At 49.1% G+C, this 57671-nt stretch carries 54 protein-coding genes (2 of these 54 only partly in view); 28 read left to right on the forward strand and 26 right to left on the reverse strand.

The features are described 5' to 3' along the window. Positions 1 to 199: the end of a ubiquinone biosynthesis accessory factor UbiJ gene (locus H5715_RS12930; protein WP_075185414.1), read on the forward strand. Its footprint begins 428 nt before the window's first position; the window shows 199 of its 627 coding nt (coding positions 429-627); the start codon falls outside the window, past its left edge; its stop codon occupies positions 197 to 199. An 18-nt stretch (positions 200 to 217) separates the two neighbouring features. Beyond that, positions 218 to 1849 (forward strand): ubiquinone biosynthesis regulatory protein kinase UbiB, encoded by a 1632-nt coding sequence (gene ubiB, locus H5715_RS12935; RefSeq protein WP_075185413.1) that lies wholly within the window; start codon positions 218 to 220, stop codon positions 1847 to 1849. Between the two features lie 506 nt (positions 1850 to 2355). Here the strand turns inward: ubiB and H5715_RS12940 are convergent. Next, the gene (locus tag H5715_RS12940) at positions 2356 to 2841 is read right to left on the reverse strand and encodes a hypothetical protein (protein ID WP_185906532.1); all 486 of its coding nucleotides are present in this window, start codon (positions 2839 to 2841) and stop codon (positions 2356 to 2358) included. 649 nt (positions 2842 to 3490) lie between these two features. After that, positions 3491 to 4345 (reverse strand): 16S rRNA (cytidine(1402)-2'-O)-methyltransferase, encoded by an 855-nt coding sequence (gene rsmI, locus H5715_RS12945; protein WP_075187292.1) that lies wholly within the window; start codon positions 4343 to 4345, stop codon positions 3491 to 3493. A 49-nt stretch (positions 4346 to 4394) separates the two neighbouring features. Here rsmI and H5715_RS12950 point away from each other — a divergent pair, with 49 nt between their 5' ends. Genes H5715_RS12950 through H5715_RS12965 form a run of 4 tightly spaced genes read left to right on the forward strand, consistent with a single transcriptional unit; the run spans position 4395 to position 7801 of the window. Next, a complete protein-coding gene (locus H5715_RS12950; RefSeq protein ID WP_139309883.1) occupies positions 4395 to 6263 on the forward strand; it encodes a penicillin-binding protein activator in 1869 nt (622 codons plus the stop codon). After that, a complete protein-coding gene (locus tag H5715_RS12955; protein ID WP_075187291.1) occupies positions 6253 to 6615 on the forward strand; it encodes a YraN family protein in 363 nt (120 codons plus the stop codon). Before H5715_RS12950 ends, H5715_RS12955 begins: the two co-directional genes overlap by 11 nt. A 13-nt stretch (positions 6616 to 6628) precedes the next feature. Further along, positions 6629 to 7213: an SIS domain-containing protein gene (locus H5715_RS12960; RefSeq protein ID WP_075187290.1), complete on the forward strand. Its 585-nt coding sequence runs from the start codon at positions 6629 to 6631 to the stop codon at positions 7211 to 7213. A gap of 6 nt (positions 7214 to 7219) precedes the next feature. Continuing rightward, entirely contained in the window at positions 7220 to 7801 is a 582-nt protein-coding gene (locus tag H5715_RS12965; RefSeq protein WP_246434533.1) for a BON domain-containing protein, read from the forward strand. Between the two features lie 9 nt (positions 7802 to 7810). Here the strand turns inward: H5715_RS12965 and H5715_RS12970 are convergent, their stop codons facing one another. Next, a complete protein-coding gene (locus tag H5715_RS12970) occupies positions 7811 to 8989 on the reverse strand; it encodes a thiolase family protein (RefSeq protein WP_075187289.1) in 1179 nt (392 codons plus the stop codon). 234 nt (positions 8990 to 9223) lie between these two features. On the opposite strand from H5715_RS12970, the gene H5715_RS12975 reads away from it, so the two are divergent. Together H5715_RS12975 and H5715_RS12980 are read left to right on the forward strand one after the other, a co-directional pair. Beyond that, positions 9224 to 9820: a LemA family protein gene (locus H5715_RS12975; protein WP_075187288.1), complete on the forward strand. Its 597-nt coding sequence runs from the start codon at positions 9224 to 9226 to the stop codon at positions 9818 to 9820. Between the two features lie 15 nt (positions 9821 to 9835). Next, a complete protein-coding gene (locus H5715_RS12980) occupies positions 9836 to 11797 on the forward strand; it encodes a M48 family metallopeptidase (protein ID WP_075187287.1) in 1962 nt (653 codons plus the stop codon). Here the strand turns inward: H5715_RS12980 and H5715_RS12985 are convergent. The 9 genes from H5715_RS12985 to zapE all read right to left on the reverse strand — a co-directional run bounded on the left by H5715_RS12985 (position 11791) and on the right by zapE (position 19811). Further along, entirely contained in the window at positions 11791 to 12360 is a 570-nt protein-coding gene (locus H5715_RS12985; protein WP_075187286.1) for a hypothetical protein, read from the reverse strand. The genes H5715_RS12980 and H5715_RS12985 overlap by 7 nt on opposite strands. 145 nt (positions 12361 to 12505) lie before the next feature. Then, positions 12506 to 13123: a Yip1 family protein gene (locus tag H5715_RS12990; RefSeq protein WP_075187285.1), complete on the reverse strand. Its 618-nt coding sequence runs from the start codon at positions 13121 to 13123 to the stop codon at positions 12506 to 12508. 185 nt (positions 13124 to 13308) lie between these two features. Next, on the reverse strand, positions 13309 to 13710 hold the full coding sequence (locus H5715_RS12995) for a ClpXP protease specificity-enhancing factor (protein ID WP_075187284.1): 402 nt from the start codon (positions 13708 to 13710) through the stop codon (positions 13309 to 13311). A 99-nt stretch (positions 13711 to 13809) separates the two neighbouring features. Beyond that, positions 13810 to 14451 carry a glutathione S-transferase N-terminal domain-containing protein gene (locus tag H5715_RS13000; RefSeq protein WP_075187283.1) on the reverse strand — a complete coding sequence of 214 codons (642 nt, stop codon included), beginning with the start codon at positions 14449 to 14451 and terminating at the stop codon, positions 13810 to 13812. 75 nt (positions 14452 to 14526) lie between these two features. Next, positions 14527 to 16578, reverse strand: a complete 2052-nt coding sequence (locus H5715_RS13005) for a ubiquinol-cytochrome c reductase (RefSeq protein WP_075187282.1) — start codon at positions 16576 to 16578, stop codon at positions 14527 to 14529. Between the two features lie 4 nt (positions 16579 to 16582). Then, entirely contained in the window at positions 16583 to 17182 is a 600-nt protein-coding gene (gene petA, locus H5715_RS13010) for a ubiquinol-cytochrome c reductase iron-sulfur subunit (protein WP_075187281.1), read from the reverse strand. A gap of 423 nt (positions 17183 to 17605) precedes the next feature. Further along, positions 17606 to 17998 carry a 30S ribosomal protein S9 gene (gene rpsI, locus H5715_RS13015; RefSeq protein WP_075187280.1) on the reverse strand — a complete coding sequence of 131 codons (393 nt, stop codon included), beginning with the start codon at positions 17996 to 17998 and terminating at the stop codon, positions 17606 to 17608. A gap of 13 nt (positions 17999 to 18011) precedes the next feature. Continuing rightward, positions 18012 to 18440 (reverse strand): 50S ribosomal protein L13, encoded by a 429-nt coding sequence (rplM, locus tag H5715_RS13020; RefSeq protein ID WP_075187279.1) that lies wholly within the window; start codon positions 18438 to 18440, stop codon positions 18012 to 18014. A gap of 234 nt (positions 18441 to 18674) precedes the next feature. Then, on the reverse strand, positions 18675 to 19811 hold the full coding sequence (zapE, locus tag H5715_RS13025; protein ID WP_075187278.1) for a cell division protein ZapE: 1137 nt from the start codon (positions 19809 to 19811) through the stop codon (positions 18675 to 18677). A gap of 198 nt (positions 19812 to 20009) precedes the next feature. Between zapE and H5715_RS13030 the strand changes: the two genes are divergently transcribed. The 3 genes from H5715_RS13030 to H5715_RS13040 all read left to right on the forward strand — a co-directional run bounded on the left by H5715_RS13030 (position 20010) and on the right by H5715_RS13040 (position 22809). Beyond that, on the forward strand, positions 20010 to 20495 hold the full coding sequence (locus H5715_RS13030) for a Z-ring associated ZapG family protein (protein ID WP_246434535.1): 486 nt from the start codon (positions 20010 to 20012) through the stop codon (positions 20493 to 20495). 53 nt (positions 20496 to 20548) lie between these two features. After that, positions 20549 to 21715 carry a S1C family serine protease gene (locus H5715_RS13035; RefSeq protein ID WP_075187277.1) on the forward strand — a complete coding sequence of 389 codons (1167 nt, stop codon included), beginning with the start codon at positions 20549 to 20551 and terminating at the stop codon, positions 21713 to 21715. 155 nt (positions 21716 to 21870) lie between these two features. Continuing rightward, complete coding sequence (locus H5715_RS13040) at positions 21871 to 22809, forward strand: DUF6635 family protein (RefSeq protein ID WP_075187276.1); 939 nt, start codon at positions 21871 to 21873, stop codon at positions 22807 to 22809. A gap of 205 nt (positions 22810 to 23014) precedes the next feature. Here the strand turns inward: H5715_RS13040 and H5715_RS13045 are convergent, their stop codons facing one another. Genes H5715_RS13045 through H5715_RS13055 form a run of 3 tightly spaced genes read right to left on the reverse strand, consistent with a single transcriptional unit; the run spans position 23015 to position 26597 of the window. Next, a complete protein-coding gene (locus H5715_RS13045) occupies positions 23015 to 23776 on the reverse strand; it encodes a fumarate reductase iron-sulfur subunit (protein ID WP_075187275.1) in 762 nt (253 codons plus the stop codon). Positions 23777 to 23788: 12 nt separating this feature from the next. Then, positions 23789 to 25795, reverse strand: coding sequence for a fumarate reductase flavoprotein subunit (locus H5715_RS13050; RefSeq protein WP_075187274.1), 2007 nt, complete (start codon positions 25793 to 25795; stop codon positions 23789 to 23791). 46 nt (positions 25796 to 25841) lie between these two features. Continuing rightward, the gene (locus H5715_RS13055; RefSeq protein ID WP_075187273.1) at positions 25842 to 26597 is read right to left on the reverse strand and encodes a fumarate reductase cytochrome b subunit; all 756 of its coding nucleotides are present in this window, start codon (positions 26595 to 26597) and stop codon (positions 25842 to 25844) included. A gap of 325 nt (positions 26598 to 26922) precedes the next feature. Here H5715_RS13055 and H5715_RS13060 point away from each other — a divergent pair, with 325 nt between their 5' ends. From H5715_RS13060 to H5715_RS13070, 3 genes are all read left to right on the forward strand, one after another. Beyond that, a complete protein-coding gene (locus H5715_RS13060; protein WP_246434536.1) occupies positions 26923 to 27795 on the forward strand; it encodes a DMT family transporter in 873 nt (290 codons plus the stop codon). A gap of 538 nt (positions 27796 to 28333) precedes the next feature. After that, complete coding sequence (locus H5715_RS13065) at positions 28334 to 29239, forward strand: diguanylate cyclase (protein ID WP_139309881.1); 906 nt, start codon at positions 28334 to 28336, stop codon at positions 29237 to 29239. 218 nt (positions 29240 to 29457) lie between these two features. Continuing rightward, a complete protein-coding gene (locus H5715_RS13070) occupies positions 29458 to 31806 on the forward strand; it encodes a carbohydrate binding family 9 domain-containing protein (RefSeq protein WP_075187272.1) in 2349 nt (782 codons plus the stop codon). 50 nt (positions 31807 to 31856) lie between these two features. Here the strand turns inward: H5715_RS13070 and H5715_RS13075 are convergent, their stop codons facing one another. Then, complete coding sequence (locus tag H5715_RS13075; RefSeq protein ID WP_139309880.1) at positions 31857 to 32978, reverse strand: glycoside hydrolase family 5 protein; 1122 nt, start codon at positions 32976 to 32978, stop codon at positions 31857 to 31859. A gap of 171 nt (positions 32979 to 33149) precedes the next feature. Between H5715_RS13075 and H5715_RS13080 the strand changes: the two genes are divergently transcribed. After that, positions 33150 to 35021 (forward strand): DUF1800 domain-containing protein, encoded by a 1872-nt coding sequence (locus H5715_RS13080; RefSeq protein ID WP_246434538.1) that lies wholly within the window; start codon positions 33150 to 33152, stop codon positions 35019 to 35021. Positions 35022 to 35031: 10 nt separating this feature from the next. Continuing rightward, positions 35032 to 36420: a DUF1501 domain-containing protein gene (locus H5715_RS13085; protein WP_075187270.1), complete on the forward strand. Its 1389-nt coding sequence runs from the start codon at positions 35032 to 35034 to the stop codon at positions 36418 to 36420. A 94-nt stretch (positions 36421 to 36514) separates the two neighbouring features. Here H5715_RS13085 and trhA read toward each other — a convergent pair whose 3' ends face one another. From trhA to H5715_RS13120, 7 genes are all read right to left on the reverse strand, one after another. Further along, complete coding sequence (trhA, locus tag H5715_RS13090; RefSeq protein ID WP_075187269.1) at positions 36515 to 37150, reverse strand: PAQR family membrane homeostasis protein TrhA; 636 nt, start codon at positions 37148 to 37150, stop codon at positions 36515 to 36517. 213 nt (positions 37151 to 37363) lie between these two features. Next, the gene (locus H5715_RS13095) at positions 37364 to 37885 is read right to left on the reverse strand and encodes a disulfide bond formation protein B (protein WP_075187268.1); all 522 of its coding nucleotides are present in this window, start codon (positions 37883 to 37885) and stop codon (positions 37364 to 37366) included. A gap of 131 nt (positions 37886 to 38016) precedes the next feature. Next, positions 38017 to 39312: a histidinol dehydrogenase gene (gene hisD, locus H5715_RS13100; protein WP_075187267.1), complete on the reverse strand. Its 1296-nt coding sequence runs from the start codon at positions 39310 to 39312 to the stop codon at positions 38017 to 38019. A 23-nt stretch (positions 39313 to 39335) separates the two neighbouring features. Then, complete coding sequence (hisG, locus tag H5715_RS13105; RefSeq protein ID WP_075187266.1) at positions 39336 to 39977, reverse strand: ATP phosphoribosyltransferase; 642 nt, start codon at positions 39975 to 39977, stop codon at positions 39336 to 39338. A gap of 29 nt (positions 39978 to 40006) precedes the next feature. Next, complete coding sequence (gene murA / locus H5715_RS13110; protein WP_075187265.1) at positions 40007 to 41269, reverse strand: UDP-N-acetylglucosamine 1-carboxyvinyltransferase; 1263 nt, start codon at positions 41267 to 41269, stop codon at positions 40007 to 40009. A gap of 12 nt (positions 41270 to 41281) precedes the next feature. After that, positions 41282 to 41527, reverse strand: coding sequence for a BolA family protein (locus H5715_RS13115; RefSeq protein WP_075187264.1), 246 nt, complete (start codon positions 41525 to 41527; stop codon positions 41282 to 41284). A 128-nt stretch (positions 41528 to 41655) separates the two neighbouring features. Continuing rightward, the gene (locus H5715_RS13120; protein WP_246434540.1) at positions 41656 to 42324 is read right to left on the reverse strand and encodes an MlaC/ttg2D family ABC transporter substrate-binding protein; all 669 of its coding nucleotides are present in this window, start codon (positions 42322 to 42324) and stop codon (positions 41656 to 41658) included. A 266-nt stretch (positions 42325 to 42590) separates the two neighbouring features. Between H5715_RS13120 and H5715_RS13125 the strand changes: the two genes are divergently transcribed. The 12 genes from H5715_RS13125 (at position 42591) to yjgA (ending at position 52571) form a co-directional block, all read left to right on the forward strand. Further along, on the forward strand, positions 42591 to 43589 hold the full coding sequence (locus H5715_RS13125; RefSeq protein WP_075187263.1) for a calcium/sodium antiporter: 999 nt from the start codon (positions 42591 to 42593) through the stop codon (positions 43587 to 43589). A gap of 13 nt (positions 43590 to 43602) precedes the next feature. Next, complete coding sequence (locus tag H5715_RS13130) at positions 43603 to 44574, forward strand: KpsF/GutQ family sugar-phosphate isomerase (protein ID WP_075187262.1); 972 nt, start codon at positions 43603 to 43605, stop codon at positions 44572 to 44574. Further along, a complete protein-coding gene (locus tag H5715_RS13135; RefSeq protein WP_075187261.1) occupies positions 44571 to 45110 on the forward strand; it encodes a KdsC family phosphatase in 540 nt (179 codons plus the stop codon). The genes H5715_RS13130 and H5715_RS13135 overlap by 4 nt, the downstream gene beginning before the upstream one ends. Before the next feature lie 2 nt (positions 45111 to 45112). Further along, positions 45113 to 45748 (forward strand): LPS export ABC transporter periplasmic protein LptC, encoded by a 636-nt coding sequence (lptC, locus tag H5715_RS13140; RefSeq protein WP_075187260.1) that lies wholly within the window; start codon positions 45113 to 45115, stop codon positions 45746 to 45748. Between the two features lie 13 nt (positions 45749 to 45761). Further along, on the forward strand, positions 45762 to 46274 hold the full coding sequence (lptA, locus tag H5715_RS13145) for a lipopolysaccharide transport periplasmic protein LptA (protein WP_075187304.1): 513 nt from the start codon (positions 45762 to 45764) through the stop codon (positions 46272 to 46274). 18 nt (positions 46275 to 46292) lie between these two features. Next, a complete protein-coding gene (lptB, locus tag H5715_RS13150; RefSeq protein WP_075187259.1) occupies positions 46293 to 47018 on the forward strand; it encodes an LPS export ABC transporter ATP-binding protein in 726 nt (241 codons plus the stop codon). Between the two features lie 182 nt (positions 47019 to 47200). Continuing rightward, entirely contained in the window at positions 47201 to 48691 is a 1491-nt protein-coding gene (locus H5715_RS13155; protein WP_075187258.1) for an RNA polymerase factor sigma-54, read from the forward strand. A 184-nt stretch (positions 48692 to 48875) separates the two neighbouring features. After that, positions 48876 to 49328, forward strand: coding sequence for a PTS IIA-like nitrogen regulatory protein PtsN (gene ptsN / locus H5715_RS13160; protein WP_075187257.1), 453 nt, complete (start codon positions 48876 to 48878; stop codon positions 49326 to 49328). Between the two features lie 89 nt (positions 49329 to 49417). Next, positions 49418 to 50290, forward strand: a complete 873-nt coding sequence (rapZ, locus tag H5715_RS13165) for an RNase adapter RapZ (protein ID WP_075187256.1) — start codon at positions 49418 to 49420, stop codon at positions 50288 to 50290. A gap of 40 nt (positions 50291 to 50330) precedes the next feature. Beyond that, a complete protein-coding gene (locus tag H5715_RS13170; protein ID WP_075187255.1) occupies positions 50331 to 50600 on the forward strand; it encodes an HPr family phosphocarrier protein in 270 nt (89 codons plus the stop codon). A 90-nt stretch (positions 50601 to 50690) separates the two neighbouring features. Beyond that, positions 50691 to 52055 carry a magnesium transporter gene (gene mgtE, locus H5715_RS13175; protein ID WP_075187254.1) on the forward strand — a complete coding sequence of 455 codons (1365 nt, stop codon included), beginning with the start codon at positions 50691 to 50693 and terminating at the stop codon, positions 52053 to 52055. Positions 52056 to 52058: 3 nt separating this feature from the next. Continuing rightward, positions 52059 to 52571, forward strand: a complete 513-nt coding sequence (gene yjgA, locus H5715_RS13180) for a ribosome biogenesis factor YjgA (protein WP_075187253.1) — start codon at positions 52059 to 52061, stop codon at positions 52569 to 52571. Between the two features lie 185 nt (positions 52572 to 52756). On the opposite strand, the gene H5715_RS13185 is transcribed toward yjgA, so the two are convergent. The 3 genes from H5715_RS13185 to H5715_RS13195 form a co-directional block, all read right to left on the reverse strand. Next, entirely contained in the window at positions 52757 to 53668 is a 912-nt protein-coding gene (locus H5715_RS13185) for a carbon-nitrogen hydrolase family protein (protein ID WP_075187252.1), read from the reverse strand. Between the two features lie 127 nt (positions 53669 to 53795). Continuing rightward, positions 53796 to 55430 carry an extracellular catalytic domain type 1 short-chain-length polyhydroxyalkanoate depolymerase gene (locus tag H5715_RS13190; protein ID WP_083608184.1) on the reverse strand — a complete coding sequence of 545 codons (1635 nt, stop codon included), beginning with the start codon at positions 55428 to 55430 and terminating at the stop codon, positions 53796 to 53798. Positions 55431 to 55884: 454 nt separating this feature from the next. Continuing rightward, positions 55885 to 57671 carry the final stretch of a YhdP family phospholipid transporter gene (locus tag H5715_RS13195; protein ID WP_075187251.1) on the reverse strand. 2389 nt of this gene lie beyond the right edge of the window, so the window shows 1787 of its 4176 coding nt (coding positions 2390-4176); the start codon falls outside the window, past its right edge — the gene reads right to left on this strand; the stop codon is at positions 55885 to 55887.

Here is a 57671-nt window from a genome sequence, read left to right on the forward strand (position 1 = left end):
CGCATTCAATTGGTTTCAACCAAAAGGACAGCGACTGCCACAATTTCTAGCGGAATTTCTTACGGAAGAGCTGCGCGCTATACCCGCAAAAAGCGAAATAGAGCATTTTAGCCGCAATGTCAGCCTGCTAAGGCAGCAAACCGATCGGTTGGATGCACGCGTACAAAAGTTACTCGCCGAACAACAATCGCAACAATAATTTCACTACAGGTTACTCGTGGCCAAATTTCTTCGCCTGCTTAAAATTCTGCACACCGTCGGTCGATACCGGCTAGATGAACTGGTACACACCAGTAACAGCCCACGCACGCTTAAACTATTACTGCTCATATTCAAGCTCTACCCACGGACGAAAGAAAATCGAGGCAAACGCATTCGCCACGCCTTCGAGGAACTCGGCCCCATCTTCGTTAAATTTGGTCAACTCCTCTCCACCCGGCCGGATCTTATTGCCGATGACATTGTTGATGAGCTAGACCACCTACAAGATAACGTCGCTCCATTTTGCAGTGAATTATTTGTCGAAATTGTTGAGCGAGAATTAAAAGATAGCGTAGAAAACCTCTTTAAAGAATTCGACAAAAAGCCGCTCGCATCCGCGTCAGTTGCCCAAGTCCACACTGCAGTACTGCACAGCGGCGAAGACGTCGTAATCAAAGTGATTCGCCCCGGACTCGAACCCATTATTGAAAAAGACACACAACTGCTGCGATTTATTGCGCAACTGGTCGAAAAATTTACTCGTGAAGGTAAGCGCCTGCGTCCGGTTGAGGTGGTAGATAACTATCGCGAAACCATTTTTGACGAATTAGACCTCGCCCGTGAAGGCGCCAACGCCTCGCAGCTTAAACGCAATTTTGAACATTCGAAAATGCTATACATTCCAGAAGTTCACTGGGATCACAGCACCCGAAACGTATTGGTATTGGAACGTATCTACGGTTTACAAGTTACCGATGTCGAACAGCTCAAAGCTCATAATATCGATTTAAAACTATTAGCCGAACGCGGCGTGGAAGTGTTTTTTACGCAAGTCTTTGAGCACAATTTTTTCCATGCAGACATGCACCCAGGCAATGTGTTTATTTCCAAAGAGAACCCACAAGACCCGTGCTATATGGCTGTGGATATGGCCATTGTCGGCACTCTAACCCGCGAAGACCAATACTACCTCGCCCGCAATCTACTGGCCATGTTCCGCCGCGACTACCGCCAGGTAGCCGAGCTACACGTGCTAAGCGGCTGGGTACCACGCGACACCTCCATTGCCGGTTTCGAGTCAGCCATTCGCGCCGTATGCGAACCCATCTTTGAAAAACCGCTAATTGAAATCTCTTTTGGCGAAGCGCTAATTTCACTCTTCAAAACCGCGCAACGCTACCAAATGCCGGTACAACCACAATTGGTACTGCTGCAAAAAACGCTGTTAAACATTGAAGGCCTGGGTCGACAGCTCTACCCGGAACTGGATTTATGGGATACCGCCCACCCCTACCTCGAACGCTGGGTACGCGACCGTTTCCACCCCAAAACCCTGTGGGGTGATTTTAAATACCACGCACCGGAGTGGATGGAAAAATTCCCACAAGTACCACATTTAATATTCGACACATTATCGGAAGTAAAACAACTAGCGAAGATTGCACCGGAGCTTAAAGAGGCCAGCAAGGCTTTAAAACAAGCTCAATCGGGTAGAAGGCCCCAGAAAAACCTACTCAATTTAATAGGTGTTTGCTCCCTCGCGGGCGGAGTTTTCCTGGCTTTGCAGAATTCTTCAGAGCTAGTGAATTTGCCCATCGCATCGTTATTATTGCTCGGTGCAGGCATACTGGCTCTTATATTGAAATAGGAAAAGTAACTTACTGTCCCAATTTTGTAATCAGGGAGAATTGTCGAGACAACGTCCAATACCTTCGGGTTAATCTGCGATAACTCATAAATTTTCTGTTGATGGATTTCCTCGCGTTTAACTTTATATTTAAACATTAACGCCACATTTTTAACTACATCGACTGAACCTGAAAATTCGCTGTTAAACGTATCGAGTTGAGCCAAAGCATAATCTAGCGCGTCTGGCCCAGGCCCAGCGCGCTTCGTATCAACCCCATTCTCCAGCAAATATTCCACAAAGTCTGAAGGTTTCGTGCCTTCCACAGCAGTAATCAACGCCGTTTTGCCGTAGAGATAATATCCATGCAAATCCATCCCCATGGAATACAGTTTTAGTCAAATAGTCATTTACTGTCCGCTAAAGCGGTGCAGATCCAAGGCCCCACAACTGCCCCACCATTAGCCCCATGGGGTTTACTCCACAAACCCTAGCCCGCGTGAAGCCCCCACGGAGGATTGTGGGAACTACTCCCCCCGAGCTAAAAGCTCCGATTTACTTAACCAAAGCACAAAGCCCCGAGCTAAAAGCTCCGTGTTTGAAGCTAAAAGCTCCGATTTACTTAACCAAAGCACAAAGCTCCGAGCTAAAAGCTCCGTGTTTGAAGCTAAAAGCTCCGATTTACTTAACCAAAGCACAAAGCTCCGAGCTAAAAGCTCCGTGTTTGGAGCTAAAAGCTTCGATTTACTTAACCAAAGCACAAAGCTCCGAGCTAAAAGCTCCGTGTTTGAAGCTAAAAGCTTCGATTTACTTAACCAAAGCACAAAGCTCCGAGCTAAAAGCTCCGTGTTTGGAGCTAAAAGCTTCGATTTACTTAACCAAAGCACAAAGCTCCGAGCTAAAAGCTCCGTGTTTGAAGCTAAAAGCTTCGATTTACTTAACCAAAGCACAAAGCTCCGAGCTAAAAGCTCCGTGTTTGAAGCTAAAAGCTTCGATTTACTTAACCAAAGCACAAAGCTCCAAGCTAAAAGCTAAAAGCTCTGTGTTTGAAGCTAAAAGGTACCCCCCTGGAGTAAAAACATATCAGAGAGACCTTTCGCCATACAGGAGGTACAACTGGCCACAATTTATTGCATGATTCGAACCGCCAGAGCTGTCCCAAGTGAAACCTGCAATGAGTGTCACTACTGAAGTAAAAGCAGGAAAACCCACCGACGGGGCGCAAAGGCCCAGCGGTTTGGGTTACAGGTTGTTTATGGAGAAAACGCGGAATTTGTGTCTGGCATAGCGCCTCAACCTCGAGCCCCCTTAAAATAAGGCATCATGTTTCAGTCTGATCAAGGCTGCCATTTATACCGGCAGACAAATTCGTCAAATGCCGTGGCGCTATCAGATAAAACAAAACAAGCGTTGACGCAGTAACGATTGGAATAACGTGCCAGAGGAAAGGTTTTTGAGACGCTTAAAAAGCAGAATGAGTACCCAGCTTGGGTTACCCCAATTTTAGTGGGGCGCTAGGCTATTACAGCCAAACAAGACCGCATCAACATAATAAAGGCTTAGCCAAAAGTACTTGATAGAGGCGCTATTAAGCTTAAACACGACCGAAAAGACATATTGGCTTAACGACTAAACTGTGGCCAGATTTACTTGGCCACTGCATTACCGCTCGGTTTTATTTTCTACCGCCCATTTGTACAAACGATTCTTTTTTTCGCCACTTAATTTCGCGCCAATAGCCGCCGCCTGCTTGAGCGGTAACTCATCCATTAACACCGCCATCATTTTTTCAACATCATCACTAAGCGTATCGCCTTCCTTTTCCGGCGCGACGTAGCCCTGCACCATCACCACCATTTCGCCGCGCACTTGATTGGGGTCGGTATCCAGTATTTGCAACAACTCAGCAAACGTAGCGGAAAGAAAAGTCTCGTAGGTTTTGCTGATTTCTCTGGCCATCACGACCTGTCGGTCCGGGCCAAAAACCTCGGCCATAGCCGTAATAGAATCCTGAATACGATGGGGCGATTCGTAAAAAATCAGCGTGCGGGAGTCTGTGGCCACCGCATCCAGGCGTGAGAACCGAGCGGTATTTTTTGCTGGCAGGAATCCTTCAAAGGAAAAGCGGTCTGAAGGTAGGCCCGCCGCAGAAAGCGCCGCCACCACCGCGCAGGCGCCAGGGATGGGGATAACGGCTATTCCCTGCTCTCGCGCCAGCCTGACCAAACGGTAGCCGGGATCAGAAATTAGTGGTGTTCCCGCGTCGGAAATTAACGCTACATTTTCACCCTGCTGTAAACGCTGCAACCATTTTGCGGTCTGGGCCTCGTTACTGTGATCATGGTAGGGCAACACGCGTGTATCAATACCAAAATGCTGTAACAGTTTTGCACTGTGCCGGGTGTCTTCTGCGGCTATAATGTCGGCCTTGTTTAGGGTATCTATAGCTCTCTGGCTGATATCACCGAGATTGCCAATGGGAGTTGCGACTATGTATAGCGCGTTTGTGCTGTTCATTTGTTATATTTCGGCCTTCGGTTTTGCTTAATCTGTTTTGGGGGAATCTGTGACTAATTGTTTCACTCTGCTTCGGCATGTCGGCCTGCTGCTGCTCACTGCACTGATGCTCAGCGCCTGTGGGTCTTCACAGGTTAAGGATGAACCCAGCCAGGACACCAGCGTTTTATCCTCTGAGCAGATTAACGCCATACTTTCCGACGCCAGCCAGGCCGTGGGCGAGGAGCGTATCGTATTGATGCTGGAAGCCGCCGACGCCATGCTCCAGGCTAATGAGCTCGATTGGGCACGACAGACGCTTAGCGAACTTTACCCCACTGCGCTTACGGATGCCCATTATTTCACATACTCCCTGCTGTCTGCGCAGGTTGCGCTAGCCGAAGGCGAGCATTTTATCGCCAAACGCTACCTCTTCGAGCGACGGCTGGAAGAAATGCTATCCACCGATGCCAGAGCAACACTTACCGCTCGCGAGCTGCGCGCAGCGCTATTATGTGATCTCGCAGAGTTTCGTCAGTGCATAACTGAGCGCCTGCAGATAGATGCCATTCTTGAGCAAGGTATGGACACGCCTCCCGCAGAACGTGAGCCGAACCAGGATTTAATCTGGTTAGCCTTGATGGAGCTGCCGCTCAAGGATCTGCAAATGGAAGCACAGATGCAGCGCGATGAGATTGCCAGCGGCTGGTATAACCTCGCCGCCCTCAGTAAAGACAACCAAACCAATATGCGCCTGCAGCTGGAAAGTGTCGACAACTGGGTACTGCGCTGGCCAGAGCACCCCGCCAGCCTGCGGCTACCCGTCGATCTCCAGTTTCTGAAACAGCTGGTCGACGAGCAGCCAACTCAAATTGCAGTATTACTGCCCCTCTCCGGCAAACTGGCTAAAGCGTCCCAAGCAATCCGCGATGGCATGATGGCCGCATTCTATCAACTCGCCGAAAGTGGCGACCGTCTGCCGGACCTGCGCTTTTACGATACCAGCAGCCAGGACATCAATCAGCTCTATGATCAGGCCGTACTGGAAGGCGCGCAACTGGTCATCGGCCCTCTAGACAAAGAGAACATCGACGAACTTACCCTTCGCCCTGAACTGCCCGTCACCACCCTGGCTCTAAACTATGCCGAAAACACCGGTGCCCCCATCGAGCAACTTTTCCAGTTTGGCCTGGCCGTTGAAGATGAAGCCGCCCAGGTAGCAGAGCGAGCCTGGCGCGATGGCCACCGCAGCGCCATGATTCTCGCGCCCACAAGTAGTTGGGGCGATCGCGCGGCATCCACCTTTGCTGCACGGTGGGAAGAAATTGGCGGCAACCTGGTAGGCAGCTACCGCTTTAAAGGCCAGGATGATTACTCCAATTTAATCCGCAGCGCCATGGGCGTGCAAGACAGCGATAAGCGCGCTCAACGATTGCGCCAGATACTTGGACATGCGCTGGAGTTTGAGCCGCGCCCGCGCAAAGATATCGACCTTATTTTTTTAGTCGCTCACCCCACCCAGGCACGCCAGATCAAACCCACTCTCGCCTACCACTACGCCAGCAATATTCCGGTGTACGCAACCAGTCACATATACAACGGCGATATCGACAGCAACGCCGACCGCGATATGAACGGCATTCGCTTCGCCACTCTTCCCTGGTTTTTTAACCCACAAATCCCGGAGAAGCAGCACATCGATAAACTTGCCACCGGTGCCAGCGCCTACCAACGCCTGTACGCACTAGGCGTCGATGCCTTCCACATTTACCCACGCCTGCAACAGTTGGCACAGCTGCGCAATGCACACTTCTACGGCAATACTGGTAAGCTAAGACTAGACAACCAAAAACGCGTGGTACGCGAGCAGACCTGGGCGCAATTTATTCGCGGCCGCGCTTACGCGACACCAACGGTCGCCGCTGGCAATGCGCTTTAAACTGTCGAAGCCAACCACAAAAAGCAGCGGCGAGGCAGCGGAAGACGCGGCCCTGGAGTATCTAAAAAAAAAGGGTTTAAAACTGGTATGCCGCAATTACCGCTGTAAAATGGGAGAGATTGATTTGATTTTAAAACACCAGCATTCCCTGGTGTTTGTCGAAGTCAGAATGCGTAACTCCAACCGCTTCGGAAGCGCAGTGGAAACCGTCACCGCCAGCAAACAGAAAAAAATTATTAGCACGGCACAACACTACTTGATCGAAAAAAGACTCTCAGGCAACACCGCAATGCGCTTTGATGTGGTGGGTATTGAAGGTACACAATTTAACTGGATACAAAACGCGTTTTAAAAGCAGCCTCTTAATGAATCAACGCATATACAAATTATTTCAAGCCAGTGTCGAAGCAAAAATGCAGGTCGGCGAACAGTTATCAGCGCCTATTGATGATGCCAGTGACAAACTCGTTAACGCCCTGCTCGCCGACAAAAAAATTATGATTTGCGGCAATGGCACCTCTTCAGCTCTGGCACAGGTTTTTACCTCCTGCCTGCTCGACCGCTACGAAAAAGAAAGACCTAGCCTGCCGGCTATCTGGCTTGGCGGCACCGTCTCGACCTACACGGCCATTGCCGCAGATTACAATTACAACGAAATTTATTCGAAACCCATTCGGGCGCTGGGGCAAGAACGCGATGCTTTAGTCGTTATTAGCACCAGTGGGAATTCCGGCAATTTAGTTTCTGCTGTTACCGCCGCGCATGACCGCAATATGGATGTGATAGCTCTAACCGGGCGTGACGGAGGGGATCTTTCTTCCCTGCTGGATGTCAACGATGTAGAAATTTGCGTAAATATTAATTCCCGCAGCCGCATACACGAAGTTCACCTGCTGAGTATCTTCTGCTTGTGCGACCTTATCGACAACAAACTCTTTGGGATTGAATAACCGAAAATGATGAATAAGATATTTTTATTCTGCCTGTCACTATTGTTTCTCACCGCCACCCTCAGTGGCTGCGTTTCTCTTGTAGATGCCACCACATCCGGCCCGATCAAAACCGATCCAGGAAAGCGTTCCATGGGCGATAAGCTGGACGATGCAAACTTGCGTACCATCGTTGCAGTGAATCTGCGCAAAGCCAGCACTGAACTGGATGAAGCCCATATTAATGTTTACAGCTTTAACCAGATCATTTTACTCACCGGAGAGGTACCGACAAAACCCTCCTACGAATTGGCCGGTGAAACAGCTCGCTCAGCCACCCGAGTACGTCAGGTCTACAATGAGTTACAGGTTCAACCCAAATCGAGCTTTTTATCGCGGACAAACGACAACTATTTACAAATGAAAATCGGCACCAAACTGATGTCACATCAGGATATCGATTCCAGTCGTGTCAAAGTTATCGTGGAGGATGAAGTCGTCTATTTGATGGGCATTATGACTCAGGTACAAGCCGACAAAGTTACCGATGTCGTTGCCACTACCAAGGGCGTGAGAAAAGTTGTGCGGGCAATTGAATATATTGAATAAAGGGGACCGTTAAAGTAACTCGACACCCATCGCGATACCCTCACCACCACCAATACACAGCGCGGCAAGCCCCCGCTTCTTGTTGTGCGTTTGCAATGCGGCCATCAACGTAACCAGCACCCGGGCGCCCGATGTACCCAGGGGGTGTCCTAGAGCGCAGGCGCCACCGTGAACATTAACTTTTTGATGATCCAATGCCAACTCATGCATAGCCGCCAGGGTGACAACGGAAAATGCTTCGTTCACCTCAAATAAGTCAATATCGTTTGCTGACCAATTATTTATTTCCAGTAATTTTTTTACAGCACCAACCGGAGCGGTTGTAAACCATTCCGGTTCCTGGGCGTGCTCCGCAAAACCACAGATACGAGCAATTGGCTTGAGCTTTTTAGCAATAGCGTCTCTTTCACGCATAAGAACCAGCGCGGCAGCGCCATCTGAAATCGAACTGGAATTAGCCGCCGTAACCGTACCATCCTTTTTAAAAGCGGGTTTCAAACTGGGGATTTTATCTGGTCGAGCATTACCGGGTAGCTCATCAACACTCACAACCGTATCACCTTTTCGACCACGTACCGTCACCGGTGTAATTTCCCGTTCGAACCAGCCTTCTGCTATCGCCTTATTCGCGCGGGAAAGGGATTCTATGGCAAAGGCATCCTGCATCGCTCGACTAAAACCATATTTCTCTGCTGTCGCCTCCGCATAATTGCCCATTAGCTCTCCGCCATATGCGTCTTGCAGCCCGTCTAGAAACATATGGTCATATATCTCGCCGTGTCCCAAACGAAAACCGGCACGCGCTTTATCCAGCATATAGGGCGCAAGTGTCATACTTTCCATGCCGCCTGCAACCACCACATCGACATTACCTGCGATCAAAGCATTATTGGCAATGATGACCGTTTTCATACCCGAGCCACAGACTTTATTAACGGCGGTCGTCGGCACGCTAACCGGAATACCCGCTGCAAGTGAGGCCTGACGCGCAGGAGCCTGTCCTAATCCCGCCGATAACACGCACCCCATCAAAACCTCATCGACCTGATCCGCAGATACTTTGGCATCCGCAAGCGCACCAGAAATCGCAGAGGCGCCCAAGCTGGGCGCTGGTACAGAAGCGAAAACTCCCTGCATTCCGCCCATTGCCGTTCTAGCAAAACCCACAACTACTACCGCATCTCTCATTGCACAGCCTCCCATCCGCAATTACTGAAGAGTCCCATCAGATATGGATACAGCTCCCTGACAGCATACACGCATCATAGTATCCCGTATCGCCAGTTGCTGTTGATCGACGAAAAATGGCGCCCATCTTACCGTCAGTAAACTCGTTAAGCACATCAACGGGATATAGCGCGCTTGGCTTTCGATAGCCCCCTCGTTAGACTGGCAACATAATGATAAGCAGGAGCACCCACAATGTCTGTTTCAACAATTGTAACGTTAGTGATATTAGCGATTCTGGTTTTCTATATTATTTCCATCTACAACAAACTTGTCACACTGAAAAATCGCTTCCAAAATGCCTTCGCACAAATCGAGACGCAACTGAAAAGGCGTTACGACCTAATCCCCAATTTGGTCGAAATTGCCAAAGGCTATCTCGCCCACGAACGCGAGACGCTCGAAGCCGTTATTAGTGCACGAAATTCAGCACTTGCAGGCCTGAAAGCTGCGTCGCAAAGCCCCGGCGACCCGCAGGCAATGCATAACCTTGGCAGCGCGGAAGGTATGCTGGCCGGCGCGTTAGGCCGCCTTAATGTCGTTATGGAGGCCTATCCAGATTTGAAAGCCAGCGCCAATATGAGCCAACTTACCGAAGAATTATCCTCCACAGAAAATCGCGTTGCCTTTGCTCGGCAGTCATTTAATGACTCTGTTACAGAATACAACACCTACCGCCAGAGTTTCCCTCCTGTGTTCTTCGGCAACCTTTTCGGTCACACAAAAGACGCGGAACTTCTCGAGTTTGAAGACAGCGCCGAAATACAGCACGCACCTAAAGTTTCATTTTAAGCGCCTAGAATCCCTATGAATTTTTTCCAGCATCAAGACGTTGCACGAAAAAAAACAACGCTTCTGGTTGTGCTGTTGTTAATGGCTGTACTCAGTTTATCGGCAATCACCGTTTTTGCACTGGGCATTTTTTTCTATGTTATTCAGACTAATAGCAACAGCATCAGTGCTGTCAATGCGCAGAGTAAAACGTTTCCAGAACACTTATGGATTTTCACGCAATCCGACGCCGCGCTGTGGATAACACTCAGCGTTATCGCCGTCGTTGGCATGGCAACTCTCTATAAGTATATTCAACTTGGCGCTGGCGGAAAAAAAGTTGCCGAGGCTCTTGGTGGAAACCTACTCGTCTACGATGGCGCCAGTAACAATGAAAAACGCCTGTTAAATGTCGTTGAAGAAATGGCTATTGCCTCCGGCAACCCCGTTCCCCCGGTGTATGTACTTGAAGAAAAAGGCATTAATGCCTTTGCTGCCGGTTTACACTCTCGCGACGCCGTAGTTGGCATCACACGCGGCTGCCTGGATTTATTAAACCGCGAAGAATTACAGGGTGTTATTGCACACGAATTCAGTCATATCCACAACGGCGACATGCGATTAAATATGCGCCTGGTGGCCATCTTGCACGGTATTTTAATTATTGGTTTGATCGGCTATTTCATCATGCACGGCTCGGGTGGCTATCGCGGGCGTCACCACGGCTACCGCTCATCCACACGCTCTCGCTCAAAAAACCAGGGTGCTCAGATGGGGCTAGGGCTGGCGCTTGTTGCCATAGGTTATGGTGGTACGTTTTTCGGCAATATTATTAAGGCCGCGGTCAGTAGACAAAGAGAGTTTCTCGCCGATGCTTCTGCCGTGCAATACACGCGCAGCTCAAATGGCATTGGCAATGCCCTGAAAAAAATTGGCGGTTATTCTGGCGGCTCAACACTCTCCAATGGCGCAGCCTCACAATTTAGCCATATGTATTTTGGACAGGGAATTAAAACCTCATTTGCCGCGCTGATGGCTACTCACCCACCACTTCACGAGCGTATAAAGCGTGTCTTACCACGCTGGAACGGTGGCTACCTCCATCCAGAAGAATCAGCACCGCAACACCAACAGCAGGCCGATCTCAACGGTGAAATCCCAAACCATAATTTCGTCAGTTCAAATCTAAGCGCTGAGCAATTTCAACAAATGGCCGTGGCGAGCATAGGCGAACCACAAGCACAGCACCTTAAACACGCTCAAACACTCATCGGCGGTTTGCCCCAGAATCTTCGCGATGCGGCACACCAAGCATTTAGTGCTCGTGCACTTATCTATTGTCTATTGCTCGATGCCAACCGTGATATCCGCCAGCAACAGATAGCGCAGCTTAAAGACGCCGCTCACCCCGCTACATTTAACATCATGCAAAGCCTGTATCGATTTGTTTATCAGTTGCCCCGTGAACAGCACCTTGCCCTAATTGAAATGAGCATACCCGCGTTAAAACTGCTCTCCGCCCCCCAATATGATGTGTTCAAACGCAATTTGATTGCTCTTGTTCATGCGGACAAGCACGTAAGCCTATTTGAATGGTGCCTGTATCGCATTTTAACTAACGCCATAGAACCCAGACGAGACGAATCATCCTTTCAATTACGTGATCTGGCAAAGGAGATCAGCCTTGTTTTCAGCTTGGTGGTCCATGCGGGGAAAAGTCAGTCGCCGGGTGGCGCGTTTCAGAAGGGCATCGAAAGCCTGGGCCTAAATAAGATCAAATTTACACTCGATTCGGGAAGTCTTTCATTTCAACAAGTGGATGCAGCCATCGAAAAGTTGGCTTGCCTAAAGGTGTTACAAAAACCACGTTTTCTGAAAGCCCTGGCGGACATTATTGCTGCCGATGGAAAAGTCAGAGCGGTTGAAAAAGAACTTTTTCGCGCAATTGCCCACTCCCTGGACTGCCCTGTTCCACCCCTACTGGGTAACGATCAATAGTTATTATCCGTTGTATCACCCAGACGTCTCAAGCGTCCCAGGCCGATGGCGTCGGCCTTTTCCGCTGCGCGGCGAGAGCAGATAAAGGTTTGCTGAATAATCAGAGCATCACTACTGGCGCGATGCCTTAGTAAACCTAGACTGCTCTGAACATCCGCCTTTATGTCATCCCAATACATCAACTGTTGTTCGGTAGCAATCGCTTCTATGGGACTCAGCGAAAAGGTCGGAGCCATAGCTGCGGCATGGTAAAGCTTGATCATCCAAGATTTGTCATGAGTCCAGGCGTCGCTGAATACCGTTGTGTCGTGGAGAAGTGCGTTTAACTCCTCACACACCTGTATCACGGGCTTTCCGTGCTCGACAAGATTATTGCGTGTAATACGGTGCAGCTGGGCCGCCTCGCTGCTCCAGTGAAGCCATTCTTTATGCGGCCGAATTAGCCCGCAATATCGTTGCCCCGAGGCGGCGACTACCCCCACTTCTATTGGGTAGCTTTCGCTGCCAAAGCCGGATGCTTCAAAATCTAAAATTGAAGGAAATTCAACGCGAGTACTCTGCATGCTGGAAACTACTTACTGCCCTATGGGCTTTCTTGGACTATCGGAGTCGTATATGACCGTTATTTTTATTATAGGTACAGAGTATGAAAAACGGCGCGATTGCGCCGTTTTTCATACTCTGTAAGCCTACAAACTTTATGCGGGCTTAGTCAATATAAACGGGGCCAATCCCCATCCCCCAAATCAAGACGGTGCCAATCATGGCGGTAACCATCAAAACTAAACCAACCGTGATAACGGAAGATGAATACATAAAAGCCCTATTTTTATCAATATTCATCACGATCGGCATGCCTTCAAAAATGAGGTAGATCGAATAGGCGCCCGCTGTAATCATTGCCAAAGAATTCAGCCACATAGACGGCTTGAGTAGGAAAATACCAGCCAAAAATAAAGGGGTGGTAACACATACAGCCAGCGCTGTACCCGCGTGATGGCGACGCTCTTCGGTATCGGTAACACCGTAGGTCCGAGACATCCAATTGATAAACTCGCCCAAAATAAAAACACCCGCAAGCAACGCAACATAAGTAAGCGCGCATAGTGAGATAGCAGAATTAACACTTAGGTGTATAGGCTCGCCATCACCAATACTCCAACCCACCTGAGTAACGCCATAAAATCCTGCAAGCGATGGTATAAGAGCTAAAAAGGGAACGTGGCTGAAAAAGACCTGCTTAAATGAGCTTTTATCGTCTCTAACGGAGATCCACTCCGCTGCGGGATTCGTCATAATTCCAAATGCATGCTGAAGTAAAGCCATGAGACCTCCTTTGGGTAGTTATAGTTATTGTAGTAAGGCTGTCCTTTTATTGTATGGGAAGACGCAGAAGAAGGGAGGCCATTTGGAATCCCTATTAAGAATTAATCGCAATAAGTGAAGGCGGTCTATCCTGCAAAAACAGAATAACAATTAAACGTATCGTTTAAACCTTGTACTGATAGGGGCTATTTTACGACCCGTAAACTAGGTCGACGTGGGGTGTCGCTAGAATCCCCACTATCCGGGGACGTAGGTTCTGGCTCTGGAGGGGTTTCACTTTCAAACATCATGCCCTGGCCGTTCTCGCGGGCATAGATACCCAAAACCGCATGGCATGGAACATAAATATCGGTGGGAATACCGCCAAAACGTGCGTTGAAAACAACCGCTTTATTGGCGATTTCGAGGCTAGAGACCGCTCGCGGTGCGATGTTAAGGACAATCTGTCCTTCTTTGTTAACGTACTTCTGAGGTACTTCTACATCCCCGGCCAGCGCATTCACAACAATATGTGGAGTGAAGTCGTTATCCACTATCCATTCGTAAAGCGCTCGAATCAGGTAGGGCCTGCTGGATGTCATCGCCATGTGTGAAGCTCGCCTGGGGTAAAAGTGACGTTAATTTAGAAGAGAGAAAAAATAAACGCGGGCAGCAAGGCTGCCACCCGCACAAAACGAAGCCGTATCTTAACCAAATTCCGGGCGCATTTCGCGCTCCAACTCGGTCAGGCTTTCCTGGAACGACCCGCGGCGGAATATGCGATCCATATACTCTAACAAAGGTGTCACCTGTCGAGTATTCGGCAACTGCACGCCATAAGCATCTAAACGCCACAAAATCGGTGCGAGACAACAATCGACCAAAGTGAACTCATCACTCATAAAGAATGGCTTTTCACCAAAGATAGGGGCAATTGCCACTAAACTATCCTTCAGGTCTTTGGCCGCTACCGCAATAGCTTCCTTGTTATTTGAATGAGCCAGCACTTTAACCAACGGACACCAATCATTTTCTATGCGGTAGATAAACTGGCGGCTTTCTGCTCGCGCAACTGGGTACACCGGCAGTAGCGGTGGATGAGGGAAACGCTCATCCAGGTACTCCATCATTACGCTGGTTTCATACAACGTAAGTTCGCGGTCGACGAGGGTTGGCAGAGAGTTATACGGGTTAATCTCGCTAAGTTCAGCGGGAATATTCGATGGGTCGACTTCAACAACATCAACTGTTACCCCCTTTTCTGCCAACACAATCCGCACTCGATGGCTGTAATGATCACGGCCGTCAGAAAAGTAGGTCATGGATGAGCGCTTTGTTACAACTCCCATTTTTTATCCCCAAAATCAATGAATACAATCTTTGTAAACAGAGGCCTCTAACGGCCCCGAATCAAAGCTTATCGCTTAGTGTACATCTTTCCAATACTCACGGTTGAGTAACCAGGTGAATACCAACAGCACGACTAGAAAGAGAAACACATAAATACCAATGCGTACGCGCGAATCAGCTACGGGCTCTGACAGGTACGTCATAAAATTAACCAAGTCGTACACGACTTCATCATACTCTTCTGCAGTCAGGCTGCCTTTGATATCAACCACCTTTAGACTACCGCAGGAGGTTTTCATTGCCTGGCCCATATCATTGCGAACAACGTGCCCATGGCTATCTAGTTTGTCGCCCGCAGCACACTCAGGTAAACCCTGCAGCTCCAGTAGCACGTGAGGCATCCCCACACTGGCAAAAACTTTGTTGTTAACACCGGTAGGACGACTTTCGTCTTTGTAAAAACTGCGCAGGAAAGTATGTACCCACTCAGATGAGCGAGCCCGAGTAACGAGAGTTAAGTCAGGAGGGGTCGCACCCAGCCACTGCTTAGACTTATCCGCAGCCATGGAAATGGTCATCAATTCACCAATTTTTTGATCGCTGAAAACAAGATTCTCCAGCATCAATTCATTCGGAATTTCCAGATCGTCGGCCACACGCTCGTAGCGAGAATACTGAGCGGAATGACACCCCATACAGTAGTTGGCAAAAAACTTGGCTCCACGCTGTAAAGATTCTTTATCGCTCAGGTCTGCTTCAAAGTGATCACAGGGAACAGCGCCACAAGCACCACCGGTAGAGGCCACCGCGCTAATGGACGCAAATACCAATACAAGGAACAAGGCTAGGCCGCCTAGGACCAGCGGCATTGACAAACCCTTCTTCTGAACACGCTCAGGCTCGGGCAGTGTTTTTTCCATCTTGGTCCAGAAAGGCATACCAATGAAGTAGGCGAAGTAAATAACGGTGCAAATTTGAGCCAGCGCAGTGCGGCCGGGACTTGGTGCCTTCAGACCGAGATAACCCAGCACTACAAACGTAGCGGCGAAGATAATCAGGGCGACACGACTAAAGGTCCCTTTGTAGCGAATGGATTTCACCGGGCTGCGATCCAGCCAAGGTAGAAAGAACAACATAACAATTGCCAAGCCCATTGCCATAAAGCCCAGAAGCTTAGAGGTGAATACCCCACCCAAATCAAAGGTTACCGCGCGTAGAATGGCGTAGAAGGGTGTGAAATACCAAACTGGCGCAATGTGTTCTGGCGTCTTCAGGTTATTGGCCTGCTCGAAGTTGGCGTGCTCCAGGAAGTAGCCGCTCATTTCGGGAGCAAAGAAAATTACACCACAAAAAGCGAAAAGAAAAACGGTAATACCGACCAAATCATGGACGGTGTAATAGGGGTGGAAAGCAACACCATCTAACGGGATACCATTCTCATCTTTGTTCTTTTTTATCTCTACGCCATCGGGATTGTTAGACCCCACCTCGTGCAAAGCAAGCAGATGCAAAACCACCAGCGCAAGCAGCACAATGGGTACCGCAACCACATGAAGTGCGAAGAAGCGGTTCAAGGTTGCACCGGAAATTAGATAATCGCCGCGAATCCATTGCACCAGATCTTCACCTACGTAGGGAATAGCTCCAAACAGATTAACAATAACCTGAGCTCCCCAATAGGACATTTGCCCCCACGGAAGTACATAACCCAGGAAGGCTTCTGCCATCAGGGCGACGTAGATCACCATACCGAAAATCCATACCAGCTCACGTGGGTTTTTGTACGAACCGTACATCAAGCCCCGAAACATGTGTAGGTATACCACGAGAAAGAAGGCGGAAGCACCCGTAGAGTGCATATAGCGAATCAGCCAACCGTAGGGCACATCGCGCATAATGTACTCGACAGACGCAAACGCACCTTCAGCAGTAGGCGTATAACTCATGGTGAGCCAAACGCCGGTAAGCAGCTGGTTAACCAGAACAAGCAAAGAGAGAACGCCAAAGAAATACCAAAAATTAAAATTCTTGGGTGCGTAATATTTTGCCATATGCGTATCCCATGCGCGCTGCACGGGTAAACGGGCGTCGATCCAATTCCACAAGCCAGTAAGCAAGTTCATCATTGTCTTAAGCCTCCTGATCTTCGCCGATAAGCAACACAGTGTCACTCAGGAATTTATAGGGTGGGATTTCCAGATTAATGGGCGCAGGTACACCTTGAAACACTCGGCCAGCCAAATCAAATTTAGAACCGTGACAGCGGCAGAAGAAACCTCCAATCCATTCATCACCACCTAAATCTTCCGCGCCGACTTCCGGGCGGTAGGTTGGCGCACAACCTAGATGAGTACAGAGACCCAGCAGAACGGCAATATCCTCTTTGCCTTTCTGCGCACGCGTATCGTTTTTAACATACTCGGGCTGATTAGACTTTTCCGAAGAAGGATCGCGCAAACGGTCTTCAACAGTCTTCAAGCTCGCCAGGGCCTCAGGGGTACGACGGAAGACATACACGGGTTTACCGCGCCATTCCACTGTAATCATCTGACCGGGAGCTATCTTGGAAATATTCACTTCCACGGGTGCACCCGCAGCTTTAGCTTTCGCGCTTGGATTCCAGGACCCAATAAATGGAACCGCCACGCCAACCGCGCCAGCAGCACCTACTGCGGACGTTAGCGCGGTCAACACCCGGCGACGCCCCTTATTCACACCGTCATTACTCATGACGTTTATCTCCCCTTAAGGCCTGTTAAGACAAGTATTTTGATAAATTTGATGAATTACGAAAACAACCCAGAACAATTTCGAATGCCGTACCGCTTGTACTATGTACTAGCACCTGCGCCCAATAAATGATGCTCCCACTAAATATGGTGTTTATTATAGTTGGGGAGTACCACTACACCTGAAATTTAGCCATAAGAACACGACAGCTGATCGATCTAGCCCGCTCACTATACCTATTAACAGTAAAAGCGCCCCACAAAAGTGGCGTTATGGTAAAGAAAATCCCCAGAAGTGACAAGGCAGGCGGGCGCTTAAAGCCACGACATACAGGATCTCACCTCAAACAAAAACGCCCAAACCGGATGGGTTCGGGCGTTTTCAGCATTAAGCATAATCGAGCACAAACGGCTCGAAAAGCCCTTAACGCTTGGAGAACTGTGGCTTCTTACGCGCTTTACGCAGACCCACTTTCTTACGTTCAACCTCACGAGCATCACGGGTAACGTAACCAGCTGTGCGCAGAGTTGGACGCAGAGTTTCGTCGTACGCCATCAAGGCACGAGTCAAACCATGACGAATAGCGCCGGCCTGACCGAAACTACCACCACCTTTAACCGTCACTTTGACGTCGAAAGTCTCGGCATGGTTAGTGGCTTCAAGAGGTTGGCGAACGATCATACGAGCCACTTCGCGGCCAAAGTATTCGTCCAGAGGGTGGTCGTTAACGGTAATTTTGCCGCTACCGGTTGAGATAAAAACACGTGCGGTCGAAGTTTTTCGTCGACCCGTACCGTAGTATTGTTCAGCTGCCATCATCTGCTCCTAATTATATGTTGAGTTCTTGAGGCTGCTGGGCGGTATGCGGATGCACATCGCCGGCGTAAACCTTCAATTTTTTGAACATTGCACGACCGAGTGGGCCTTTCGGCAACATGCCTTTTACGGCAGATTCGATGGTGCGCTCAGGAGCTTTAATGATCAGTTTTTCGAAACTGATGGATTTCAGGCCACCGATATAACCGGTGTGGTGGTGGTACATCTTGCCTTTGGCTTTATTACCTGTGACACGCACTTTCTCAGCGTTAACAACGACGATGTAATCGCCGGTGTCTACGTGAGGCGTGTACTCAGGCTTATGCTTACCGCGCAAGCGGTGAGCGATCTCTGAGGCCATTCGACCCAGAGTTTTGCCGTCAGCATCAACGATGTACCAGTCGCGTTTAACTGTTTCAGGTTTGGCACTAATAGTCTTCATGTTATTTGCCCTGCGAAGGTACGGATTTCTTAAAAGAAAAATGATTCAATAGCCGACACCAAATACAGGCCCCGGCAAAAGGAGCGCGGATTCTACAGAAACGCTGCGCAATATTCAAGCAATTCCACAGAATTTCCCGTAGCTGCTGCTGGGTATGCAGCTGCGGATAGCAGCCCAAAAACGAGCCTTCGCGCTATTCCCTTTCGAGGCCCGCGCAAAGGGTGCTCGTACAAACTACGGGCGATGCGCTCTGGCGAGGTATTCTTTACTTTGCATTTCCTGCAGTCGACTAACGGTTCTTTGGAACTCAAAGGACAAGCGGCCATCCTGATATAACTGCTGAATAGTGCTTTCCGCAGAAATTATTAGCTTGACGTTGCGATCATAAAACTCATCGACCAAATAAATAAAGCGCCTTGCTTGGTCGTCGATCCCAGCCGTAAAAGTAGGAACTCCATCGACGATAACGGCATGGAACTCCCGGGCCAACTCAATATAGTCGTTCTGCGACCGCGGGCCATCACACAGCTCGGCAAAGTCAAACCAGGCGATATCATCAGCGACGAAGCGCGCAACAATCGCCCGCCCCTCAACCTCCAAAGCGATACCTTGCTTAACCACATTAACATTGGGCGCTAAATCGTCGAAACAGCTTCGCAACTGCGCTTGCGTGTCACGCTTTGTAGCATCGTAAAAGAGTGCTGCTTTTTCCAGTGTGCGTAAGCGATAATCGACCCCTCCATCGACATTCACCACATCCGTTTGCTGATTTAGCAGATCGATCGCCGGCAAAAACCGAACGCGCTGCAAGCCATTCTCATACAAGCCCTTAGGTTCAATATTGGACGTCGCCACCAAAACCACGCCTCGAGCAAAGAGGTGCTCAAGCAGCTTAGCCAGAATCATGGCATCGGTAATATCGACAACAAAAAACTCGTCAAAGCAAATAACCCTTGCTTCTGCAGCGAATCTATCTGCAACAATGTCCAGCGGGTTCTGCTGCCCTTTCAAACTACCAAGCTCCTGGTGAACCCTGCGCATAAAACGATGGAAATGCGTACGTAATTTGGCCTTGAAAGGCAGGCTCTCGAAAAAAATATCCATCAGATAGGTCTTGCCACGACCAACCCCCCCCCAAAAGTACAGACCCTTCACTTCGAGCTTGGCCCGGCGACCCAGCCCCATCGACCGAAGGGCTCGGGCAAGAACCCCTCCGTTATTACGCTTCGACCAGAAGCAACGATCCTGCGTCTCAATCAACTGATGATAAAGACGGTTGAGTTGATTCACGGCATTCAGCTGTGCGGCATCCGCCACAAAGCCATCGCGTAGCAAGTCTCGTTGATATCGACTGAGAGGTGTTTCCGGCATGATAAATAAAAACGCAGTAGAATAGGGGAGTGACAAAAGGGGTCTGAACCGGTACTTTACCGGAATTTTAACGCTAGGTAAGTATTGTCTGGCTGGAAGGAACCAATAGACGTTAATCTACCCTTACATTTCAAACGTCTCTCACCGATCTGGTGTATCATTTAATCTTATTTATCCCCACTCATCTGGAGGTTTGCCTTGTTTTCGCTTGAAATTCTTGTCATGGTCAGCGCCATTGTTTTCTGTGTAGGTGGCCTGTTGGGAGCAGTAATCAGTCGCACACTGATGCCGCCAGAGCAGCAAAAAGAGCTAGAGAAAAGCCTGCAACTGACCCGCCAGGAACTTAATCAATACCAGCAAGACGTCGCTCAGCACTTTGCCGAAACATCCAAGCTGGTTCACAACCTGACCCAGAGCTATAAGGACGTACATGAACACCTAGCGAAAGGCGCAGTCCAGCTAACCAATTCGGAAATCAGTCGACAAATTCTCGAAGCAGGAGAAAGTACGCTGGGCATTGAAGTCGGCAATTCCATCGAAGAAGTACAACCGCAAGCCCCTCGCGATTGGGCACCCAAGACGCCTGGACAGACCGGCACCCTAAGCGAAGAGTACGGCCTGAGCGATGACCCTTCGCAGACAGAGACAAATGAGACCTTTTATCCAGGCAAAACCGGTAGCTAACTCAGTGCTAGCAAAAAAAATTAGACTGCGAATAGCAAACTTAGGAACGCAGCATGAACACACTTTTCAGAGCATTTACCTACCTTCGGTGGCCAGTACTTATTGGCCTTCTTTGTGCTCTAGCGGTACTGGCGCTGTTCCCAGAACTTAAAAACAGCTCCAGCAATCGCACAATCAGCAACCGCCCCCTCCTGGAATCACTTTCCCCCTCTGACGTTAACGGCTGGCAGGGGCCTATTTCATACGCCCGAGCAGTGGCCCGGGCAGCTCCGGCGGTGGTCAATATTTATACCCGCAAACAGGTGAGTATTCGTAGACACCCACTATTTGACGATCCATTATTTCGCCACTATTTCAACAATTCAGATATCCCTCGCCAACAGCGCATGCAATCCGCCCGTGGCTCCGGCGTTATTGTCAGCAAGGAAGGCTACATACTGACCAATAACCATGTTATCAACGGCGTTGACGAAATAGTGGTAGCACTTGCCGATGGTCGAGAAGCCCGTGCGGAACTTAAGGGTGTAAACAGTAAAAGTGATCTCGCCGTACTCAAGATCGACCTCGACAACCTCAACCCCATTGCCATTGGCTCGCCGGATACCACGATGGTCGGCGATGTTGTACTCGCTATTGGCAACGCCTTCGGCATGGGGCAAACCGTCACCCAAGGCATTGTCAGTGCAACCCGGCGTCGCGGTTTTAATATCGCTGCGTTTGAGAACTTTATTCAAACCGATGCAGCTATCAATCCTGGTAATTCTGGTGGAGCCCTAATCGACGCTCACGGCAACCTACTGGGCATCAACACCGCTAACCTCGATCAGGGTGGAGCGGCTGGCGGCATCGGATTCGCAATTCCTGTCGATACCGCGATTCAAACACTTAACGACATTGTTGAATTTGGGCGGGTGGTACGCGGCTGGCTCGGCGTAGAAGCCCAGTCACTTTCGCCACAACTTGCGCAATCGTTCAGTCTCAATTCCACCAACGGCGTTTTAGTCACCCACGTATATAACGATGGACCCGCAGACAAAGCAGGCCTGCGACCTGGAGATGTGATTGTCCGAATTAATAATCAAATGGTGGGAGATGGCCGCTGGGGGCAACAGGAAATTGGCGAATCCCGGCCCGGCGATACGGTATCTATTGAGGTTATGCGTCAGGGCAAAGTACAAACATTTGAAGCCGTTTTAGCGTTTGAACCTATTACAAGTTAAAAGAATTTTCGGCAATGGACTTCAAGCTAAAAAAACTTGAAACAATTTAACGATCCAGCGCTCTTCAGGATAGATAAAAGAAAATGCTGCTGACTCCCATATAAACCCGGCACCCCAAGTAAACACTAGACAGCAAAATTACGTCACTGAAAATTATGGCCGACAAGCAAAATTCGATAGAGCTCAACAGTGTGATTACCGAGGCAACACGACACTATTTTGAAAGTTGTCGAGCTCGCATACCCGGCTTTATTCATCGCCATTTCCAGTACCCCGGCGCCTGGCACACCAACCGAGTTGCATTGGGGCTCGATATTGTTAGGGCTCCACTAAACCTCTTCTGGGCGCCAGTCTATGCACTTATCAGTTTTATTAAGTATCTGCTTCACCGCAAAGGTTATCTAAGCCTTGCCAGCCTGCTAGGGAAAGTACCCGACGGCGCTACCACACAAGTCCAAAAGCACCTCGCCAAACTCATTTATTCCGACCTGCTTCAACTTGATTGCGAACAATCGTCCCTTGAAGTACACATTGCGGCGGCACTAGAAGAGCGCTACAACGAAAGCCACCCCAGCATTAACCAGCAGAAAATATTTGCCCAAAGAATCGGCCCCCTTGTTCACCAAGCACTTCTCCAGTATCGCATCACCCGCACGGCATCGTCTGATATTACCAACTCCATTGCCAGCACTCTCGTGGGAGCTTTTGCTTTCCATAAGTTTACGCCAGGAGGAATTGGAATAGGCCTAATACTGGCGGCGATTATCGCCAAAGCCACCGCTGTAAATGAATTTTTTTTAGGCAGGAATATAGGGTATTTTTACTACGCGCTACTCCCACCAGAACCGTCGTTAGAGCTCAAAGCATGGAGTCTTTTGGCCGTGTTAGCGGTACTCTCTGCTTTCGCTTCGTTTTCCGGATTAATAACAGACCCCCTTCAGTCAGTCACTCGACTACATCACCAGCGCTTGCATAAAATGATCAATCACCTGGAAAAGGATTTTCTGGAAGAAGCCAACAACAGCTTTCGACCCAAGGATCAGTACGTGGCCCGTATACTGGATATGTTTGATGTGATAAAGCCGCACCTTTAAAAGGACAATTCCCCACAGCGCCCGCCGCCCTTATACGAATATCATCAAACTCAAAAGAGAATATACGGCCGCTATTAACCATTACGGAAAAAATAAAACTCCTTTCTCGGCAAACGGCTTATTAACTAATGCCCTATCATCCGTACGATCAAAAAAAACCCCCGAAAAACGGGGGTACAAAAAAGAAACAAGTTTCAAATAATAACTAGTTAGCTAAAGCCATTTTTCTGCGCATGAACGCAATTTGCTGAGCCAGTGGCAACTCTTTCGGGCACATATCTTCACAGCCCAAAAGAGTCATACAACCGAACACACCATCTTCTGTACCAATTACTTCGTAGAAGTCGGCATCGCTGCGATCGTCACGCGGATCAAGACGGAAACGAGCCAGCTGGTTAATACCTACGGCACCCACAAAGTCGGAACGCATTTGCGCTGTACCACAGGCAGCGATACAACAGCCGCACTCCACACAACGTTCCAGCTCGTAGATCTTATCAGCCAGTTCCGGCTCCATTTTTTCTTCTACGTCACAGAAGTCGCGCTCCTGTTCTTTATTGTGAATCCAGGTTTCAAGATGCTCACTCATATTGCGCATCCACTTACCTGTGTTCACAGACAGGTCTCCGATCAGTTCAAAACCGGGCAATGGCGCCAAGTTCATAACGGCCGGTAGCTCTTTAGTCAATGTTCGACAGGCCAACTTCGGCCTACCGTTAACCAGCATCGCACAACTACCACAGATACCCGCTCGACAAACGAAGTCGAACTGTAGACTTGGATCCATATCTTCACGAATTTCGTTAAGCAAAATAAACAACGTCATGGAATCAGCCTCTTCGACTTCGAAAGTATCGAAGTGAGGCACACTGTTTGGGTCTTCCGGGTTGTGGCGGAAGATATTGACGGTCAATTTGCGATATTCGCCTTGCTGAGCATCAATTTCAGTAACGGGAATAGTATTCACTTCTTTCGCCTCTTATTTGCTTGCTGAAGCCGACTGGCCATTTTCATCTTCACCGATTCGCGCATTGCGACCACGCAAACTATCCGGCAGCTTATCTTCGAAGGACATCAGTACTTCCTGCGCTTCAAAGCGGTTACCACCTTCATACTTGGCTTGAATCGCATCAACTTCAGCCTGACGCGCTTCCGTATTCGGGTGGTCAACACGATCTTTTGCGCCGTAACCACGCCAACCCGGAGGGAGCTCCATTTTCATCACATCCAACGGCTCGTAGTTGAGCGTGGGCATGGAATCATTTTTCATATCCCAGGTCGCCAAAGTTCGGCTCAACCAGTCTTTATCGTTACGCAGTTTGAAATCTTCGCGGAAGTGAGCTCCTCGGCTCTCTTCACGAGCAAGAGCACCCTGAGCAACACAGAGGCTCAAGCGCAGCATACTTTCCACACGGTAAGCCGCCACCAAGTCCGGATTGCCACCGCGAGCGGAACTTTTCACTTTAATATTGCGCGCACGCTGAGCAAGCTCTTTTAAGCCGCTTACGGCTTCCTGTAGTTTGTCACCGTGTCGGAAGATACCCACGTTGGAGCTCATCAACTCCTGCATTGAACGCATAATATGGAAGGCATTTTCGTTGCCATCGCTATTGCAGTATCCTGCTAGGCGACTGGCCTGCTTGTCGTGCGCTTCGCGAATCAGTGCGGTGGACACTTTGATATCGTTGTCTGCACTACCCACATAGTCGGCCATATATTCACCAACAATCATACCAGCCACTGCGGTCTCGGCTACGGAATTGCCTCCTAAGCGGTTAAATCCGTGCATATCCCAACAGGCGGCTTCACCGGCGGCGAATAGGCCTTTAAGAGTAGGAGACTCACCGCGGAAGTCGGTGCGTACACCGCCCATGGAGTAATGCTGGCAAGGACGAACAGGAATTAAATCTTTAACCGGATTTACACCAAGGAAGTACTCACAAATTTCCTTCACTTCGCGCAGTTTGCCCTCAATATGTTTTTTGCCCAGCAAGCGAATATCCAACCACAGGTGCTCACCAAAGCGAGACTGAACCCCTTTTCCAGACTGAATATGGTGCTCCATCCAACGAGACACCACATCGCGCGAAGCCAGTTCTTTTTTCTCCGGCTCGTAATCGGGCATAAAACGATGAAGGTCGCGGTCGAGCAGCAGCCCACCATCACCGCGACAGCCTTCCGTTACCAGGATACCTGCAGGGAAAATACCGGTGGGATGGAATTGAACAGCTTCCATATTCCCTAGTGAAGCAACACCGGTTTCGAGGGCTATAGCCGTACCCATACCTTCGTTGATAACCGCGTTAGTCGTAGCGCGATAGATTCGACCGTAGCCGCCTGTCGCGATACAGGTGGCCTTGGCGACATAGGTAACCAACTCACCCGTCATCAGGTTGCGTACGACCGCACCGTAACAACGACCATCTTCGTGAATTAATGAGATGGCTTCCATACGTTCATGGACTTGAATTTTTTCGGCGACAGCCTGGTTACTCATGGTATAGAGCATAGAGTGGCCGGTACCATCCGATACATAGCAGGTACGCCATTTCTGCGTACCACCGAAGTTACGGGCGGCAATCATGCCGTGAGACTCGTCACGCTCCGTCAAGGCTACCGGCTTTCCATCAATCACATGTTCGTGGCTGCCGCGCTCTATTCGACCCCAGGGAACCCCCCAGGCAGCCAACTCACGAACAGCTTTTGGTGCGGTATTCACAAACATACGAGCAACATCCTGGTCACAACCCCAGTCACTGCCCCGCACAGTATCGATAAAATGAATGTCTTCGTTATCGCCTTCACCCTTATTGGCATTACCCAGGCTAGCCTGCATACCGCCTTGGGCAGCTGCAGAGTGAGACCTTTTGGGAGGTACCAAGCTAAGAACGATGACTTCATGGCCCTGACGGCGAACGCCGATCGCTGCGCGCAAGCCCGCCAGACCACCACCTATTACCAAGGCATCGGTATAAATCGTTTTCATTACAGAGTCCTGATTATTATTTCAAATATTCGGATCGGGTTAGACACTAGTGCGCGCTCGGCGCAGTGTCTTGTTGGAAGGATGGCACGTAACGCTCACCAGCCTGGTCGGCATGCTCGGCACCTATCTTCATATAAGCTGCCAAGGTTGCGAGACCTAAGACGAGGAAGAACACCGTCAACAACCATTTGATCACATGTAAACGATGACGGTTACGCTTGGGATTACCCCCCAGGAATAAGCCCCACTTGACGACCAAACGATAGATACCGATGCCTGCGTGTAACTCAACAACAAACAGCAGAGCCAGGTACAACGGCCACATCATGCCACTCCATACACGATCAGAAGACGCGTAGGGACCGATATCCGCAGGGTGGGAAATAAGTTGATAGAGGTGAACAGACGCCATAAAGAACAACGCAAATCCAGTGATTACCTGCACATACCACATGGTAGTATCACTATGCTTTAGATTGCCAATATGTGTGTGGATGGTGCGATACTGACTAGCGCTGCTAGGGAAGCGGCGCAGCGCCAAGAACGCATGCACAATAATCAAACCAAGGATAAATACGGCAAAGGCACTTACCAAAACAGGGTAAGGCTTACCTAAAATGGGCTCTCCTTCAAACATTCGAGCCACCCAGAACATGGCATCCTTACCCAAAAGGATACTGGACACCATAAACATATGGGTCCACATGAAGAGCACCAGAAACAAACCCGTTCCGCCTTGAACCATATCCATAATGGCGGGCCAGCGATTAGGTTTAACAGCGCGTTCTACAGCTGAAGACATCCGCATTTACCTCCTTAATTGAGTAAGTTGGGGTTAGGGAATATCTGAATACAACCGACGATCTCTGTAGCCCTGATGGTGCCTGAGCAAACCCAGAAATTCCCAAGTTTTAATCCGAGCGTATTACATCACTTTCATATGACATGCATTATGCTTTACATCAAATGGATGAATGTCGTCCAGCAGTCCCGGTTTTGGAGGATAGCAAAATGTCACTCAACACCTTTGAAATGTAGCACTAAAAAACAACACCAGTAAAAAATTGGAAGCAGGCTACAATAAACGTCCGCGATAACCACACACTAATGCCGCCGGATCCACTATTTTGCGAAATTTGAACACAAAACCAGCTATTTCACCCGGCTTACTTCCTTTATATTTATCCCTTCTCTTATTAAGCGTTAACGGCCTCTTCGCTCGCTCAATCGATCTAGACTCCACCTCCATCACCCACCTTAGAAGCGTTATCGCCGCCGCAGCACTATTGGCACTGCTACTACTACGCGGCACACCACTGAGGCTACCTTGCCGACGGACAGCTATAACGGTATACGGGCTGGGGATATTGCTCGGGCTGCACTGGGTGACTTTTTTTAAGGCAATGCAAGTCTCATCTGTTGCTGTCGGCATTATTGCCCTGTTCAGCTACCCGGTAATAACCGTCTTAATCGAACCATTGTTTCAACACCGCAAACCTAAATGGCCAGATCTGGCCGCAGCACTGTTAGTGCTCACCGGCGTGGCAATTATGGTTTCTGGCCAGGACACCGGCCTCGGCAATATTCGAGAAGGTGTCTTCTGGGGCGCCTGTTCCGCATTTTTATTTTCTCTGCGCAATACTAGCCAAAAATACTGGCTACACCATATTCCCAGCAGTGGCCTCATGCTACACCAGGTTATTGCAACCGCGTTAATGCTAAGTGTATTTACCGACTGGTCCAGAGTCGCCAACCTGAACTCCCACAACTGGCTATTGCTAGCGTTGCTGGGACTTATCTGTACCGCCGGGGCACACACACTTTTAAGCCTGAGCCTGAAAAATCTCGCAGCAAAATCTGTTGCGCTTATCAGTTGCCTCCAACCCGTTCTGGCATCTGCACTTGCCTGGCTGGTATTGGCGGAAACTCCCAGTACGGAAATTATTCTTGGTGGACTGGTTGTTATCAGTGTAGCTACCTACGAATCCTTAAAGCGTTAACTATTATTTTTTACGCCAAATAAATGAGGATCACTTTACTCCCAAGAAACGGCAAGCATTATTCGTGATAACGCCATTTAAAACAAGGTCACCACCACCTCCACCTCCAGAGCTATCGGAAACAGGAGGTTAGAGACAAAAGAAAAAAATATTCAACAACAAACACCGACTTAAATCACCCACATAAAATTTCTTTCATCTCAACGCACCTTGAAAACACAGCATTATTCTACATCACCAACAATCACTCTACTTAAGCGTTCTAAATTCTGAACAATCACTCAAACCATTTTGTTCAAACATTAAAAAACCACCCGCCAGTTATTTCAATTAGAAATATTGAGAGAGGAAAGCGACCGCTTTCGCTATAAAACACCTCACCACCCCACTAACTCGCTTGAAGAAACGAGACCCCATGTGGCCGAAAGCCTGTAAATTCTCAAGCGCCGCTGAGGTAAAAAGCTTTTGTAAAGACAACATGAATCCATGACCTATACTTCAGTACACCCAAATATTCATGACCGGCGCAGTTGACTATATGAATTTTTGCCTCACTCCACTGCTCGTTAGGCTCGCTGCAATCAGCATTGCTCTAGCGTCCCCATTTGTTCTTTCACAAGAACAAAATCCAACGAAAACATTAAACATCTCTTACCCGGAAGATATCGGTGTAAGCAACAACCGTCTGGACAATGGGCGTTATGTCAGAGAAATTCTTATACTCGGACTCAAGCACTCGGGCCGAACATACAAATTGAATGCTCAGGAGGTACGTTCGATTCCCGAAAGTAGAAGCCATTTGTATTTAGAACAGGGCCGCTACAATCTCCACTGGCTAATGACATCGGCTGATCACGAAAATGATTTATTACCCGTACGAATTCCAATTTATAAAGGGTTAATTGGCTGGAGGCTATTTTTTATTAAGCCAGAAAACCAACCATTTTTTAGTTCAATTACTGTCAACTCAAAACTAAAAAATGTTCACGCATGCCTTGGGCACGACTGGCCCGACGTCGATATATTAGAGGCGGGCGGTTATAAAGTGATCACCAACATTGCTGGCTTAGGTATTTTTGAAACCCTGAATAAATCTCGGTGCCAGTACTACCCTCGCTCAGTGCTCGAAATATGGAATGAAATTGAGAACGCCCATCATTACGGTGCAAGCGCGGAAACAGAGCTTGCTCTCAGATACCCCGCGGCCTATTATTTTTTTGTCTCACCCGACGAAAAAGATCTTGCTATTGCGCTTGAGAACGGCCTAAAGCGAGCGATAGCCCTAGGAGAATTTGATCAGATTTTTTACCGTCATTTCGGTGATGCCATAGAAAAATCAAATTTGGGAAAACGGAGAATATTTTCCATCCCCAACGCCCTATTTAAAAACACTGCGGTACTTTCCAACAAAAACTTATGGTTCACCCCCCAAGGTAAGAAATAAGACCGATCTTCCATACTACTGATCTGGATTAAACCAACCTAACATTCACCTTGATTATATAAAATACAACGCTACCCTTCATCAACCTGCATAGGTACACCCTGCTTATTCCGAAGTAACCTCTAATCAAGCCCAGATATGCTCTGGCCTTACTCTGATGTTCCCTAAGAATCTACAAGACCGACACGCCCCTAGAGATAACTGGAGCAGATTACAAAATGTTTCACAATGGTTTAATAGCAGCGGCTCTATGCTGTTCGCTTATCCTGTGTTCCCCTTTTAGTTATGCCAAACAGACTATTGCCTTAAAACACCAAAACGCCGCCCCAGTGTTGGACGGCATTATCGACGAAGCTCTGTGGCAAAACGCCGCCCGATTTGAACTGAGCCACAGCTACAAACCTAGCCAAGGCACCCCCGCTCCGGTGAAAACTGTTGCATTTATATACGAGGACGGCTCCAACCTCCATATTGCTCTGGAGGCCAGCGACCCCAACCCCGAAAAAATACTTGCACACCTGTCGGACAGAGACGATATGTGGGGAGATGACTGGCTGGGAATTATACTGGACACCTTTAACGATGAACGCAGTGCTTACGAGTTTTACGTAAACCCCAAGGGGGTGCAGCACGATGGCCGTATGGATGATAGCGATGGCTGGCGCGGCGACAACTCCTGGAATGGTATCTGGTATAGTGCCGCGAAAGTAACTGAAACCGGCTGGTCGGCAGAGATCAGTATTCCGTTCAAGGCCCTGCGCTTTCCTCCTGTCAACGGCGACGGCAACCAGCAGCGCGTATGGGCTTTTTCTTTTTTCCGCGCCTACCCTCGGGAGGTCGCCCACTGGATATCCAGCACCAAGCGCGACCCGAACACCAAATGTAATATTTGTCAGTTCGATAAAATGCAGGGCTTCGCCTCGGTAAAACCCGGGAAGAACTTTCAGCTAACACCCACCTTAACAGCGGGAAAAACGCAGTCGCGAGAGGATCTACCCGGCGATTGGGATATCGAGAAGAACACGGATGCCGGACTGGATATACGCTGGGGCATGACCCCGAACTCCGTTTTAAATGTCATGCTAAACCCGGATTTCTCACAGGTTGATGCCGATTCAGCGCAGCTCAGTGTAAACAATACCTACTCTCTTTACCTGCCTGAGCGACGCGCCTTCTTTCTCGATGGGGCCGATTATTTCAAAACCAATAATTTCAATTTTGTCCACACCCGAAACATTGCCGAGTCGGATGCCGGACTAAAATTAACAGGGAAAAACGGCAACCATAGCTACGGTCTTCTATTGGCAAACGATCAGTCCACCAGTTTTGTTATTCCGGGTAACCAAAGCTCCGACGTCGGGGAACTAACACTGGAAGACCCTCTGGACCCCGACGATGAAACACCCATCGGCAGTGAAGTAGCCATTGCACGCTACCGCATGGATGTGGCAGATCGCGGCAATATTGGTGGCCTGATAACCCAGCGCCAGGGTGATGGCTACCGAAACTCGCTAGCAAGCGTTGATGGCAGCACATGGCTCAGCGAAATCGACTCATTACGTTACCAATTTGCTTACTCTGACACACTCAACCCCGAGCCAATTCAAAACGAATTCAACCTCGCCCCGACTCAGAGCGATCGCGCCTTCGCACTGCGCTATTTTAGAGATACATATAATTATCGAATTAGCGCCGATTATTACGATGTGGGCGAAGATTTTAGAGCCGATATGGGCTTCCATACCAAGAGCGACTTCAAAGAGCTCTCGCTTGGAGGAATGCGTAAATATCACGGCAACGAAGGCGATATTATTACCAATCAGTATTACTATTTTGATTGGGATTACGTCGTCGACCAACAGGGAAAACGTATTGAGAATGAACTCAAGTTAGTAGCGGGCTTAGACGGCGCAATGCAGTCACACTCAGAACTTAGCGTGAACGGCCGAGAAAAGTATTACGATAACGACTTCAATAGCGGCGAATATTTTGATGAGCGATTTATCAATTTGTATACTCGTTTCAATCCACTTCCGGCAATAAAGCTGGAGCTAAATTCCAAGCTCGCCGACCAAATTGATTACGATAACGGGCAGCCCGGAAGCTCTGTTTTTATCCGCGCGGCCGTAGATATGCGTTTGGGCGAACATATAAAATTCAGAGTCGCCCACAACTACAGCACTCTCGCTGTCGATGCCAGTGACTACATGATGAACGGAGCCCTTGTCGCTTTCGACAAAGGGAATCTATTTAATGCTAACCAAACCGATATGCGCTTTAACTATCAGTTCAGTATTCGCAGTCAGCTCAAGCTGGTCGTCCAGTACACTGACATATCCCGTAGAGCAGAACTCTATCGAGCAAATTTCGATTTGGACGAGGATAACAATGTAGAATCGGTAGAGCGCCTGTATTCCTCACAGCTTGTTTACTCCTACAAGATCAACTCACAGAGCCTGTTTTTCCTCGGTTATTCAGACAGCGGTTTTCAGGATGATCTTCTCGATGGAATGGAAAAAGATTACCAGTCAGTCTTTGCTAAAATCAGTTACGCTTGGCAGAGTTAAATGATAAGGGAAACGCTATCCTGAATAAGAATTGGCGTTTCCCTATATACCTAAAAATTATTTTCAAAAATATCCTTCAATGATTTGTTATAATTTTTCGGATCAAGCTCTCCATCTCCGAGGTACAGACCAAAGCTTTCCTCATGATACGTGTGAAACGTATTAGTTAACTTTCGCTCTTCAATTACCGACAGCATGTCCACGATATAATTAAGCCCGCCTTTACTCTCTGCGTAATTCCCCTTGTACAAGCCCCATTCTCCAAGATATAGGGGAACATTGTTCCTCTGGCCCCAAGCGAGAAACTGATCAATACTGTACGCAAGAAATTGTCGCGTATATTTTTTCCTCTTATCTGGCCAAGAACCACCATCGCAATTTTTCATCGCAGAATCCCACGGGATCCCCTGATGGGTATAATAATACGGATCGTAGGTATGGAAGGTATAAATAATATTATCCCCTTTTAGCCGGAAAAAATTCATATCCTTATCATTAATCCATTTTTTGTTAATGGAATTAACTCTTTCCACAATAATAGGGTGGTTCGTATCGACCTTGCGAATACTATCAACCAATCTCTGTGCAAGAAGCTTCCACTCATCTTTAGATTTCGGCACACCTGGCTCATTAACCAAGTCATAGCCAAGAATTACAGACTCGTTTTTATAGCGCTCGGCGATCGCCTTCCACATAGCAATCAATCGATCTTGTAACTCCGGCTTCCGCCACAGATCCCACCCCGTGCCATGGGACTGAAAACCGCCTTGAGGAACATGCATATTCAATATCAAATAGACACCGTGCTGCCTAGCCCATTCGATATTGGTGTCGATCCAGCCCCAGCCATCATCCAAATAATGGTAGGGGTTATCGTCTGCCTCGAGAGTGCGATAATTTAGATAAAACCGCACCAAATTCATTCCTAAGTCTCTCACCCGCTGGTAGTCTTCTTTACCGTGGTGCAAACGAGGAATTCGTTCGTCACTCCAAACACGGTTCCCGAAAGAAATACCGCGCAAAAATACCGGCTCTCCTCCACTATCAATAATATGTACGCCTTGAGTTTTAAGAAACGCAAACGATTGATCCTCGGCAAATGCACCGTAAGATGCCGTACCCCATAAAAACACACACACCAACAAAACATGTTTAATCACTTGGGTTTCCATACTCACCCCTTATTTCAAAAACCAAACTTCGGCGTTGTTTTTATACTAATTTAGCGGTCCCCAAGGTAACACACCGACGGTTTACGATTATTAACTGTGGACCTCAAGTCAACAGTAAAGACCCATGTTATGCTCAAAATTTGACTACCATCATTTTTTGGGGAATAGCACTTGATATCCATTCAACTAAAACAGGTGTTACTCACTATTATCATCTTCACGCTTACTGGCTGCGGCGGGGGAAGCTCAGCCCCCACCGGGGGCAATGATACTGCAGGACCAGCGCCAACATTATCCCCCACTGCAGAGCCTCCAGTCACCCGGGAACCGACACCCGAACCAACGCCTGCGCCACTGGCTCCAGACAGAGCTTCCGATCCCGCACTCCCCTCACCTGAGAGTAACGACTATAGCTCGGCAGTGGCAAGCGCACGCTTTCTGACGCAGGCCACCTTTGGCCCAACTGCAAAAAGCATTTACGCGGCTATGGCGAAAACCCGAGAGCAATGGATCGAAGAACAGTTTGCCAAACCGCAAACCAAACATTTAGCGCTTCTGGACGCTCGCTTAGCTGAAATAGGGTTTGACCCAGCGCCCGCAGCTGAGAACGACGACGAAGGCTGGCTTCGCGATATACAGCGCAGCGATATCTGGTGGGAGTCGACCATCTGGGGCGAGGATCAGCTACGGCAGAAAGTCGCTTACGCCATCAGCCAGATATTGGTTATATCCAACGTATCCGACGTGCTTTATAACGATTCCCGCGGAATCGCAAACTATCACGATATCCTCGCAGAACACGCCTTTGGTCATTACCGCGATCTATTAGAAGCGATTACGCTTAACCCGATGATGGGCGAATACCTGAGCATGATTCGCAACGAAAAGGCCGACGAGCAACGCAATATTCGCCCAGACGAAAATTACGCGCGGGAAATCATGCAGCTATTCAGCATCGGCTTGGTCGAACTAAATATAGACGGTACGCCTAAACTGAATGCCAATAGCCATTTAATTCCAACCTATAGCCAGGAGGACATTAAAGCCCTGGCGCGTGTGTTTACCGGCTGGAATCACGCTACCATCACACAATGGTGGGAGTGGGTTAATAGTGGCGATAGTGAAACCTTAGCGATGAAACCCTTTAGCCAGTATCACGATAATAAAGAAAAAATTCTCTTTAACAATAAAACGATACCCGCCTCTCAAACACCGCAGGCAGATATCGACAACGCACTGGATATCCTTTTTGCTCACAACAACATTGCTCCCTTTATAAGTAAACAGCTTATTCAACATTTGGTCACCAGCAACCCGGCACCGGAATATGTTGAACGCGTGGCAACAGTCTTTAATAACAATGGCAGTGGCGTAAAAGGCGATATGAAAGCGGTCATAAAAGCCATTCTGCTAGATGACGAAGCCACCAACGGCCACATGCAGAATCCGACAAGCTTCGGAAAATTGCGTGAGCCGCTACTAAAGCTTGCAGCTATTTGGCGAGCCTTTAAGGCGCAAGGCGCTCCCGTGGAAGAGGCCAGCGGCGAAATCTCGCAGAACCGTTTGCGGCAACGCGCTACCGACCAGAAGCTCGGTCAACGGCCCTACGGTGCGTTCTCCGTTTTTAATTTTTATCGGCCCGATTACCAGCAGCCAGGAGCAATTAAAGATAACAATTTACTATCCCCTGAATTTCAGATCATGACCGAGAGCCTACTGGTATCGGCAACCAGCCATCTTGGAGATAATCTTTACTGGCGCGACACCGAAGGCAGCTGGCCTAAATCTGAAAAAGTCGGCCACAACTGGGATATGTATCCTTCACAACTGTATCTGGCAGAAGAAAAAGCTATAGCGAGCGATACCCGCGCGCTACTCAACCGCATTAATTTATTGTTGATGGCCGGTCAGATGTCGGAAAATCTATACCACACCCTGCTCACATTCCTAAACGATTTCGCGCCCTACACTTCCGCCGAAATGAAAATATACGATGCGATTTTTCTTACCGTGGCATCACCGGAATTCGCTGTACAGCGCTAAGGAGGCAAAAATGAATAAGCCCCGTACACCCTTGTCTCGCCGAGATTTTCTCAGCCGCTGCTCAACACTCGCACTGGGTAGTAGCAGTGCACTTGCCACCATGACTCAACTGCAACTGGCCCACGCTGAAACACAACCGCAGGATGATTATAAAGCCCTAGTGTGCGTATTTTTATACGGTGGCAACGACGCGTTTAATATGGTTGTACCGCGCAGTACAAGCGCCTATGCCGATTATTCTGCAACACGGCAAGGGCTCGCCGTTTCGAATAGCGACCTTATTCCCATCAGCTCCAACCAGCAAAATGGGGCCGATTATGGCCTACACCCGGCACTTACGGATATCGCAGAACTCTACAGCCAGCAAAAACTCGCTATTCTCGGCAATGTAGGTGCATTGGTAGAACCCACCACCAAAGCGGCCTATCAAGCAAAAACAGCGACACTTCCACCGCAACTATTTTCTCACAACGACCAACAAAATTTCTTACAAAGCCTGCAGTCCACAACCAAACGCAACGGCTGGGCAGGCCGTGCGGCAGATGTCCTCGGTAGCTTGAACACCAATACACGCTTATCCATGAATATATCCATGAGCGGCAGCAACCTCTGGCAGTCAGGCGCCAACGTTATCCCATATTCTGTTAATCCCGAAGGGCTGGAAAATATCAAAAATTTAAATCGTAAAGCCGACCCAGATACCGAAGCCTGGGAGCTTGCCAGAGTACGCGTTTTCGAGAATATTTTGGCGCAACCACAATCCCACATTCTAGCTAACGCTTACTCGCAACAGCTAACCAAGGCCTGGGATTTATCAGATGAAGTTGGCAGTGCATTGGAAACTATCCAAACCATCAACACTCAATACCCGGAAGATAATCGTCTCGCTACGGGTTTAAAAATGACGGCAAATTTAATGGCCGTTCGCCAAACACTCAAGGTATCCCGCCAGACTTTTTTTATTGGTGTAGGTGACTTCGACACCCACGGCGACCAAAATCGTCGCCACAACTTGTTAATGGCGCAAGTGAATAATGCGCTAAAAGCCTTCTACGAGACAACCGTCGAACTGGGCATCGCCGACAAAGTCACTACTTTCACCACATCCGATTTCGGACGAACGCTAACCAGTAACGGCGATGGCACCGACCACGGCTGGGGCAGCCATCAATTTATACTGGGCAACTCTATCGCTGGCGGTGATATCTACGGCACCATGCCGGATCTCGCCATTGGCAGCAGCGACGATATGGGTGAGGGACGTATTATTCCCACGACAAGCATGGATCAATATGCCGCGACTCTGGCAGGCTGGTTTGGTTTGCCAGCCAGCCGTTACGGGGAGGTATTTCCTAATTTGGGGAATTTTGATATCACAGATTTAGGCTTTACAACTTAACCGATGGCTAACAGCTTGTTTAAACAACGTAGGCGAGACCGCCAGCAAAATAAGCGAAGTTTATAGCGAATAGCAGATAATTTTTAACTGCCTGCTAAGGGTAAATATAAAACAGGTAAGCCAAATAATGTAAAACGCTACCCGCCATCACAAATAAATGCCAGATAAGATGATGATAGGGCATAGATTTTCGAAGATAAAACAAAACGCCGAAGCTATAAAAAAGCCCTCCAGCGACCAGCAGTGTAATGCCATTTGAAGGAAAATTCGCTGACAGCGGTTTAATCGCCAGCAGAATGAGCCAGCCCATTCCGAGATACAGAGCTATAGCAACCTTGCGGTAGGACTTTTTCGCCACCAGCTCCAGATAAAGGCCAGCAACAGCCAACAACCAAACACTGGAAAACACAAGCCATCCGTAATCATCCCTTAAACTGGTTAAGGTAATCGGGGTGTAGCTACCCGCGATCATCACATAAATAATGGCGTGATCCACCCGGCGCAACAGAACTTTGCGCTTTCCCTGTGGCAGGGCATGGTAGATCGTGGAGCTCAGATACAGGGCAATAAGACTACAGCCATAAATCAGGCCACTAAGGACCTGCCAAGCATCGTTATTCTGAGAAGCTCGAATTAGGATCAGCGTCATGCCGGCAATACTAAGCAGCACACCCAAACCATGTGTGCCACTATGAGTTAGCTCTTCGCGGTAGCTGTATTGAGCAGCCATGGAGATCCCCTATACAACGCGTTAGTGGGTATTAACGGTATTCTAAGCTATATTAAGTTTCAGGAATATTATGAGTCCTGTCGATTAGTGGTACCGGCAGGCGATAGGGAAACATTTAGAGCCGCTTAACAGAGAGCCGTCGCAGCGTGAATGTGGAGACAGCGACTTTTTACAACCGCTAGGTGGCCATTTTGAAAATAGCCACCACAGGCACTATTTTCGTACTCTAAAACTCCCGTAGAGCGCACAAAGAAAGGTGATTAAGAAACACGTTGAGGTTATCGCCAAACCATCGGCCATGGATAAGTTAAAAATGACCAACGGTGTTTTTCCACAAGAGTCCTGTACCATAAACAAGGTAGGCAACCACTCATCCAAACGCGCCCAGGTAGGAAAGTTAGCGACTAAACTACAAGCACCATTTTTCTCCCACCCGTATTCAATCGCCAGCAATGCCCATACAACCGCCATCAAACCAACGGTAAGGCCCGTTTCTATGATGATAATTACACGCATTGGCCAGAGCCGTTTACGTACCGCAAGCCCGATAAAGGCAAACAACACCATAAAGGTCATCCATACGCGGGTATAAATACACAGCTCGCAAGGGTAGTACATTAGTACTTCTTGAAAAAAAACAGCCCCTGCTTCCAGCCCAAAACAAATCACGATAACAGCCAACCAAGCCTGCCATTTCTCACCCAGAGTCCAGATAAAGCTGAATTGTTTTTCCATGTTTCGGATTGTTCTTGTATTTAAAATGCGTGAATATTCATAAGCTGGGGCGTGGTGTTACGCAACCCCCGACACCAAAGACCACAAGTTTTAAATGGGGTTCACCTATTCGCCCCAATTCGCTCAACTTATTATTTTATTCGATATTCCGCCGAACGCGCATGAGCTTCCAGTTTTTCTCCGCGAGCCAAGGTCGAAGCTACTTTACCCAGCTCGGAAGCGCCTTGCGGTGAACAGTAGATAATGGAAGAGCGCTTAACGTAATCGTACACCCCTAACGGGGAAGAAAAGCGTGCGGTACCAGAAGTGGGTAATACATGATTCGGACCTGCACAATAATCCCCCAGAGATTCGGATGTGTGACGGCCCATAAAAATAGCCCCGGCGTGACGGATATCCGGTAACAGCGCCTCTGGATCGTCTACCGAAAGCTCTAAGTGCTCAGGCGCTATATAATTCGCCAGCTCAACCGCTTCCTTCATATCGCTAACCGCAATTAACGCTCCCCGGTTTTTCAGCGACACGGAAGCAATCTCTGCCCGCTCTAGTGTCGGTAACAATGTTTCAATACTTTGATAAACCTTATCCAGGTAGTCGGCATCAGGACAGATGAGTATCGATTGAGCATCTTCATCGTGCTCGGCCTGAGAAAATAAATCCATCGCAACCCAGTCGGGGTCGGTTTTGCCATCACAGACAATTAGTATTTCCGATGGCCCCGCGATCATATCGATATCCACTGTACCGAACACCTGACGCTTAGCCATGGCCACATAAATATTACCCGGACCAACGATTTTATCCACTTTGGGAATTGTCTCAGTGCCGTAAGCCAAAGCACCTATCGCTTGCGCCCCCCCAATAGTAGCTACGCGGGAAACACCGGCAACTGCGGCAGCAGCCAAAACAATATCGTTCAACTCGCCGCCGGGCGTAGGGGTGACCAATACCACTTCTGGCACGCCAGCTACCTTTGCGGGAATCGCAGCCATTAAAACGGAAGACGGGTACGCAGCCTTGCCGCCGGGGGCGTATAAACCCACGCGATCCAGTGGAGTCACTTTTTGCCCGAGTACGTTGCCGTTATCTTCGGTGTAACGCCACGATTCCTGCTTCTGATGCAGGTGATATTTTTCGATTCGCTCTGCCGCCAACCACAGAGCATCGGCCTGCGCTTTGGGTATGCGGGCCAGAGCATCTTTTAATTGCGAACTTTCGATAATAAATTCTGAGGCATGCTCCACCTCTCGATGATCAAACCGATTGGTAAACTCCACCAACGCAGCATCACCCTCGGTCCGAATTCGCGCGAGAATATCACTTACCACATTGTTTACGTCGTTATTAACCGACTCTTCCCAACGCAGCAAACTGCGAATGCGTGCGCTGAAATCGGTATCGGTTGAATTCAATCGGTTGATCAACATTTTTCTTCCAAGTCCTTAAGCCGTTATGCCGCCAAGCGCTCTCTGACAGCCGTACCAACCGCATCGATAAGCGCTTCAATTTCTTTGTGCTTCATTTTCATTGAAGCTTTATTCACAATCAGGCGGGAACTGATATCACCAATCACATCCCTTGGTTCCAGGCCATTCGCCCTCAGCGTATTGCCGGTATCCACAATGTCGACAATTTCATCACACAGATTCATTACCGGAGCCAGCTCCATCGCACCATACAGTTTAATAATGTCGGCCTGACGGCCCTGCTCTGCATAATAGCGCTTGGCCAAGTTTACATATTTTGTTGCCACACGAATGCGACCGGGTTTAAGCGTTTCACCTTTCATACCCGCAGTCATCATTTTACATTTAGCAATATGGAGGTCTAAAGGCTCGTAATAGCTTTTGCTGTTGTGCTCTATCAAGGTATCTTTGCCGGAAACACCAACATCGGCCGCACCAAATTCTACGTAGGTGGGAACATCAATACCTCGTAAAATTAACAGGCGAACATTTTGCGAAGTGGTTTCAAAAATCAATTTGCGACTTTTTTGAATATCTTCCAAAGGCTCAATACCCGCCGCCGCAAACAGCGGTAGTGTTTCCTCGAGTATACGTCCTTTGGTCAGAGCAATGGTCAATGGCGACATTTGTCTTTACCTATTTGTCTTCACTTTAATTAACCGGGCACGCGTCGTATATCGACACCCAGTTGCTGCAATTTTTCTTCAATACATTCGTAACCGCGATCAATATGGTAGATACGATCTACCACGGTTTCACCTTCGGCCACCATCGCGGCAATCACCAGGCTGGCAGAAGCTCGCAAATCGGACGCCATAACCGGTGCACCCTTAAGCTTCTCTACGCCGGTAATCAGGGCAGTATTGCCTTCGAGCGTTATATTGGCGCCCATTCGGTTCAACTCATGGACTTGGATCAAACGGTTTTCAAAAATACTTTCGGTAACCGCACCAGTCCCTTCTGCTATGGCGTTCATTGCTGTGAACTGCGCTTGCATATCTGTCGGAAACGCTGGGTAAGGTGCCGTGCGCAGGCTAACCGCTTTCGGGCGCTTGCCCTTCATATCCAGAGAGATGGTGTTTTCACAAACCTCGACCTCCGCACCGGCTTCTTCCAGCTTTTGAATGACCGATGTCAGAATATCCGCGCGAGTACCGCGTAACTTTATCGAACCACCTGTAGCCGCTGCGGCAACGAGGTAGGTGCCAATTTCAATGCGGTCAGGCATCACCGTGTAGGTACAGCCGTGCAGCTCTTTTACACCTTCAATTCTGATAGTGCCAGAGCCGATGCCGCTGATTTTCGCTCCCATGGCCACTAGGCATTCAGCCAAGTCCACCACTTCCGGCTCACGAGCCGCATTTTCGAGAATTGTTACGCCATCGGCCAAAGCCGCCGCCATCAGCAGGTTTTCCGTTGCACCCACGCTAACCTTATCCATGGCGAAACGCGCGCCTTTCAAACCATTGGGCGCCCGGGCTCGAATGTAGCCCCCGTCCACTTCAATCTCTGCACCCATGGCTTCCAGCCCTCGCAGATGGATATCCACCGGCCGACTACCAATGGCACAACCACCGGGGAAGGACACATCGGCCTTGCCGAATTTGGCCAAAGTCGGTCCCAAAACCAAAATAGAAGCGCGCATGGTCTTTACCAGCTCGTAAGGTGCTTCGTAATCGGTCAGAGTCGTCGGATCAACTTCAACACACATTTTCTCGTTAATGGTGATCCCCACCCCCATACAGCGCAGCAACGCGAGCATGGTAGTAATGTCGTTAAGGTGCGGCAAGTTGCAAATATTCATTGGCTCACTGGCCAGAAGTGTTGCCGCCAAAATAGGCAAGCCCGAGTTTTTGGACCCGGAAATACGTATTTCGCCGCGAATACGAGCGCCACCCTGAATAATCAATTTATCCATTAGAAAGTCTTTTTAGGTGTTTTGAGCGGCCCACTGAGCCGGTGTGAAGGTTTTCATCTGCACGGCATGAACATCACCACTGGAGATGGCATCATTCAGCACACTGTATACCAGCTGCTGCTTTTTAACCGGAGTTAAGCCTTCGAATGCGGGGCTGATAACAACAATCGCAATATGGCGACCATCATCAGTGGTAACTTGTACTTGGGCATCATCAATGGACGATTCCAGAAGGGATTGTATTTCTGCGGGCTGCATGGATTGGGCCTTTATCAAAAGTCAAAAACTACACGTTGGAGTTGCGCCGCTATGGACACCACTCAAAAAGGCCGCCATTTTAATCAAAAAGCGGGTGCTTAGCACCCGCTATTCCTGAATAGGGCTATTTAGGACTTACCAGGGGCTTTGGCCCAGCTGGCAATTGCCGCATCAAGATTGCCACCGCTCTCTTTCACGCTCTGCGCAAACTGACTGCGGAAAGTCTTGCCCAGGTTCACACCGTCGAGCACCAAATTCAGCACTTTCCATTGCCCGGATTTACCCAAGCCGAGTGAATAAACAATGTAATTGACGCTGTCAGGGCTGGTAACTTTTTGCACAATACTCGCTTTTGTCTTGGTGATTTTGCTCTCTTCCTTCAACAGTTCAATACCAAAATCCATGTTCTGCGACATACCTTTGGCATAAGTTTCCACCAAACTACGACGAAACACGACTAAAAACTGTTCCTGTTGTGCGTCTGTCGCCTGCTCCCAATAGGTATCTCCCATCACATTTTTAGCAATAAAGCTAAAACCTACCATGGGCTCCAATACTGTTTCGATATTGCTGTAGAAACCTTCCGGGTCAGCCTTAAGCTTGTCCTGCTGAGTCCGCGCAATATCCAATAACTGGTTGGTAAGCGACTCAACAACAGCCCCTGGCTCAGCACTGCTCTCATCTGCTTGAACACCTTGAACAAGAGCCAAAAGAAAAAACAGGCTCGCGAGTATTTTTTTTGCCCATCCAGACAACGAAAATACCCAATGACCTAAACGAGCACACAATACTTCCACGGTAAATCTCCTTAATAGTGAAAAATAGACAACACCTGAGTAACGAAAAACAGTCGCCGCAGGTAACAAAACAGATAATAGCAATAGAAAGCTGAATATACGTTTAACGCGTATGCGCACAATGTGTTTGCACTGTACTAACGGGCCACTATAAGATTGCGGCCTTTCAATGTCGCTGATGCAGACCGCCATTTTAGAGAATCCACCGAAGCGAAAACAGCGCTTTTTCTCTTTTGTAACATATTGAAACACGAGACACCTTATTTATGCTCGACTCCATTCCGGTAATCGCTCAGGTTATCGCCTCCATTTTGGTTGGTTTTGCCGGTCTAATCTGGAGTGCCGACCGTTTTGTTGGCGGGGCTGCATCCCTGGCAAAATTCTTCGGTGTTACCCCCCTGATTATCGGTTTAACCATCGTATCTTTTGGCACCTCTGCACCGGAAATCATGGTGTCTATCAGCGCCTCCCTTAAAGGTGCTGGTGATTTGGCAGTGGGCAACGCCATAGGCTCAAATATCGCGAACATTGGCTTAGTGCTGGGGGCCACAACACTGGTTGCGGCGATACCCGTGCAAAACCACATCCTGCGCCACGAAATGCCCGTATTACTGGTAGTGACTCTGGTTGCCGGCTATTGCCTGCTCGATGCCACGCTTACAGCAGTTGAAGGCTTGTTCCTCATCCTCACCCTGGTGCCAGCGATCCTATATTTAGTGAAGGTGAAGCAGCGTGAATTTTCTGAAATTGAAATTGCAGAAGAAGAGGACATCGCAGAAATGCCTCGCAGCACTGCAATATTCTGGCTGATCGTAGGCCTCGCGATCCTAATGCTCAGCTCCGAATCCCTGGTTTGGGGAGCAAAATCCGCCGCCGAACTCGCCGGTGTCAGTCCACTCATTATCGGCTTAACCGTAATAGCAATAGGTACCAGCCTGCCGGAGCTGGCTGCCTCCATGGTCAGCGCCCTGCGCGGTCATCACGATATTGCACTGGGCAATATTATCGGCTCCAATATGTTTAACCTGATGGCGGTTATGTCGATTCCCGGCATTGTTTCCACCACCACAATGGAAGCATCCGTATTTTCTCGCGATTACCTGGTTATGCTGGGGCTTACGCTACTCTTATTTATATTAATCGTGAAAACCCTGTGGTTTCACCGAAAAACCGGAGAAGCAAAAATAGGTCGCCTGATCGGTATCATCCTGCTCTGTGGATATATCGCCTATTATATTGTCCTATTTCAGACAACTTCCGCATAAAACAAACGATACCATGACCCACAACTTTGACTTTATCCATTCGGCAAAACGCACCATTAGTATGGAGCTTGATGCCGTTGCACGACTAAACGAGCGTATCGACAACAACTTCGAACTTGCCTGCCGGGCCATACTTAACAGCCACGGACGCGTAGTGGTTTCGGGTATGGGTAAGTCCGGCCATATCGCAAAAAAAATTGTCGCCACACTGGCCAGCACAGGTACGCCGGCACTTTTTGTTCACCCTGCCGAGGCAGGGCATGGTGATCTGGGCATGGTCACCAAAGACGATCTCTTTATCGCCATTTCCAATTCAGGCTCATCACCCGAGCTAACAGCGCTGCTGCCCACCATCAAACGCCTGGGCATAGTACTGATAGCGATGACAGGCAAAGCCGCCAGCCCTCTCGCAGAAGCGGCCGATATCACACTCGATATCAGTGTTGAAACCGAAGCCTGCCCACTAGACCTAGCCCCCACATCCAGCACCACCGTCAGCCTGGTAATGGGCGACGCCTTGGCCGTCGCCCTCTTGGAAGCACGTGGATTTACGGCGGAAGATTTTGCATTTTCCCACCCCAGTGGAGCGCTCGGTAAAAAGCTGCTATTACATGTTAGTGACGTAATGCACAGCGGCGACGCGCTCCCTGCTGTCCAGACCGGCTCCAGTCTGATGGACGCTCTTGCCGAAATGAGTAAAAAAAGCTTTGGCATTACCACTGTCGTCAGTAGCGAGGGCGAATTGTTGGGTGTCTTTACCGATGGTGATTTGCGCCGCTGTCTAGATGGCGACCTCGATGTTAAAACCAGTATTATTGACCAGGTTATGAGTACAAACCCACGCACAGTTCTACCCACCGCACTGGCGGCCGAGGCGTTTAACCTGATGGAAACCCACAAAATTACCGCCTTGGTCGTAGCCGACAACAACCACCCCATTGGCATACTCCATATGCACGACATGCTGCAGGCAGGACTGGTATGAAGCACCTATCTCTAGAACAAATTGATGAAAAAGCCCGCGCCATAAAGCTATTGCTGCTAGACGTGGACGGCGTACTAACCGATGGCAAACTTTATTTCAGCGGCGACGGCTACGAAATGAAGGCCTTTCACACGCTGGATGGCCACGGCATGAAAATGCTGCGCAACTCCGGTGTCGAAGTGGGTATTATTACCGGTCGCAACAGCCCCATCGTCGCAAGGCGTGCAAGCGACCTCGGCCTAAAACTCCTCAAGCAAGGGCGCGAAGATAAATTTGTTGCTCTGCAGGAGTTACTAGAAGAATACCCCTGCGAACTCGAAAATATTGCTTTTATGGGTGATGACTACCCCGATCTAACCGTTATGTGTAAAGTCGGCCTCGCGTTAACCGTAGCCAACGCCCACCACGAAGTGGTCGAAAATGCCCACTGGCAAAGCTCCGTTAACGGCGGAGAAGGCGCCGTGCGCGAGGCGTGCGATCTTATTATGAAAGCGCAGGGCACTTACAAAGCCGCTTTAGATAAATACTTGAGCTAAACATGGTTAAAAACCGGCTATACATACTGTTTATATGTTTGGGTATTAGCGCCATTGTTATGCTGTGGGACTCTTCCGAGGAAATTCTGACTCCACCTAAATGGCAGGACGAAGATGGCCACAGCTTTCCCTATGCTGTCGCTAAAGATGCTTCAACTCAGCATTTTGGCGATCAAGGCAAACTTGATTATTCTTTTACCGCCAGCAAACTGGAACACTATCGAGTCGAAAGCGCCGACAATAAAACCTCAGCAGAAGAATACACCCTTATTTTTGAGCCTCGCTTTGAAATATATGAAGAAAAAGCGCCTTGGCAAGTAGAGGCGGAAAACGGAAAATTAGTGAGAAACACCGAGCAAATTACACTGTGGAATAATGTACGTATCTGGCAATCGGAAACGCTGAGCAACATCCAGCCGACAGAATTGAATACCAGCTCACTCACAATAAATCCCGCAGAAAAAGTCGCGTACACGCAAGAGCCTGTTAAAATACACTCGGCCTACGGCGAGATAGATGCCGTGGGTATGACCGCAGATTTTCGACAACGAAAAATCAAACTCCACAATAAAGTGAAGGCGATTCACAGAAACCCTACGCAAGCAAACCGAGATGATACTGAATCACTACCTGAATAATTTCGCTTGCCGAATGTTTAGCACTATTTTGCTGATATCCATGGGCGGCAATAGTCTCGCCCTCCCCAACGACCGCTTTCAAGATTTAAGTATTCAAGCCGACAGCGCCGAACTGGATGACCAAAACGGCACGACCACGTACGCCGGCAAGGTTATTGTGGAACAGGGCAGCATGAAAATTACGGCAGCGAAGGTCATTATCTACGGCCGTAACGACAACTATTCCATGGTTGTCGCCACAGGAAAACCCGCTCGCTTGAGCCAAATCCCAAAAAAGGGTCAGGAGGCAGTTACAGCGCAAGCTAATCGCCTTGAGTACCGCATTACCGATGAAACCCTGTTTCTGATTGATAACGCAGCATTTAAACAGGAAGGGACCAGTCTGAGCGGCAACCGCATTGAATACGATGTTAAAAGAGCCGTGGTAAAAGCGGGCGGAAAAAGCGATGCTTCCGGCGATGACCGCCGGGTAAAAATGGTCATCCCCCCTAAAGCCCTTTCCACTGAAGAACAGCCGCAAGAATAACGAGAACCCAACACCCCAATGCCTAAACTACACGCGCACCACCTAGCAAAGAGCTACAAAGGCCGCAAAGTTGTAATCGACGTTTCCATCTCCGTGGAGGATGGACAGATTGTCGGTCTACTCGGCCCCAACGGGGCCGGAAAGACCACCTGCTTTTATATGATTGCCGGTATCGTTAAGGCAGACCGCGGCGATATATCCATTGGCGATACCGATGTAACCCATATGTCTATGCATGAACGAGCCCGCCAGGGCTTGGGTTACCTGCCCCAGGAAGCATCCGTGTTTCGCAAGCTGACCGTCGCCGATAATATTATGGCGATTTTAGAAACCCGCAAAGACTTGCGCCGAAAACAGCGCCATGAAGCCATGGAACAGCTGCTCAATGAGTTCCACATTCAGCATATTCGCGACAGCTTGGGCATGGCCCTCTCCGGCGGCGAGCGCCGCCGCGTTGAAATTGCCCGCGCTCTCGCCACCGAGCCACAATTCATATTGCTCGACGAACCCTTCGCCGGAGTGGATCCCATCTCCGTCAGTGATATTAAGCAGATAGTCCAACACTTGAAGCAGCGCGGTATCGGCGTACTGATTACCGACCACAACGTACGTGAAACCCTCGATATTTGTGAAAAAGCCTATATAGTATCTGAAGGGCACATTATTGCGGAAGGAAGCGCAGAAGTCGTTCTCAGTAACCAAAAGGTACGTGAAGTCTACCTTGGGAAACACTTCACGCTATAAGTCGCGCCAATACTTGACATTACCCGCCAGCCAGCCATATCTACCGGCACAATCTTTGCTTTAAAAGGATTGATTGTCCCGACGGCGGAGACTAAACTACGTCTAATCCGCACCGACTCCGAGCAAGCCCAAATGCCAATTGGTGCCCGATCTAATTTTCACGGGAAGTTAGTAGTCGCCATATGAAGCAGTCCCTCCAACTAAAGCTCGGCCAACAACTCACCATGACACCGCAGCTGCAACAGGCCATCCGTCTCTTGCAGCTTTCCACGCTGGATCTTCAGGCAGAAATTCAGGAAGCTCTCGACTCAAACCCAATGCTCGAGACCTCCGAAGAGGGTGAAAATACCGGTACCAGCGGAGAGCAAAGCGAAACGCCAAATAGCCAGAGTCAGGAAGCCAGCCCGACGAATAGCGACGACAAGCCAGAAAAGCCCGATACCGACTGGAACGAAGATAACATTCCCACCGATCTCGCCGTCGACACCAGTTGGGACGACATCTACGAGACCGCACCCAGCGGCTCAGGCCTTGCCAAACCAGACTCGGATGACTACGATTTTGAATCTCGTCGCGGCACAGCCGAAACCCTGCAAGACCACCTGCACTGGCAACTAAACCTTACTCCCATGTCGGATCTGGACAGGGAAATAGCGGAAACGATAATCGACGCCGTAGAGCCGAACGGATTGCTGGGGCAAAAGCTGGATGACATGTTCTCCGGCCTACAAGCTCACCACGAAGAGCTTGAGATGGACGAAATGCTGGCAGTTCTACATAGGGTTCAACAGTTCGATCCTCCTGGCGTACTCAGCCAGGATATCCGCGAATGTCTGCTAACTCAGCTGCGACAGTTGCAAAGTGACACCCTTGATATTACCCACGCCAAAGCTCTGGTTAATGATTATTTGGACCTGCTCGGCGGCCGCGACTTCAAACAACTGATGCGAAAACTGCGCATAAAAGAGCCCGAACTACAGGCCGCCATTCGCGTCATTCAAAGCCTAAACCCACGCCCAGGGGAATCCATAGGCAGCGACGAAACCGAGTATGTCGTGCCAGACGTTTTCGTCAGCAAAGTGAATAACCGCTGGATGGTACAACTCAACCCCGATATCGCACCCAAGCTGCGCATTAATACCAGCTACGCCTCCCTCGTCAAACGTGCCGACTCCAGCTCAGACAACACCTTTCTACGCGACAATCTGCAGGAAGCCCGCTGGTTTCTGAAAAGTCTGCAAAGCCGCAACGAAACCTTACTCAAAGTATCCACCTGTATTGTGGAAAAACAGCAGGGCTTCCTCGACTACGGCCCGGAAGCAATGAAACCCATGGTGCTGCACAACGTCGCTGAAATAGTGGAGATGCACGAATCCACCATTTCTCGTGTAACCACCCAAAAGTATATGCACACACCCCAAGGTATTTTTGAGCTGAAATACTTTTTCTCCAGCCACGTCGCCACCGATTCAGGCGGCGAATGTTCCTCTACCGCCATTCGCGCCATCATCAAAAAACTTGTGGCGGCAGAAAACCCACGGAAACCGCTAAGTGACTCTAAAATTACTGGACTGTTAGCCGAGCAGGGTATTAAGGTAGCGCGCCGAACCATTGCAAAGTATCGCGAATCCTTGCACATACCACCCTCGAATGAACGCAAGCGACTGGTTTAAATTCAAGGCTTTTTTGATTTCTGTCCTGATAACGACTTGGAACCTCAATGAATGCTGGTAGAATGCGCGCCAGTTTGCAGCTCCGGGTCGCAAACATGGGCGTTATCGCTCCTGTTTCCGCCTTATACCTCCTAAAAGCGCTTACTACGCGCGGCTGGAAAGGACACGTAAAAACGTTATTACTATGCAGATATCAACCATTCTTACCGATGAACGCTGTAAAGCCAAAGCTACCGACGCCAGCAAAAAGCGTGTACTGGAAAGCCTAGCCAGCCTATTCGCCAGCGACCTACCCGATACAGACGAAACCACCATCTTTCAATGCCTGATCGCCCGCGAACGCTTAGGCTCGACCGGTATAGGCCAGGGCGTCGCCATCCCCCACTGCCGTTTATCCGCTTCGAATCAAACCCTCTGTGCTTGTATCACTCTCGATCATCCCGTCGATTTTGATGCCGTCGATGGAGCCCCGGTAGATGTTATTTTCGCCATCCTTGTCCCTGAAGATGCCGAAGACTCACACCTTCAAACTCTCGCCACCCTTGCCGAAGCCTTACAGAATCCGAACTTCACACGTAAACTAAAAGCCTGCAGCAGCAATGAAGAATTGTTTCGTGTCGCGGCTGGTGTAAACTGATAACCATCTAATATCAGTAAAATTACACACTGCGGGTAAGGGTTTACCCGTACAACGCTTACGATTTTATCCCCCTTTGGTATATACCCATGCGCCTGCTTATACTCAGCGGAAGATCTGGCTCAGGTAAGAGTTCTGCTCTACACCTCTTGGAAGACGAGGGTTTCACCTGTATTGATAACTTACCCGCCAACCTGCTGCCCGCTTTAATCGAGCAGATCGGCGACCGCATCAGCAGTGAAGAGCAGCGCTTTGCGATAGGGATTGATGCGCGCAATATCTACGGTGACCTCAGCAAACTCGCCGAGCTGATAGATAGCTCCGGTATTGAACGCAGTGAATACCAAATTGTTTTTCTCGACAGTTCCCGAGAAATACTGCTTAAGCGCTTTAGTGAAACCCGCCGCAGACACCCGCTCTCCGATGAGTTTATCGGTTTGAACGAAGCCATCTCACGGGAAAAAAGCATACTGCAGCCCATTGCCGCCGCCGCAGATGTCACCATCGATACCAGCCACCTGAGCCTGCATGAGCTGCGCAGTGCCATCAAACATATTGTCGTGGGTTCTGACACCAAAGGCATGGCACTAATGTTTAAATCCTTTGGCTACAAATACGGCGTACCTGTCGATGTAGACTTTGTCTTTGATGTACGCTGCCTGCCCAACCCTTACTGGAGTACCCAATTGCGAGACCACACCGGGCTGGAACCTCCGGTAATAAGCTTCCTCGACGCAGAAAACGAGGTGGAAGAAATGTATAACGATATTCTGCAGTTTGTACGCAAATGGATCCCACATTTTGAAAGTAACAACCGCAGCTATTTAACGGTCGCCATTGGCTGTACCGGCGGTTGGCACCGCTCTGTCTATATGTGCGAAAGACTCGCCAAAACACTTAAAGGCGACTATACCAATGTACAAACACGCCATCGCCAACTGGAAAATGTACCCGGTCATTAGGGTCGGCTCGTAGACCCTAACACGGAGCAGTGGAAACTCTATGCAGGAAAAGCAGATTCAAATTATCAATAAACTCGGACTGCACGCCCGGGCTGCAACAAAGCTGGCCAACCTATCCAATCGTTTCTCTTCCCGTATTGAAGTTGTCGCTAAGGGAAAAGCTACCGACGCCAAAAGTATTATGTCTCTGATGTTATTGGCCGCGTCCAAGGGCACAGATATTACGCTGCGCACCGATGGTGAAGACGAAGAAGCCGCAATGGGCGCCCTAATCGAGCTTATCAACAATCGTTTCGACGAAGCCGAATAATACATTTCAAAATTAAGTGATTTGCGGAAGCCTTTGAAAAGGCTACAATTTCCGCAACTCAAAACACTCGACCCAAAATCGGACAACGCAATGCCGCAGGCCGTCGAACATATCGAAAACCAACCTCACGCCCACCTAAGCAAGGTGCAGGCGCTGCTGGACAGCGGCACCTTCCGCCAGGTTCGACGCATGCTTAATGGGTTGCGCCCGGTGGAAATCGCGCGACTCATCGAATCCTCCCCGCCGGCCTCGCGAACCGTTCTGTGGGAACTGATCGAAAAAGATATTTCCGGTGAGGTGCTGGAAGAGCTGTCTGTTGATGTACAGAGTGTCTTCCTCAAGAAGATGGACACCGAAGAACTGGTGGAGCTGACCGAAGGCCTAGATACTGATGATGTCGTGGATATCCTCCAGCAGTTCCCGGAAAAGGTTATCCAGGAAGTACTGGAAGCTATGTCCGACCAGGATCGCGGCCGTATTGAGGCCGTAATCGCCTACGACGAGGAAACCGCCGGAGGCCTGACCAACACCGATACCATTACCGTACGTCCACGTTTCACATTAGACGTCGTACTACGCTACCTACGCCGCCACACCGAGCTGCCGCCATCTACCGACAGCCTTATTGTGGTCAACCGCAAAGACGACTACCTGGGCCTGCTACCGTTGAGCACACTGCTCACCAACGACCCCAGCGTAACCGTGCGCGAAGTTATGGTGACCGATACCAACGCCATTCCCGCCGGCATGTCCGATAAGGACGTCGCTAAACTGTTCGAACAGCACGACTGGGTCTCCGCTCCTGTCGTGGACGATCAGGGCAAGCTGCTGGGCCGAATCACCATCGATGACGTGGTAGACGTAATTCGCGAAGACGCCGATCACTCATTGATGAGCCTCGCAGGTCTGGATGAAGACGAAGACACCTTCGCCACCGTTGGACGCTCCATCCCGCGTCGCGCTGTCTGGCTGGGAATCAACCTGCTCACTGCCATTTTGGCGTCCTCCGTGATCAGTCTATTCGATGCAACGATCGATAAAGTCGTAGCGCTCGCGGTTCTAATGCCCATTGTCGCCAGTATGGGAGGGGTTGCCGGTTCGCAAACCCTTACCGTGGTCATTCGCGGTATGGCACTGGGCCATATTGGTTCCAGCAACCTGGGCTGGTTACTCTCCCGTGAGGTGCGGGTAGGATTGGTAAACGGTGTGCTCTGGGCTGCAGTGATGGCGGCCCTTGCTGCCTGGTGGTTTGACGATATCACCATAGCCATTATTTTAAGTACCGCCATGGTTATCAACCTGGTAACGGCGGCCCTCGCCGGCGCACTACTGCCGGTTACACTCAAAGCAATGAAAATCGATCCCGCGCTAGCCGGAGGCGTAACCCTTACCACCGTCACCGATGTGGTAGGCTTTTTCGCCTTCCTGGGATTGGCGACTTACTTTTACGGTTAAACAATGACTGAAGACGAATACGAAGATTTTGACGACGGCGAGTTCGGAAAAAGCAAAACACGAGTTAAGCAGGAAATGCAGGCTCTGCAGGAACTGGGGGTAAAAATCACCGAGCTAAAGGCCTCCCAGCAGGCGCAAATCCCCATGGACGACAAACTGCGCAAAGCCATCGAAGAAGCCCCGCGCATTACCCATCACAGCGGCCGAAAGCGGCATATGCAGTTTATTGGCAAGCTCATGCGCGCCGCCGATGGCGAAGCTATTGAGCAGGCCTACCAAAAACTGATGGAAAAACAACATCAGTCAGTGCAACTGCACCATCAAATGGAACGGTGGCGAGACCGTTTACTAGTAGACGAAAAGGCTCTGCCGGAATTTATCGAACAATTTCCCCTTTGCGACCGCCAACAGCTGCGCCAGCTAATCCGCGCCAGCCAGAAAGAGCGTTCACAGCAAAAACCACCCGTCAGTACGCGTAAATTGTTTAAGTTTATTCGGGATTGTTTTGAAGATTAAAGAGGTAACGACTTTACTAGAGAGATCTTACCTACGCCCATGAACTTAAGATGTTGTGCGGCAGCCTTAATCTCCCCGGCTGCCACTACCACACAATATTGATGGAGAGCATTACTGACAGCCAAGTAGCGAAAGGCTATACCTCTTTAAATTTTGTCTGCAATTACTGAGGAATATGTTAAGCGTTAAAAACGGTGATGCTGTCCTACAGGCATTTTCTGCCGTACAGTACTTACTTCTGAAAACTCTAAGGTCGCGAGAACTACCTGACATCCCAATTGTGAATCATCCGCAGCAGAAGGGTTACCGGCACGATTTAACAGCTTCCCCCAGGGGTCAACAATCATGGAATCGCCCCAGGTTTTTCGTTGCGAATTATGCTGTCCGGCCTGATTAACGCCCACCATAAAAAGTTGGTTTTCGATCGCGCGAGCGCGTAGCAGAATTTCCCAATGAGCTTTCCCTGTTACATATGTAAAAGCCGAAGGTAGAACGACAAATTCTGCACCCGACTGCACTAAGCGTGAAAAATATTCGGGAAAGCGCAAATCATAACAAATGGCCAAGCCCATCATTCCCCATGGGGTTTTCACCACCATCGGTTCGTTACCCGGCTGAAAAAATTCAGATTCACGGTAACGTTTTTCCCCATCAGAAACATCGGCATCAAACAGGTGGCACTTGCGATATACGGCTGCCAAACGACCGTCGTTATCGAACACAACGCTGGAGGCAAAGGGGAGCGCACCGCCGGCCTGCCATTGAATATCTCCCGGCAAATCACCAGCCGAAAATTGAAACTCCACTAGCGGTAAACTACCAGCAACCAACCAACTATTATACTTGCGGGCCAGTGCGCCAAAGCTCTGAAGCCAAGCCAACTGCTCTTCGACTTGAAATGGCTTTCGACAACCAAAGGTCAGTACATTCTCTGGCAATACCGCTAACTGGGCGCCTTTATCTGCTGCTTTTTCCAGCAAGCCCTCGGCGACGCTTAAATTATGCTGAATTGTAGAGGTGACATTATGCTCGTCCATCGGCATACGGCTAACCATTTGAAGCGCAGCAATTTTAAGAGGAGATCGGGGAGTTGTCATTGTTCACACATTCACTTAAGGAACCGAAATAACTATCGTTGTCGCATACATTATCGCAAGCCTGTCACCCTTTAAAACATTGAAGGCTCGCGGGGAGCTAAGCACTACCCGCGAGCAACGCTAACCACTACTGAGAATTACAAGTGGACTCAGAAATACAGCTCTGCTGATTTTCCCAGCCCCAGCCACTTTGGGTTTGCTGGCACATTGGGTATTCCGTTCCGTACCAATTGCAGACACTTGCACTACTGTTGCTGGAAGAACTGGATGAACTCGACACAGACGAACTCGAAGAACTACTGGACCCGCCGACAATACCACCGTCACCGCTTTGACCTTCGCAGGTAGTCTCACCAATACAGTTTTGCTCGTTCTCCCATCCCCACCCTGTGCTCTGATTCTCGCACAGTGGAGTGAGCGTACCGTACCAATCACACTGCAGCCCACCGGTCACACTACTGGAGGAAGAATTACTGGAGCTTGATGAACTCGAAGACGAGGAGGAGGAACTGCTTGAAGAAGAACTGGAGCTACTTGAGGATAAGCTACTAGACGACGAGCTACTACTGGATGAACTGGAGCTAACGGAAGAACTGTTCGCACAGCTTGAAATCACGCCACCGTCGCCATCACTCTGGCTTTCACAGGTGCTGCGTCCTACACAGCTCTGGCCACTCTCCCAACCCCAACCGCTGTCCTGATTAAGGCACAATGGACGAGGGTCGTCCTGGTACCACTTGCACAGGTCCACACATTCATCACTGCTGGACGATGAACTACTACTGGACGATACGCTGCTGCTGGAAGATGAACTCGTTGAAGAGCTTGATGAACTGCTTGAACTGCTGGACACAGATGTATCCAGACCAAAATAACGAACGGCAGCGGCGTAATCGACAGGTAGATTGTGGGAAACCCCGTCCATACTCAGCGCTTCAATCGGAGCATCTTCGCCAGTACCGCCATAGCGGGTACGCGTGATACCAGACTCAGGAGAATCGGTATAGGCCGCGGTTTGCGAGACACCGTGAACATTAGTCCACTGTTTAATCGCCTCATTGAAATTATTGTAATTAAGCGTTTCATCATTGGTACCGTGCCACAACTGTAGACGCGGTCGTGGACCGGTGTATCCGGGGTAGGCGTTGCGAACCAAGTCACCCCACGCCTCCGGCGTTTTTGCGATATTTCCGTTGGCGCATTCGCTATTCCACGTTGAACCATCAGTCGTCGCAAAACAGGCGAAAGGAACACCGGCAAACGCAACACCCGCTTTAAACACGTCTGGATAGAGGCCGATCATAACATTCGTCATCATCGCGCCCGAGGAAACACCGGTAACAAAAACCCGCTCCGAATCAACTTCATAATTTTGTTTTACATAATCAATCATCGACATAATGGAAACGGGGTCGCTGCCACCATCTCGAATAAGTGCCTGAGGGGAAGCTACATCGAAGCACATATCACTGCTATTGGCGGATGGATAAACAACGATATATCCATACTCATCGGCCATGGCTGCGTAGCGGGAGCCTCGATAAAACTCAGGGCCATCACCATGACAGTAGTGCACGGCAAGTAAAATGGGAGCGTTTTCCGCCAAACTATCTGGCACATACAGGTGCATGGGCAAATTACTGGGGTTATCACCAAAGTTGGTAATTTCTACCAAGCTAGCGGCCTGTGCCCCCCATGCAGACAGGAACAAACCCGATAACAACGTAAATAGATATGCGGTCGTATTTATTAATTTATTCATATGGACCTTCTTAGTGTGGACGCCAAAGAACAGGCGATTGAGAGAAAAGTTTTTCCGGCGGAATATATAGCATACTAATTTTACATACGCGATGACCTGCCGCTGCTTCTCACCTCACAAAAAAATAAAACACCCCATACGTATGCGTTAAAAAATACTAACAGAAATAGTATATCGAACACAGGGAAGAACAAATCATTATCTAGGGAAACAGAACGCTGTAGAGCCGCGAAAAACCTCCACATCCATGACAGCAATATGGAACAGCCGCTTACGACTAAACTCTTTAGGTATACGCTGAATGTCGTGTCGATCCCTTTTTAAGGCCACCCTGACACCTCTGATAATTTTTCAGCGGTCCACTAGACGCCCGAATCCGTTACGTTTAAATAGATAGGAATGGAAAACAAGAGAAGATATAAAAACTGTGGCTTCAAACTAATACCAAAGCTAATTATTCTGGTAACGGTGTGGGCTCAGGCGGGTCGAAATTATTATCCTTCGGCGGTGCACTAATTCCTTCGCGTACGGTATCGCGACTAATCGACTCAACCTCCCGGCCTTTTTCTGACGCAGCGGTATCGTCGAATATTTTGCGAAATTTAATTTTAGGATCACTCCAACTGCCGCGAATGGCGTAGTTAATACTGGAAACTTTATCCACCTGTTTTTCAAACATTTTACTGATAAGATAAACACCCACGGCGGCAGGTAAACCAGCAATCAAGGCAGCCGCTACGGTTATATCTCCCGCAACCGGCAAAGTAGCAACGAGTTGCGCATCAATTTTTTCTTCCATAAGGTCGAGCGTACCGGCAACCTGCATTTTGGAAGAAGTGGATTGAACCACCAAGGGCTGATTAATGTAAACCCAACCATTTTCAAAGTCGAACCCACCGTGTACCGAATCAAAAGCAAACCCCTCTTTCGCCAGATCGCTGAAATCTAACTTTAAGCGCCGCACAATGGTATCGAAATTGAAGAGTGCAATTAAACGTAGCAAACCGTTGTCAGCCTCGGCAGCTCCACGAATAAAGCTCCCATCGCGCAAATCAAAAATCACCTGACCACTAACCTCTTCCATATGAATTTCGTCCGGCGCACCGGGCCAGGAGACTTCGGCACGGACAATCGTCATTTTACTATCAAGCAACTTTTCGGAGCCCCAAGCTTCCAGTAGCTCGCCTATATTGCGCCCCATCAATGTACCTTTGAAAAAACTGCTTTGCCCCTCGTCCGTTTGTCTCCAAATAAATTCTGCCGCTGGCTCCTGTTTGGCTATATGAATAAATTCCTCGCGATCAGTTAATTTAGGTTTAACCGCTCTCGTACTTTGCTCCGTTTTTCGAGTGCGCCTTCGGCTTTTATTACCTGTTGTTTTTACCGGCTCGGCGACGGTTTCACCAATACCAATACCGCGAACGTTTGCACGAATATTGGTAAGGTGAACGCCATCGACCAGTGGATTCATATCAAAAGCCCAACGGCCAAACGGCTTACCGCTAACAATGAGTTCTTTTACAGAGAAATCAACAGGGAATGTCAGCTTGGACAATTCCATCTCAGCCATCGACCAAGCCTTGTCTTCCTCTCCCAGCTCAGAGCCATCATCGCTCCCCAAACGCAGATGATCCAGATCCAAAATCAGATTAAGCGCATCTTCACTACCGCTGACAATCACATTCCCTGAAGCGGTTTCGCTCGCCACCCGAAGATCCCAGCGCGCTTCCGTACCGAGACCATTAACATGAACGTTGTCGATAGCGGTATCACCGATGCTGGCTTTGCCAATATCCAGGTTTAAACGAATAGGTAAATCAGCCTCTGATTCCGCTTCGTTTTGGCTTTTCTTTAGCGCATCTACATAGCTGAAATACTGTTCTCTAACCCCATCCCATACCTGTAAATCTGCGGCCTCTACGTGACCAATAACATCAAAGAAGCCTGGTTGCAGCGGCATGGGGCTCTCATTAATATATATTTGGCCACTATTTTCGATAGCGTCGCCTGTCTGCATTCGCAGGCCGATCATATTGTCATAATCGAACTGATATCGCCGAAAGCCGTCAAATAGCTTCAGGTTTACCTCAAACGGCTTTTCCTGTTCTGCGTCTTTGAGCAAGGGCTTCGGCAATTGGAAATCGACACCTTTTAACTGTGATGAGAGGCCGACCTCAAGAACATGATTGGCACTACCTTTGGCCGGAATCGTTACTTTTCCAGTAACCTCACTCGAGCCAT

This window comes from Teredinibacter haidensis, assembly GCF_014211975.1.
GTDB lineage: Bacteria > Pseudomonadota > Gammaproteobacteria > Pseudomonadales > Cellvibrionaceae > Teredinibacter > Teredinibacter haidensis.

Coding starts and splice junctions, on each gene's coding strand:
- H5715_RS12995 (WP_075187284.1), bottom strand. CDS start 13,710: ATGGCGATGACATCCAGCAGGCCCTACCTGATTCGAGCGCTTTACGAA.
- H5715_RS12980 (WP_075187287.1), top strand. CDS start 9,836: ATGAATTTTTTCCAGCATCAAGACGTTGCACGAAAAAAAACAACGCTT.
- H5715_RS13185 (WP_075187252.1), bottom strand. CDS start 53,668: ATGACAACTCCCCGATCTCCTCTTAAAATTGCTGCGCTTCAAATGGTT.
- rapZ (WP_075187256.1), top strand. CDS start 49,418: ATGCGCCTGCTTATACTCAGCGGAAGATCTGGCTCAGGTAAGAGTTCT.
- H5715_RS12960 (WP_075187290.1), top strand. CDS start 6,629: ATGAATCAACGCATATACAAATTATTTCAAGCCAGTGTCGAAGCAAAA.
- mgtE (WP_075187254.1), top strand. CDS start 50,691: ATGCCGCAGGCCGTCGAACATATCGAAAACCAACCTCACGCCCACCTA.
- lptB (WP_075187259.1), top strand. CDS start 46,293: ATGCCTAAACTACACGCGCACCACCTAGCAAAGAGCTACAAAGGCCGC.
- H5715_RS13005 (WP_075187282.1), bottom strand. CDS start 16,578: ATGATGAACTTGCTTACTGGCTTGTGGAATTGGATCGACGCCCGTTTA.
- ptsN (WP_075187257.1), top strand. CDS start 48,876: ATGCAGATATCAACCATTCTTACCGATGAACGCTGTAAAGCCAAAGCT.
- hisG (WP_075187266.1), bottom strand. CDS start 39,977: ATGTCGCCATTGACCATTGCTCTGACCAAAGGACGTATACTCGAGGAA.
- hisD (WP_075187267.1), bottom strand. CDS start 39,312: ATGTTGATCAACCGATTGAATTCAACCGATACCGATTTCAGCGCACGC.
- lptA (WP_075187304.1), top strand. CDS start 45,762: ATGTTTAGCACTATTTTGCTGATATCCATGGGCGGCAATAGTCTCGCC.
- rplM (WP_075187279.1), bottom strand. CDS start 18,440: ATGAAGACTATTAGTGCCAAACCTGAAACAGTTAAACGCGACTGGTAC.
- H5715_RS13125 (WP_075187263.1), top strand. CDS start 42,591: ATGCTCGACTCCATTCCGGTAATCGCTCAGGTTATCGCCTCCATTTTG.
- H5715_RS12990 (WP_075187285.1), bottom strand. CDS start 13,123: ATGGCTTTACTTCAGCATGCATTTGGAATTATGACGAATCCCGCAGCG.
- H5715_RS12965 (WP_246434533.1), top strand. CDS start 7,220: ATGATGAATAAGATATTTTTATTCTGCCTGTCACTATTGTTTCTCACC.
- rsmI (WP_075187292.1), bottom strand. CDS start 4,345: ATGAACAGCACAAACGCGCTATACATAGTCGCAACTCCCATTGGCAAT.
- H5715_RS13065 (WP_139309881.1), top strand. CDS start 28,334: ATGAATTTTTGCCTCACTCCACTGCTCGTTAGGCTCGCTGCAATCAGC.
- H5715_RS13000 (WP_075187283.1), bottom strand. CDS start 14,451: ATGGGAGTTGTAACAAAGCGCTCATCCATGACCTACTTTTCTGACGGC.
- H5715_RS13050 (WP_075187274.1), bottom strand. CDS start 25,795: ATGAAAACGATTTATACCGATGCCTTGGTAATAGGTGGTGGTCTGGCG.
- H5715_RS13190 (WP_083608184.1), bottom strand. CDS start 55,430: ATGAATAAATTAATAAATACGACCGCATATCTATTTACGTTGTTATCG.
- H5715_RS13115 (WP_075187264.1), bottom strand. CDS start 41,527: ATGCAGCCCGCAGAAATACAATCCCTTCTGGAATCGTCCATTGATGAT.
- rpsI (WP_075187280.1), bottom strand. CDS start 17,998: ATGGCAGCTGAACAATACTACGGTACGGGTCGACGAAAAACTTCGACC.
- H5715_RS12970 (WP_075187289.1), bottom strand. CDS start 8,989: ATGAGAGATGCGGTAGTAGTTGTGGGTTTTGCTAGAACGGCAATGGGC.
- H5715_RS13040 (WP_075187276.1), top strand. CDS start 21,871: ATGGCCGACAAGCAAAATTCGATAGAGCTCAACAGTGTGATTACCGAG.
- H5715_RS12955 (WP_075187291.1), top strand. CDS start 6,253: ATGCGCTTTAAACTGTCGAAGCCAACCACAAAAAGCAGCGGCGAGGCA.
- H5715_RS13055 (WP_075187273.1), bottom strand. CDS start 26,597: ATGTCTTCAGCTGTAGAACGCGCTGTTAAACCTAATCGCTGGCCCGCC.
- murA (WP_075187265.1), bottom strand. CDS start 41,269: ATGGATAAATTGATTATTCAGGGTGGCGCTCGTATTCGCGGCGAAATA.
- H5715_RS13130 (WP_075187262.1), top strand. CDS start 43,603: ATGACCCACAACTTTGACTTTATCCATTCGGCAAAACGCACCATTAGT.
- yjgA (WP_075187253.1), top strand. CDS start 52,059: ATGACTGAAGACGAATACGAAGATTTTGACGACGGCGAGTTCGGAAAA.
- H5715_RS12975 (WP_075187288.1), top strand. CDS start 9,224: ATGTCTGTTTCAACAATTGTAACGTTAGTGATATTAGCGATTCTGGTT.
- H5715_RS13155 (WP_075187258.1), top strand. CDS start 47,201: ATGAAGCAGTCCCTCCAACTAAAGCTCGGCCAACAACTCACCATGACA.
- lptC (WP_075187260.1), top strand. CDS start 45,113: ATGGTTAAAAACCGGCTATACATACTGTTTATATGTTTGGGTATTAGC.
- H5715_RS13085 (WP_075187270.1), top strand. CDS start 35,032: ATGAATAAGCCCCGTACACCCTTGTCTCGCCGAGATTTTCTCAGCCGC.
- petA (WP_075187281.1), bottom strand. CDS start 17,182: ATGAGTAATGACGGTGTGAATAAGGGGCGTCGCCGGGTGTTGACCGCG.
- zapE (WP_075187278.1), bottom strand. CDS start 19,811: ATGCCGGAAACACCTCTCAGTCGATATCAACGAGACTTGCTACGCGAT.
- H5715_RS12985 (WP_075187286.1), bottom strand. CDS start 12,360: ATGCAGAGTACTCGCGTTGAATTTCCTTCAATTTTAGATTTTGAAGCA.
- H5715_RS13075 (WP_139309880.1), bottom strand. CDS start 32,978: ATGGAAACCCAAGTGATTAAACATGTTTTGTTGGTGTGTGTGTTTTTA.
- trhA (WP_075187269.1), bottom strand. CDS start 37,150: ATGGCTGCTCAATACAGCTACCGCGAAGAGCTAACTCATAGTGGCACA.
- H5715_RS13070 (WP_075187272.1), top strand. CDS start 29,458: ATGTTTCACAATGGTTTAATAGCAGCGGCTCTATGCTGTTCGCTTATC.
- H5715_RS13035 (WP_075187277.1), top strand. CDS start 20,549: ATGAACACACTTTTCAGAGCATTTACCTACCTTCGGTGGCCAGTACTT.
- H5715_RS13095 (WP_075187268.1), bottom strand. CDS start 37,885: ATGGAAAAACAATTCAGCTTTATCTGGACTCTGGGTGAGAAATGGCAG.
- H5715_RS13170 (WP_075187255.1), top strand. CDS start 50,331: ATGCAGGAAAAGCAGATTCAAATTATCAATAAACTCGGACTGCACGCC.
- H5715_RS13135 (WP_075187261.1), top strand. CDS start 44,571: ATGAAGCACCTATCTCTAGAACAAATTGATGAAAAAGCCCGCGCCATA.